Origin of the sequence: Novosphingobium sp. (assembly GCF_032093395.1) — a bacterium.
Classification (GTDB): Bacteria; Pseudomonadota; Alphaproteobacteria; order Sphingomonadales; family Sphingomonadaceae; genus Novosphingobium.
The window spans coordinates 43,109-89,363 of sequence record NZ_DAMDBA010000014.1; the positions used below are offsets into that span (position 1 = coordinate 43,109).

At 65.4% G+C, this 46,255-nt stretch carries 37 protein-coding genes; 25 read left to right on the top strand and 12 right to left on the bottom strand.

Features of this window, described 5'->3' with window-relative positions; all coding sequences use genetic code 11:
- Nucleotides 1–1,230: ATP-dependent Clp protease ATP-binding subunit ClpX (gene clpX, locus RT424_RS07645; RefSeq protein ID WP_313435903.1), on the top strand; the 1,230-nt coding region annotated here is incomplete at its 5' end.
- A gap of 70 nt (nt 1,231–1,300) precedes the next feature.
- On the opposite strand, the gene RT424_RS07650 is transcribed toward clpX, so the two are convergent.
- On the bottom strand, nt 1,301–1,867 hold the full coding sequence (locus RT424_RS07650) for a nuclear transport factor 2 family protein (RefSeq protein ID WP_313435905.1): 567 nt from the start codon (nt 1,865–1,867) through the stop codon (nt 1,301–1,303).
- A gap of 247 nt (nt 1,868–2,114) precedes the next feature.
- Here RT424_RS07650 and RT424_RS07655 point away from each other — a divergent pair, with 247 nt between their 5' ends.
- A complete protein-coding gene (locus RT424_RS07655; RefSeq protein ID WP_313435907.1) occupies nt 2,115–2,972 on the top strand; it encodes a VOC family protein in 858 nt (285 codons plus the stop codon).
- On the opposite strand, the gene RT424_RS07660 is transcribed toward RT424_RS07655, so the two are convergent.
- Complete coding sequence (locus RT424_RS07660) at nt 2,969–3,970, bottom strand: cation diffusion facilitator family transporter (protein WP_313435909.1); 1,002 nt, start codon at nt 3,968–3,970, stop codon at nt 2,969–2,971. The genes RT424_RS07655 and RT424_RS07660 overlap by 4 nt on opposite strands.
- A gap of 343 nt (nt 3,971–4,313) precedes the next feature.
- Here RT424_RS07660 and RT424_RS07665 point away from each other — a divergent pair, with 343 nt between their 5' ends.
- Nucleotides 4,314–6,824: a TonB-dependent receptor domain-containing protein gene (locus RT424_RS07665; RefSeq protein ID WP_313435911.1), complete on the top strand. Its 2,511-nt coding sequence runs from the start codon at nt 4,314–4,316 to the stop codon at nt 6,822–6,824.
- 116 nt (nt 6,825–6,940) lie between these two features.
- Nucleotides 6,941–7,339, top strand: coding sequence for a DUF1801 domain-containing protein (locus RT424_RS07670; protein WP_313435913.1), 399 nt, complete (start codon nt 6,941–6,943; stop codon nt 7,337–7,339).
- Here the strand turns inward: RT424_RS07670 and mtgA are convergent.
- Together mtgA and RT424_RS07680 are read right to left on the bottom strand one after the other, a co-directional pair.
- On the bottom strand, nt 7,330–7,998 hold the full coding sequence (gene mtgA, locus RT424_RS07675) for a monofunctional biosynthetic peptidoglycan transglycosylase (RefSeq protein WP_409521452.1): 669 nt from the start codon (nt 7,996–7,998) through the stop codon (nt 7,330–7,332). The genes RT424_RS07670 and mtgA overlap by 10 nt on opposite strands.
- A 126-nt stretch (nt 7,999–8,124) precedes the next feature.
- On the bottom strand, nt 8,125–8,505 hold the full coding sequence (locus RT424_RS07680) for a helix-turn-helix domain-containing protein (protein WP_313435915.1): 381 nt from the start codon (nt 8,503–8,505) through the stop codon (nt 8,125–8,127).
- A gap of 103 nt (nt 8,506–8,608) precedes the next feature.
- On the opposite strand from RT424_RS07680, the gene RT424_RS07685 reads away from it, so the two are divergent.
- Entirely contained in the window at nt 8,609–9,358 is a 750-nt protein-coding gene (locus RT424_RS07685) for an SDR family NAD(P)-dependent oxidoreductase (RefSeq protein WP_313435917.1), read from the top strand.
- Nucleotides 9,359–9,457: 99 nt separating this feature from the next.
- Complete coding sequence (locus RT424_RS07690) at nt 9,458–10,498, top strand: patatin-like phospholipase family protein (RefSeq protein ID WP_313435919.1); 1,041 nt, start codon at nt 9,458–9,460, stop codon at nt 10,496–10,498.
- 194 nt (nt 10,499–10,692) lie between these two features.
- On the opposite strand, the gene hutU is transcribed toward RT424_RS07690, so the two are convergent.
- The 4 genes from hutU to hutI are packed head-to-tail and all read right to left on the bottom strand — an operon-like array spanning nt 10,693 to nt 15,927.
- Nucleotides 10,693–12,357 carry a urocanate hydratase gene (gene hutU / locus RT424_RS07695; protein WP_313435921.1) on the bottom strand — a complete coding sequence of 555 codons (1,665 nt, stop codon included), beginning with the start codon at nt 12,355–12,357 and terminating at the stop codon, nt 10,693–10,695.
- A 14-nt stretch (nt 12,358–12,371) separates the two neighbouring features.
- Nucleotides 12,372–13,175: an N-formylglutamate deformylase gene (gene hutG, locus RT424_RS07700; protein ID WP_313435979.1), complete on the bottom strand. Its 804-nt coding sequence runs from the start codon at nt 13,173–13,175 to the stop codon at nt 12,372–12,374.
- Complete coding sequence (gene hutH, locus RT424_RS07705) at nt 13,175–14,731, bottom strand: histidine ammonia-lyase (RefSeq protein WP_313435923.1); 1,557 nt, start codon at nt 14,729–14,731, stop codon at nt 13,175–13,177. Before hutH ends, hutG begins: the two co-directional genes overlap by 1 nt.
- Entirely contained in the window at nt 14,728–15,927 is a 1,200-nt protein-coding gene (gene hutI, locus RT424_RS07710; protein ID WP_313435925.1) for an imidazolonepropionase, read from the bottom strand. Before hutI ends, hutH begins: the two co-directional genes overlap by 4 nt.
- 84 nt (nt 15,928–16,011) lie before the next feature.
- On the opposite strand from hutI, the gene RT424_RS07715 reads away from it, so the two are divergent.
- Both RT424_RS07715 and hutC read left to right on the top strand, forming a co-directional pair.
- Complete coding sequence (locus RT424_RS07715; protein WP_313435927.1) at nt 16,012–17,397, top strand: formimidoylglutamate deiminase; 1,386 nt, start codon at nt 16,012–16,014, stop codon at nt 17,395–17,397.
- Nucleotides 17,394–18,119, top strand: coding sequence for a histidine utilization repressor (gene hutC / locus RT424_RS07720; RefSeq protein ID WP_313435929.1), 726 nt, complete (start codon nt 17,394–17,396; stop codon nt 18,117–18,119). The genes RT424_RS07715 and hutC overlap by 4 nt, the downstream gene beginning before the upstream one ends.
- A gap of 6 nt (nt 18,120–18,125) precedes the next feature.
- On the opposite strand, the gene RT424_RS07725 is transcribed toward hutC, so the two are convergent.
- Together RT424_RS07725 and RT424_RS07730 are read right to left on the bottom strand one after the other, a co-directional pair.
- Nucleotides 18,126–18,980 carry an aldose 1-epimerase gene (locus tag RT424_RS07725; RefSeq protein WP_313435931.1) on the bottom strand — a complete coding sequence of 285 codons (855 nt, stop codon included), beginning with the start codon at nt 18,978–18,980 and terminating at the stop codon, nt 18,126–18,128.
- A gap of 124 nt (nt 18,981–19,104) precedes the next feature.
- A complete protein-coding gene (locus RT424_RS07730) occupies nt 19,105–20,001 on the bottom strand; it encodes a LysR family transcriptional regulator (RefSeq protein ID WP_313435933.1) in 897 nt (298 codons plus the stop codon).
- 145 nt (nt 20,002–20,146) lie between these two features.
- On the opposite strand from RT424_RS07730, the gene RT424_RS07735 reads away from it, so the two are divergent.
- The 6 genes from RT424_RS07735 (at nt 20,147) to fabI (ending at nt 26,936) form a co-directional block, all read left to right on the top strand.
- Nucleotides 20,147–21,202, top strand: a complete 1,056-nt coding sequence (locus RT424_RS07735; protein WP_313435935.1) for an NAD(P)-dependent alcohol dehydrogenase — start codon at nt 20,147–20,149, stop codon at nt 21,200–21,202.
- A 203-nt stretch (nt 21,203–21,405) separates the two neighbouring features.
- A complete protein-coding gene (locus tag RT424_RS07740; RefSeq protein WP_313435937.1) occupies nt 21,406–22,896 on the top strand; it encodes an efflux transporter outer membrane subunit in 1,491 nt (496 codons plus the stop codon).
- 1 nt (nt 22,897) lies between these two features.
- On the top strand, nt 22,898–24,220 hold the full coding sequence (locus tag RT424_RS07745; protein WP_313435939.1) for an efflux RND transporter periplasmic adaptor subunit: 1,323 nt from the start codon (nt 22,898–22,900) through the stop codon (nt 24,218–24,220).
- Nucleotides 24,221–24,231: 11 nt separating this feature from the next.
- Nucleotides 24,232–24,951 carry an ABC transporter ATP-binding protein gene (locus RT424_RS07750; protein ID WP_313435941.1) on the top strand — a complete coding sequence of 240 codons (720 nt, stop codon included), beginning with the start codon at nt 24,232–24,234 and terminating at the stop codon, nt 24,949–24,951.
- Nucleotides 24,951–26,159, top strand: coding sequence for an ABC transporter permease (locus tag RT424_RS07755; protein ID WP_313435943.1), 1,209 nt, complete (start codon nt 24,951–24,953; stop codon nt 26,157–26,159). The genes RT424_RS07750 and RT424_RS07755 overlap by 1 nt, the downstream gene beginning before the upstream one ends.
- A gap of 12 nt (nt 26,160–26,171) precedes the next feature.
- Nucleotides 26,172–26,936 carry an enoyl-ACP reductase FabI gene (gene fabI, locus RT424_RS07760; protein WP_313435945.1) on the top strand — a complete coding sequence of 255 codons (765 nt, stop codon included), beginning with the start codon at nt 26,172–26,174 and terminating at the stop codon, nt 26,934–26,936.
- Nucleotides 26,937–27,076: 140 nt separating this feature from the next.
- On the opposite strand, the gene RT424_RS07765 is transcribed toward fabI, so the two are convergent.
- Nucleotides 27,077–29,743 carry an HAD-IC family P-type ATPase gene (locus RT424_RS07765; RefSeq protein WP_313435948.1) on the bottom strand — a complete coding sequence of 889 codons (2,667 nt, stop codon included), beginning with the start codon at nt 29,741–29,743 and terminating at the stop codon, nt 27,077–27,079.
- 479 nt (nt 29,744–30,222) lie between these two features.
- On the opposite strand from RT424_RS07765, the gene RT424_RS07770 reads away from it, so the two are divergent.
- The 4 genes from RT424_RS07770 (at nt 30,223) to RT424_RS07785 (ending at nt 34,237) form a co-directional block, all read left to right on the top strand.
- The gene (locus RT424_RS07770) at nt 30,223–30,486 is read left to right on the top strand and encodes a GlsB/YeaQ/YmgE family stress response membrane protein (protein ID WP_313435950.1); all 264 of its coding nucleotides are present in this window, start codon (nt 30,223–30,225) and stop codon (nt 30,484–30,486) included.
- Between the two features lie 40 nt (nt 30,487–30,526).
- Nucleotides 30,527–31,525: a L,D-transpeptidase family protein gene (locus RT424_RS07775; RefSeq protein ID WP_313435952.1), complete on the top strand. Its 999-nt coding sequence runs from the start codon at nt 30,527–30,529 to the stop codon at nt 31,523–31,525.
- Nucleotides 31,526–31,683: 158 nt separating this feature from the next.
- Complete coding sequence (locus tag RT424_RS07780; RefSeq protein ID WP_313435954.1) at nt 31,684–32,694, top strand: 2-hydroxyacid dehydrogenase; 1,011 nt, start codon at nt 31,684–31,686, stop codon at nt 32,692–32,694.
- Entirely contained in the window at nt 32,651–34,237 is a 1,587-nt protein-coding gene (locus RT424_RS07785) for an L-lactate permease (protein WP_313435956.1), read from the top strand. Before RT424_RS07780 ends, RT424_RS07785 begins: the two co-directional genes overlap by 44 nt.
- A 152-nt stretch (nt 34,238–34,389) precedes the next feature.
- Here the strand turns inward: RT424_RS07785 and RT424_RS07790 are convergent, their stop codons facing one another.
- Nucleotides 34,390–34,743, bottom strand: a complete 354-nt coding sequence (locus tag RT424_RS07790; RefSeq protein WP_313435958.1) for a hypothetical protein — start codon at nt 34,741–34,743, stop codon at nt 34,390–34,392.
- Between the two features lie 224 nt (nt 34,744–34,967).
- Between RT424_RS07790 and katG the strand changes: the two genes are divergently transcribed.
- The 7 genes from katG to addB all read left to right on the top strand — a co-directional run bounded on the left by katG (nt 34,968) and on the right by addB (nt 46,247).
- On the top strand, nt 34,968–37,184 hold the full coding sequence (gene katG / locus RT424_RS07795) for a catalase/peroxidase HPI (protein ID WP_313435960.1): 2,217 nt from the start codon (nt 34,968–34,970) through the stop codon (nt 37,182–37,184).
- 120 nt (nt 37,185–37,304) lie between these two features.
- Nucleotides 37,305–38,753, top strand: coding sequence for an adenosylhomocysteinase (ahcY, locus tag RT424_RS07800; protein ID WP_313435962.1), 1,449 nt, complete (start codon nt 37,305–37,307; stop codon nt 38,751–38,753).
- Between the two features lie 98 nt (nt 38,754–38,851).
- The gene (locus tag RT424_RS07805) at nt 38,852–41,206 is read left to right on the top strand and encodes a PAS-domain containing protein (protein ID WP_313435964.1); all 2,355 of its coding nucleotides are present in this window, start codon (nt 38,852–38,854) and stop codon (nt 41,204–41,206) included.
- Entirely contained in the window at nt 41,203–41,676 is a 474-nt protein-coding gene (gene tsaE / locus RT424_RS07810; protein WP_313435966.1) for a tRNA (adenosine(37)-N6)-threonylcarbamoyltransferase complex ATPase subunit type 1 TsaE, read from the top strand. The genes RT424_RS07805 and tsaE overlap by 4 nt, the downstream gene beginning before the upstream one ends.
- On the top strand, nt 41,673–42,662 hold the full coding sequence (locus tag RT424_RS07815) for a phosphotransferase (protein ID WP_313435968.1): 990 nt from the start codon (nt 41,673–41,675) through the stop codon (nt 42,660–42,662). Before tsaE ends, RT424_RS07815 begins: the two co-directional genes overlap by 4 nt.
- Nucleotides 42,659–43,384, top strand: a complete 726-nt coding sequence (locus RT424_RS07820) for a nucleotidyltransferase family protein (RefSeq protein ID WP_313435969.1) — start codon at nt 42,659–42,661, stop codon at nt 43,382–43,384. Before RT424_RS07815 ends, RT424_RS07820 begins: the two co-directional genes overlap by 4 nt.
- Nucleotides 43,377–46,247: a double-strand break repair protein AddB gene (gene addB / locus RT424_RS07825; RefSeq protein ID WP_313435971.1), complete on the top strand. Its 2,871-nt coding sequence runs from the start codon at nt 43,377–43,379 to the stop codon at nt 46,245–46,247. Before RT424_RS07820 ends, addB begins: the two co-directional genes overlap by 8 nt.
- The last annotated feature ends 8 nt before the right edge of the window (nt 46,248–46,255 follow it).

The following is a 46,255-nucleotide window of genomic DNA, read 5'->3' on the forward strand; positions in this document are numbered from 1 at the left end:
ACCCTCTACTGCAGCTTCTGCGGCAAGTCGCAGCACGAAGTGCGCAAGCTGATCGCGGGACCCACGGTCTTCATCTGCGACGAATGCGTCGAGCTTTGCAACGACATCATTCGCGAAGAGACCAAGGCCGGGATCGCGGGCAAGAAGGACGGCGGCGTGCCGTCTCCCCGCGAAATCTGCGAGACGCTGAACGACTACGTGATCGGGCAGGAACGCGCCAAGCGCGTTCTGTCAGTGGCGGTGCATAACCACTACAAGCGGCTGAAGCACAGCGGCAAGCAGGGCGACGTGGAGCTTTCCAAGTCGAACATCCTGCTCGTCGGTCCCACGGGTTCGGGCAAGACGCTGCTCGCGCAGACGCTCGCCAAGACCTTCGACGTGCCCTTCACCATGGCCGACGCCACCACCCTGACCGAAGCCGGTTACGTGGGCGAGGACGTGGAGAACATCATCCTCAAGCTGCTCCAGGCTTCCGACTACAACGTCGAGAAGGCGCAGCACGGCATCGTCTACATCGACGAGATCGACAAGATCAGCCGCAAGGCCGAGAACCCGTCGATCACGCGCGACGTTTCGGGCGAGGGCGTGCAGCAGGCGCTGCTGAAGCTGATGGAAGGCACCACCGCCTCGGTCCCGCCGCAGGGCGGCCGCAAGCACCCGCAGCAGGAATTCCTGCAGGTGGACACGACCAACATCCTGTTCATCTGCGGCGGCGCCTTCGCGGGTCTTGAGAAGATCATCGCCGACCGCCTCCAGAAGCGCTCGATCGGCTTCGGCGCGCATGTCGCCGATCCCGACAAGCGCCGCGTGGGCGAACTGCTGCAGAAGGCGGAGCCGGAAGATCTGCTCAAGTTCGGCCTGATCCCCGAATTCGTCGGCCGTCTGCCGGTGATCGCGACCCTCAACGATCTCGACATCGAGGCGTTGGTCAAGATCCTGCGCGAGCCCAAGAACGCGCTGATCAAGCAGTATGCCAAGCTGTTCGACCTGGAAGACGTGGAACTGACCTTCACGGACGACGCCCTCGAAGCGATCGCTCAGAAGGCCATCGACCGCAAGACGGGCGCGCGCGGCCTGCGTTCGATCGTGGAGGGCCTGCTGCTCGACACCATGTTCGACCTGCCGACCGAAGGCGATATCGCCGAAGTCGTCGTGGACAAGGACGTGGTCGAGGGCCGCAAGGAACCCGTCCGCGTTCTCAAGGGAGACAAAACGGAAGCTGCCGCCTGACGGCTGCCCGTTTTGGGTACAGGAAACAGGCCCGCCCGGTCATCCGGGCGGGCCTTTCCTTTGCGAGAATTCAGTCGTTCCCGATAGGGCGGGGCGGTCCCATGACCCCACCCTTGCCCGGCCCCATGCGGCCGCGCGGCCCTTGCGGAACCGGATCGCCCTTCCTGATCGTGCGGATGGTCACGCCATCGCGGGTAATCGCGGTGGATTGGGCTTGCGTGGCCCTCAGCAGCCAGCCTTTGCCGCCTTGAACCCAGGTGTCGTGCGATAGCGATCTCGTGCCGAAAACGTGCACCTTGCCGTCGCGGCCTTCGCGGGTATCGCTCGCGACTTGCTCCTGCACTACCTCGGCGGTCTTGCCGTCGACCGTGACCGATTGGAGCGTCGTTTCCGATTTGCGATCCGGATCCGCAGGGATCTTTGCCAGCCCCGCAATCAGCTCGTCAGCGGTCATTGTGTTGTTGCCGAGATCGGTACGAACGAAATCCGGAGCGAGCAGGGGCTTGATCCGAGCGCCTTCGCGGCTGTCCATCGCATCGTGCAATTGCTCGTAACGGGCTTCGATTTCGCTCCTGGTGTCGGCCCAGGCGATCCCCGGGGCGACCATGCAGGCCAAGGCTGCGCACATGAGCGCCATGCCGCGGCGTTTCGACGTTATTTCAACTTTCCGGTTCATCCTGGCCGCGTCCCATGTTGTGTCGCGAATGAAGGCTCATCACCCTCGAGCCTAGCGAGCGATCACGATGCCGCAATCACGATATTGTACGCGTTTGTCGCGCTCCTGCTTGGCAGCATGTGGGGCGATCCCCAGACTGCGCCGGGATGGGATGGCTGACGTTTGCGTACCAGGCGTTTGCTACCAGGGCTGGGCGAGGAAAAAGAACATGACGGAGCGCGTTGCCGTATCGCGGATCATTCACACGATCCATGCAACAACCGATATACATCGCTGCCGTGCGCTCTATCAGGATGCTCTTGGCGGCCTGGTGTTCGCGGAGAACTACTTTCCCGCCGAAGATCGCGACGCTGCGCTGCTCTATGTCACAGATCACATGGTGGAGCCGATGGCGCCCCGTCATCCCGAAGACCTGACCAAGCCTTTCGCCCGTCAGGCGGCGCGGATCGGTCAGGCGTTCCATTCGTTCGAAATCAAGGTGGCCGACGGGAAGGCCTCAAGCGAAGCGTTTCGGGCGGCGGGGTGTACCGTTGCCAGCGACTATGGCGTGTTCTTCTTCGTCCGCCCCGAATCCACCGGCGGCGTCCTGCTCGAAGTCTGCGAATTGAGCATGCCGAACGATCCTTGGGACCGGGGCAACTGGAATCCTCGCGGCGGAGCCGGGCACGCGGGACGCGTGACGGGGCTGAACCACATCGCCTGTGTCACCGCCGACATGGCTTCTGCCCTGCGCTTCTTCACCGAAGTGGTGGATGGCGAAATTCTGGCGGACGAGCGGGTTCTCGCCCCACAACCTGCGCGCCGCGTTCTGCTGCGAGTCGGGGACACGCAGGTTGCCTTCCTAGAGCCGGAGGATTCGGGCGAGGGGCCATTTGGCGCTTTCCTCGCCAGGGAGCAGAACGGGATATACGCGCTTGTCTGGAACGTGGACGATACCGATCGAGCGCGGGCCCATTTCGCGGAAAAGCTGGGCTTGCGTCTGACGAGCCCGCACTGCGCGACGTCAGGCCTGGCGATCGAGCCGGACGACTTTCTCGGCGCCCGGCATGAGTTCGTTCCCGGCTAGACTACATGTTCGCTCTCGAGCGCACAGGCAGATTCGGAATCGGTCTCTATCTGCACCGTTGGATGGCCGATGCCGAAGCGATGATCGAGTTCGTGAGCCAATTTGTGCAGGAACGCGTCGCCGCGTTCCGCGCCGGGCATGACGATGTGCGCGGTGAGCGCGGTTTCGGTCGTGCTCATGGGCCAGATGTGAAGATCGTGCACGCGCGTGACGCCCGGCAGCCCTTCCAGAAAGTGCCGGACGGCGGCGATGTCGATGCTTTCGGGCACAGCCATCATCCCCATCCGCAGCGATTCGCGTAGCAGTCCCCAACTGGACCAGGCGATCACGGCCGTGATGACGAGCGAAGCGATGGGATCGACCACTTGCCATCCGGTGAACAGGATGACGATCCCGGCAATGACCACGCCGGCGGAAACCGCGGCATCGGCAAGCAGGTGGACGAAGGCGGCGCGCAGGTTGAGGTCGGACTTGCTGCCTTTTGCGAAAAGCAGTGCGGAGAGCGCGTTGACGACGATACCGGCCGCAGCGACGAGGATCATGGTCGTGCCGGTAATGGGTGCGGGCTCGGCAAAGCGACGGATCGTCTCCACCAGGATGGCGCCGATCGCAACCCAAAGGAGCGCAGCGTTGGCGATAGCCGCGAGGATCGACGAACTTTTCAACCCATAAGTGAACCGACCGGAGGGCGCGCGCGCGGCCAATATGCTGGCGCCCCAGGCGAGCAGCAGCGACAGCACGTCGGAAAGGTTGTGGCCGGCGTCGGCGAGCAGCGCCATCGAACCGCTGAACAGGCCCGCCGCCGCTTCCACCGCAACGAAGGCGACGTTCAAACCTACCGCAATTGCGAAGGCCTTGCCCATGTTGCCCGAGGGTGGCGGACCGTGGTGGTGTCCATGCCCATGTCCGTGAGAATGCCCATGCGAATGGGCGTGAGAGTGGGGGGGGCGAGGGCCGCCACAGTCGTGGCCGTGATCATGATCGTGTGCGACGTGCATGACATTTTCATCGCATGCGCCGGACCTTAGCAGCAAGCTATGACGTATCATCTCATGCCCGCGGCTTTTTCCCACTGACTCACGGTAGTCGCGGCGCGTGACATTTATGCCTCAGTCAAAATTGTCATATTGGCGCGTAAACCGCAGAAATCCTGAGATAATCGATCCATATCCGAGCTGCGCGGCATTTTGAGTTAGAAAATTGCGCCGCCAAGATCGGAAATGAATCCCCGGCGTCAGAAGATTGTCATATTGCGCTGCTCTTAGCAGCCGCAGCAAACCTGCGGCGGGGCAACCTATTCCGCAATGGCACCACCACTCTGAAGGTTTCCAGGGGGCTAAGATGAAGTTTCAATCCATTCTCTCCACCGCGACCAGCACGCTCGCCGTAGGCGCCGCGTTCCTTGCCGTTCCCGCATTCGCCCAGTCGACCGGCGCGGTCGACTTCGAAGAAGGCACGATCGTCGTGACCGGCCAGACGCAGAGCGGCGTCGCCGGCGTCAAGCTGCCGAACACCTCTAAGGCCAAGCAGGTCCTGACGCAGGAGATCATCTCCTCGCAGGCACCTGGCCAGAGCGTCAACGACATCATCAATCTCGTTCCGGGCGTCAGCTTCCAGAACAACGATCCGTTCGGTTCGGCCGGCGGCACGCTGACCATCCGTGGCTTCGACGACGGTCGCATCTCGCAGACCTTCGACGGTATCCCGCTGAACGATACGGGCGGCTATTCGCTCTATTCGAACCAGCAGCTCGATCCCGAGCTGATCGAACAGGTCAACGTCAACCTCGGCACCACCGACGTCGACTCGCCGACCGCCGCAGCCACCGGTTCGACGGTCAACTACCGTACCCGCAATCCAACCGACGAGTTCGGCGCCCGCTTCCTGGCTTCGGCAGGCGATTTCAGCTTCTTCCGCGTGTTCGGTGAAGTTGACACCGGCGTGCTGAACTCGACCGGCACCAAGGCGTTCTTCGCCGCTTCGAAGGCCACCAACAACACCGTTTACGGCGGCATCGGCGAAATCGACAAGATGCAGCTGAACGCCAAGATCTATCAGCCGCTGGGCGACAATGGCGATTTCATCTCGATCGCCGGCCACTGGAACCGCAACCGCAACAACTTCTTCGGTTCGGCTCCGCTGCGTCTGGACGCCAACCGCACCGCCGGCACCTCTTCGGCAAACCGCTTCCCGATCACCAGGGACGAGCGCTTCAACGAGATCGCGCGCTGCACGATCCCTGCGGGCATCACCGGCACCGCCGATGCGGCCAGCAACTGTGGTTCGGACTACGAATACCGCTTCAACCCGTCGAACACCGGCAACATCCGCATCAATTCGAAGTTCACGCTCAGCGACAAGCTGACGCTGACCGTCGATCCGAGCATCCAGTACACCAAGGCCAATGGCGGCGGCACCTCGATCGCCAGCGAAGGTCTGTCCCCCCTCGGCTACAGCGGCTTCATCCAGGGCAGCAGCAGCGTGCCGCAGTACTTCGCCGGGATCGACCTTAACGGTGACGGCGATACGCTCGACCGCGTGCGCGTACTCTCGCCGAGCAACACCCAGACCTGGCGTATCGGCGTGATCGCCTCGCTCCGTTACGACTTCAACGATTACAACCGCGTCCGCGTGGCCTATTCGTATGACCGTGGTCGCCACCGCCAGACGGGTGAAGCCAGCCTCCTCCGCGCCAACGGCTTCGCAAGCGACGTGTTCTCCGACAATGCGATCATCGGCATCGACGGTAACACGCTGCAGAAGCGCGATCGTCTGTCCTACGCCATCCTGCACCAGGTTTCGGGCGAGTACAGCGGCGATTACGCGAACGACAAGCTGCACCTGAACGTTGGCCTGCGCATGCCGTTCTTCCGCCGCAACCTGACGAACAACTGCTCCACGTTCAATGCCAACGGCAACCTCGCTTGCTTCAACGGCAACGAAGCAGGACAGCTGGCCTATGCGACTGCAAACCCGACCGTTCAGGGCCCGCAGAACCGCGTGTTCAACTATAACCGTGCACTGCCCAGCGCCGGCCTCGTCTTCGACGTGACCGATAACGTCAGCGTTTTCGGCAACTATTCGAAGGGCCTGCAGGTTCCGGGCACGGACAATCTGTACCAGTCGTTCTTCTACGCTCCGGGCACCGACTCGGCGAAGCCCGATCCGGAAACCACCGACAACTTCGACCTCGGCGTCCGCTATTCTTCGGGCATCATCCAGGCATCGGTTTCGGCCTGGTACACGATCTACAACAACCGTCTGGCCTCGGCCTACGATCGTGAACTCGACTTCACGGTCTATCGTAACCTCGGTCGCGTGGACAAGTACGGCATCGACGGCAGCTTCGCCGTGAAGCCGATCCCCGAGTTCAGCCTGTACCTGTTCGGTTCGTACCTGAAGTCGGAAATCAAGGACAACGTTGAAATCGGCCAGACTGCAGCTGGTGTGCCGATCCTCGCGGACACCGCTGGAAAGCGTGAAGGTGGCGCGCCGGTCTACACCTTCGGTGCCCGTGCCGACGGCAACATCGGCCCGGTCATGCTGGGCGCGCAGGTCAAGCGCACCGGTCCGCGCTACGTGAACGACCAGAACCTGCCGATCGTGATCAGCGGCTCGCAGGTCTATGGTGCCAAGACCCCGGCTTACACCCTTGTCGACCTCGACGCGAAGGTGAAGCTCGACTTCCTGGGCCTTGGCGACAAGACCTTCCTGCAGCTCAACGTGCTGAACGTCTTCGACAAGCTCTATGTCGGCGGCTTCGACGGCACGGCAACCTCGACCGGCACGGTGCCGTTCGCTCAGATCGGTTCGCCGCGCACGTTCATCGGTTCGCTTAGCTTCGGCTTCTAAGAGCGCTTCCGATCACGGAAACAGAGAAGGGAGGAAGCGCAGGCTTCCTCCCTTTTTCTTTGCCCGTCATCCGCGCCGCGCCTAGTTTCGCATGGAGAGCAAACAGGAGCGCATCTATGGACCGAGAGCAGACGCCTTCGCAGCGCATCGACGGGCGTATCGCGGAACTCGGCGACTGGCGGGGAGAGATGCTGGCAAGGCTGCGCCGGGTGATCCTCGCGGCGGATCCCGAGGTGACCGAGGAGTGGAAGTGGCGCGGGGTGCCGGTCTGGTATCGCGGCGGCATGATCTGCACCGGCGAAACCTACAAGGCAGCGGTGAAGATGACTTTCGCCAAGGGGGCGGCGCTCGACGATCCGGCCCGCCTGTTCAACGCCAGCCTCGATGGCAACCAGCGCCGCGCCATCGATTTTCACGAGGGCGACGAGGTGGACGAGCCTGCGCTGACGGCACTGGTCCGCGCGGCGATTGCACTCAATCTCGCGAAGAAACCTTCGCTAAGCCGTCATTCGTAGACGCAGGAATCGAGCCCTTGCGTCTTCACCGTGGAGATGCGCGCGGCGATGGTGTTGCCGTAGCGGCGGGTAAAGCCCGAGGGGCTCTTGACGCTGCGGGTCTTGGGGCTGGGCAGGGCGGCGGCCATGCGTCCGGCTTCGGTCTTCGTCAGGTTCGAAGCCGACTTGCCCCAATAGCGCTGCGCACCGGCTTCGACGCCATAAGTGCCGATGCCGGTTTCCGCGACGTTCAGGTAGACTTCCATGATCCGCCGCTTGTCCCAAAGGTTTTCGATCAGGAACGTGAACCAGACTTCCAGGCCCTTGCGCAGATAGCGCGTCCAGCCATCGCCCTGCCAGAGGAAGACGTTCTTGGCGGTCTGCTGGCTGATCGTCGATCCGCCGCGCAGGCGTCCGCCGGCGGCATTGCGCTCGAAGGCCTTTTCGATAGCGTCGGTGTCGAACCCCTTGTGGGTGCAGAACTTGCCGTCCTCGGCGGCGATAGCGGCGGCGGCCATATTGCGGTCGATCCGGCTGAGCGGCTGCCAGTCCTTGGTGATACCGTTGCCGTCCACCAGCATCGTCACCGTCACCGGAGGGGGCACGAAGCGATAGAGCACGGTCAGCCCCACGCTGATCGCGACGAACCAGAAGACGGTCTTGGCAAGAATGCGCAGCAAAGGAATTGAGCCCCGTTGACGGTGACGGAAATGCGAAAGTGCGGCCGTCCGGCACCCTGACTAGCGATAACGGCAGCGGCGGAAAAGATGCCTGCGCATGGGGTTTCCACGGCGCGTTGCGAAAAATCAGTCGCGGGTGTCGAAATCGGAGCGCGCGGCGGCGACGTTTTCGAGATTGGCCTCGGCCCAGTGCCAGACGCTGCAAAAGGCCTCGCCCAGGCTATGTCCGAGCGGGGTGAGCCGGTAATCGACGTGGGGCGGGATGACCGGATGGACGGTGCGGTGGACGAAGCCGTCGCGTTCCATCTGGCGCAAGGTCTGGGTGAGCATCTTCTGGCTGATCCCCGGCACCGCGCGGGCGAGGGCGCTGAAACGGGTTTCGCCGTTTTCCTCCAGCGCCTCTAGCACCAGCAGCGTCCACTTGTCAGCCACGCGTCCGATCAATTCGTTGACGAGCGCATCGACGCCGGGCACGTTCGAGTAACGGGTAATGACCTGATTTTCCATTTCTCACTCATGGGTAACTACAGCACTTTCGGGTGCCTACTTTCCAAAAGAGAGTATCGGTTTACATTCCGTCTCGCAATCTCTTCTCACAGGAGCGAGTTCCATGAAGACCAGCGGCAACACCATTCTTCTCACTGGCGGCGGCACCGGCATCGGGCGCGAATTGGCGCAGCGCTGGCATGATGCCGGCAATGTGGTGATCGTCACCGGGCGTACGCTCGCCAGTCTGGAGGAAACCGCGGAAGGCCGGCACAATATCCATGCCGTCGCACTGGATGTTGCAAATCCGGCTGCCATTGCGGCCTTCGCCAGGGATATTCTCTCGCGCTTCCCGGCCCTCAACGTGCTGGTGAACAACGCCGGGATCATGCCGCTGGAGGACGTTTCCGTTTCGCGCGATCTCTCTCAGGCAGAGGCCTGCGTGACCACCAATCTGCTCGGACCGATCCGCATGACGGACGCCTTGATCGCGCATTTGCGTGGACAGAGCGATGCAGCGATCGTCAACGTCAGTTCCGGCCTGGCCTTCGTGCCGCTGGTAGGCGCGGCGGTTTATTCGGCAACCAAGGCGGCAATCCATTCCTGGACGGACTCGCTGCGCTTCGCCCTGAAAGACGTGGTCGAAGTGATCGAACTGGCGCCCCCGGCGGTTCAGACCGAACTTACGCCCGGCCAGTCCGCGCGAGAGGGTTATATGCCGCTCGATGACTTCATCGATGAAGTGATGGACCTGTTCGCCCGGCAACCGACGCCGGAGCTGATCGGCGTGGAACGCCTTGCGGTCCTGCGCAATGCCGAAGCGGAAGGGCGCTATGGGCAGACATTCGCAATGCTGAACGGTTCTGCTCACTGATCCTTTTTCGCACCGCCCGCGCTGGTCAGGAACAATTGCGAATGCTATGGATTGCCATGTTGCAATGCAGCATTCGTGAGCAAGCCCATGCCCAGCCTAATGCCCAGCAAACACAAGCCTCATAATCTCGATCTGGCGCTCCAGGGCGGCGGCGCGCACGGCGCCTTCACCTGGGGCGTGCTTGATGGATTGCTTCAGGAGCCGCGCCTTGCGGTGGGTGCGGTCAGCGGGGCGAGCGCGGGGGCCATGAATGCCGCCGTGCTGGTTTCGGGCCTCGTCAGCGACGGTCCTGAAGGCGCGCGGGAACGTTTGCGCTCGTTCTGGAAGGAACTGAACCGCTCGGGGCGCGAAGCAGGGCCGCTGATCCCGATGATCGAGGCTTTTCCGGAAACGTCCCGCGCCATGTCCTCGTGGTGGAACACCATGTTCGGAGACCTCGGCACGGCGCACGGTTCGCCGGAGATGGGGCGGGAATTGCAGGAGATCCTGCGCAAGGTCATCGAGGAACACGTCGACTTCGCGGCTATCGCCAGCGACGAGGCGCCGCCGCTGTTCATTTCCGCGACCAATGCGCAAAGCGGCACCGCCCGCATCTTCCACAAGCGCGACCTGACGACCGACGCCCTGCTCGCCTCAGCCTGCCTGCCGCTCTATTTTCCGCCGGTGACCATCGACGGCAAGGACTATTGGGACGGTGGCTACAGCGCCAATCCACCGCTCGTGCCGCTGGTGCTGGAAAGCGCCAACGACGACCTGCTGTTGATCACCGTCAACCCGCAGGCGCGCGACCAGACGCCACGCAATGCCGCCGCGATCGTCGACCGGATCACCGAGATCGGCTTCAACCAGTCCATGCGCAAGGAAATGCAGGGCCTGTTCCTGCTGCAATCCTCGATCGGACGCACGCGCGCAAAGGACGGGCTGATCGCGCAAGTCGAGCGTATGCGGTTTCACGAGATCCACGACGAGGCGACGCTGGGGGCGATGCCGGCCCAGAGCAAGCTGTTGCCGGTGCGGCACTTGCTGTTGACCTTGCACGATGCCGGCGAGGCGGCGGCCAAGCGCTGGTGCGAGGTCTCGATGGAGAGCCTTGGCAAGGAGAGCACCGTGGACCTGGCGAGCCGGTTCGGGCCGGGTTGATCGAACTTCGAAACGCCCTTTGCCTCAAACGCCCCGTCATCCTGAACTTGTTTAGCTTCGCTGGCCTTCGGCTCAGGATCCATTCCTGACCATCGACGGTCAGTCGTTCGGCACGATGGATCCTGAAACGAGTTCAGGATGACGGGGGTGGGAGGGCGCGAGGCTTGTCAGCCCCACGCCTTTCACCCGAAACTTTAGAGAATACCCGGCAAGTCCAGACCCTTCTCCCGCGCACAATCCTGCGCGATCTCATAGCCCGCATCGGCATGGCGCATCACACCGGTCGCCGGGTCGTTCCACAGCACGCGCTCCAGACGCCGCGCCGCCGCGTCGGTGCCGTCGGCGACGATCACCATGCCCGAATGCTGCGAATAGCCCATGCCGACGCCGCCGCCGTGGTGCAGCGACACCCAGGTCGCGCCGGAGGCGGTGTTGAGCAGGGCGTTGAGCAGCGGCCAGTCCGAAACCGCGTCCGAACCGTCGCGCATGGCTTCGGTCTCGCGGTTGGGAGAGGCGACGGAGCCGCTGTCGAGGTGGTCGCGGCCGATGACGACCGGGGCCTTGAGTTCGCCGTTCGCCACCATCTCGTTGAAGGCGAGGCCAAGCCGGTGGCGGTCACCCAGACCGACCCAGCAGATGCGCGCGGGCAGGCCTTGGAACTGGATCTTCTCCCGCGCCATGTCGAGCCAGTTGTGCAGGTGCGCGTGATCCGGCAGCAGTTCCTTCACTTTGGCGTCGGTCTTGTAGATGTCCTCTGGATCGCCGGAGAGCGCGGCCCAGCGGAACGGCCCGACGCCGCGGCAGAACAGTGGGCGGATATAGGCGGGAACGAAGCCGGGGAAGTCGAACGCGTTTTCGACGCCTTCGTTCTTGGCCATCTGGCGGATATTGTTGCCGTAGTCGGTGGTGGGCACACCCGCCGCCTGGAAGTCCAGCATGGCCTGCACGTGAACCGCCATCGAGGCTTTGGCCGCCTTGGCGACTGCTTCCGGCTCACGTTCGCGCCTTTCGATCCAGTCGGCGACGGTCCAGCCTGCGGGGAGGTAGCCGTTGACGGGATCGTGGGCGGAGGTCTGGTCGGTCAGCAGGTCCGGGCGAATGCCGCGCGCGAACATTTCCGGCAGCAGTTCCGCCGCGTTGCCGAGCAGGCCGACGGAGACCGGCTTCCTGTCGGCATTGGCCTTCTCGATGATCGCCATGGCTTCTTCGATCGTGCTGGCGGCGAGGTCGAGATAGCCGGTGCGCAGGCGCATTTCGATGCGGCTGGGCTGGCATTCGATGGCAAGGCAGGAAGCGCCCGCCATCACCGCCGCCAGCGGCTGGGCGCCGCCCATGCCCCCAAGGCCGGCGGTCAGCAGCCACTTGCCCGAAAGGTCGCCGCCATAATGCTGGCGGCCCATCTCGACGAACGTCTCGTACGTGCCTTGAACGATGCCCTGCGTGCCGATGTAGATCCACGAACCGGCGGTCATCTGGCCGTACATGGCAAGACCGCGCTTATCGAGTTCGTTGAAATGCTCCCAGTTCGCCCATTCCGGCACGAGGTTGGAATTGGCGATCAGCACGCGCGGCGCATCGGCATGGGTGCGGAACACGCCGACCGGCTTGCCGGACTGGACCAGCAGCGTCTCGTCCTCGTTCAGACGGCGCAGGGTCTCGACGATCTTGTCGTAGCTCTCCCAATCGCGCGCGGCGCGGCCGATGCCGCCATAGACCACCAGTTCCTCCGGGCGCTCGGCCACATCGGGATGGAGGTTGTTCATCAGCATGCGCAGCGGGGCTTCGGTGAGCCAGCTTTTCGCGGAAAGTTCGATGCCGGTCGCGGGCTTGATGACGCGGCTGTTGTCGAGGCGGGTCATGGCGGTTCCTTAAATCAGGTGCGGGCGAAGGCGAGGGCCGCCTTCAGCACGTCTTGCAGGATCGGGGTGAGGGCGGCGGCGCGCTCATTGGAGAAGGGAGGCGGCCAATTGCCTTCGTGTGCCAGCTCGGGCTCGTCCATGTACCCGCGAATGGCGAGCTCCATCTGGATCGAGTGGACGCCGCTGGCGGGTTCGCCGTAATGCCGCGTGGTCCAGCCGCCACGGAAGCGGCCGTCGAGAACGTGGCTGAACCCGCTGGCCTTGCAGACTTCCACCACCGCGGCGGAAAGCGCCGGATCGCAGGTCTGGCCGAGGTTGGAGCCCACGTTGAACTGCGGCAATTCGCCATCGAACAGGCGCGGCACATGGCTGCGGATCGAGTGCGCGTCGTAGAGCACGACTTTGCCGTGAAGCGCACGCAGCCGCTCGATCTCGGAGCGCAGGGCGGCGTGGTACGGATCGAACCAGAGTGTGCGACGGCGGGCGATCTCGGCGTCGTCTGGTCCCTCGCCGCTGTAGAGCGGCTCGCCGTCGAACGTTGTCGTCGGGCAGAGTTCCGTCGTCGCCTGACCCGGATAGAGCGAGGCGCCGGTGGGATCGCGGTTGAGGTCGATCACGCTGCGCGAGACGCGGGCGGCAATCGTGGTGGCGCCCATTTCACGGGCGAAGGCGTAGAGATCGTCCACCCACCAGTCGGCATCGCGCCGCGCCAGCCATTCCGAGCGGAAGGCCGGACCGAGATCGGCCAGATCGGTGCCGACATGCGGAAAGGCGACGATCAGCGGCGCCTCTCCGCGATGGAGGACGAAAGGCTCCATCACGAAATCGCCGGGAGCAGGTCCGCGGCCGTATCCGCCAGCGCGCCGGAGCGGATCAGCAGGTTGGCCGCTTCCATGTCCGGGTGGAAATGGCGGTCGTCATCGAGCGCCGGAACCTCCGCGCGCAGCACCGCGCGAGCGGCTTCGAGCCAGGTGCTGGAGGCGAGCGGGGCGTGGAACTCGATGCCCTGCGCCGCGGCGAGCAGTTCGATGCCGATCACGGCCGTTGCGTTCTCGACCATCGAGAGCAGGCGGCGGGCGCCGTGGGCGGCCATGGAGACGTGGTCTTCCTGATTGGCGGACGTGGGGATCGAATCCACCGAAGCGGGATAGGCCTTCTGCTTGTTCTCGGAAACGAGCGCGGCGGCGGTGACTTGCGGGATCATGAAGCCCGAATTGAGGCCGGGGCGCGGCGTCAGGAAAGCGGGCAGGCCGGACAGCGCCGGGTCCACCAGCATGGCGATGCGGCGTTCGGAGATCGAGCCGATTTCGCAGACGGCGAGCGCGATCATGTCGGCGGCGAAGGCGACCGGTTCGGCATGGAAGTTGCCGCCGGAAAGCGCTTCGTCGGCTTCCGGGAAGATCAGCGGATTGTCGGAAACGCCGTTCGCCTCGATCTCCAGCGTCGTTGCGGCTTGGCGCAGCACGTCGAGCGCGGCGCCCATGACCTGCGGCTGGCAGCGCAGGCAATAGGGATCCTGGACGCGGGCGTCGTTCTCGACATGACTGGCGCGGATCGCGGAGCCGGCCATCAGGCCGCGCAGGGCATCGGCCACCTCGATCTGGCCGCGATGACGGCGCAGGGCGTGGATGCGCGGGTCGAACGGGGTGTCGGAGCCTTTGGCCGCCTCGGTGGAAAGTGCGCCGGTGACGAGGGCGGAGCGGAACAGCAGTTCCGCCTCGAACAGCCCGGCCAGCGCATTGGCGGTGGAGAACTGGGTGCCGTTGAGCAGCGCAAGGCCTTCCTTGGGGCCGAGTTCGAGCGGCACAAGGCCTGCGCGTGCGAGAGCCTCGGCGGCGGGCAGGCGCTCGCCTGCGAGCACGATCTCGCCCACGCCGATCATCGTCGCGGCCATGTGCGAGAGCGGGGCGAGGTCTCCGCTGGCGCCGACCGAACCTTGAGAGGGCACCGCAGGGGTCAGGCCCTTGGCCAGCATCGTTTCGAGCAGGGCGACGGTTTCGGGCCGCACGCCCGAGGCGCCTTGCGCAAGGCTGGCGAGCTTCAGCGCCATCATCAGGCGGATCACCGGCACCGGCGAAGGCTCGCCCGTGCCCGCCGCATGGCTGAGCACGATGTTGCGCTGGAGCGTGGCGAGATCCTCGTCACCGATGCGCACGCTGGCGAGTTTACCGAAGCCGGTGTTGATGCCGTAGACCGGCTCGCCCTTGGCCAGGATGCGCGCGACGGCAGCGGCGCTCTCGGCCACGAGTGGAGCGCAAGCCGGGTCGAGCTTCACGCCCGCGCCGCGATAGACCGCGCGCCATTCGGCGAGGCTCACGTTGCCGGGTGTGAGCGTGTCGCTCACGGGGCCAGGCGTGAGGAGGATGTCGTTCATTGTCCACTCCAGATGCGCGCATGGAGCGGATTGAAGCCCATGCGGTAAACGAGGTCGGCCGGGCGCTCGATGTCCCAGATCGCAAGGTCGCAGGCCTTGCCGGGTTCGAGCGTGCCGAGCCGATGCGAAAGGCCGAGCGCCTGCGCGGCATTGCGCGTCACGGCGGCTAGGCATTCGGGCACGGTGAGGCGGAACAGCGTCGCGCCCATGTTCATCGCCAGCAGCAGCGAGGTCAGCGGTGAGGTGCCGGGATTGCAGTCGGTCGCCAGCGCGATCGGCACGCGGGCCTCGCGCAGGGCGTCGACCGGCGGCAGCACGGTTTCGCGGCAGAAATAGTACGCACCTGGCAGCAGTGTGGCGACGGTGCCCGACGCGGCCATGGCGGCGACGCCTTCCCGGTCGAGGTGTTCCAGATGGTCCGCCGAGAGGGCGCTATGGCGCGCGGCGAGAGCGGCGCCGTGGAGGTTGGAAAGCTGCTCGGCGTGGAGCTTTACCGGCAGTCCATGTGCCTTGGCTGCGCGGAACAGGCGCTCGGTCTGGGCGGGCGAGAAGCCGATGCCCTCGCAGAAGGCATCCACCGCGTCGGCAAGCCCTGCCTCGGCCACGGCGGGCAACATGACCTCGCAGAGGTGGTCGATGTAACCCTTGGTATCTCCAGCGAACTCGGGGGGAAGCGCGTGGGCGCCGAGGAAGGTGGTGACGATCTGTACGGGGCGCACTTCGCCCAGCCGTCGCGCCGCGCGCAGCATCTTCAACTCGCTGGCGAGGTCGAGGCCGTAGCCGGACTTCACTTCGACGGTGGTGATCCCTTCCGCGATCAGGGCATCGAGGCGGGGCAGGGCGGAGGCGACGAGATCGTCCTCGCTGGCCGCGCGCGTGGCCTTCATGGTCGAGACGATGCCACCCCCGGCGCGGGCGATGTCCTCATAGGAAGCGCCTTCCAGCCGCAGTTCGAACTCGCGCGAACGATCGCCGCCGAAGACGAGGTGGGTGTGGCAGTCGATCAGGCCGGGGGTGATCCAGCGGCCCGTGCAGTCGATCGTTTCATCAGCGTCGAAGGGGGGAGCCTCTGCTTCCGGTCCGGCGTACAAGATCAGGCCGTCCCGCGAAGCGATGACGCCCTGTTCGATCGCGCCCATCAGGTCGCCCGTCATCGTGGCCAAACGGGCATGTTTCCAGAGCCTGTCGCAGCGCATGACGAGTCGATCCTCCTTGGTTGCCCCGGTTATTGCATCGGTCGTTTTTAATGTATAGACAAAATAGCGAAGGAGCTTCCTGCCATGGCCGAAAACCCCTCCCGTTCGATCTTCGCGCAGAACGCGCTGCTGGACCATGGCTGGGTTTCCGGCGTGCGATTCATACTGCGGCAGGGCCGGATTTCCGCCATCGAGAGCGGCGTGGCGGCGCAGGCGGGCGACGAGCGCCATGCCTGCGTGATCCCCGGCCTCGGCAATCTCCATAGCCATGCCTTCCAGCGCGGCATGGCGGGGCTGGCCGAGCAGCGCGGCGATACGGACGACAGCTTCTGGACCTGGCGCGAGGTCATGTACCGTTTCCTCGACCGGATGACGCCCGACGATCTCCATGCCGTGGCCGCCATGGCCTATCTGGAGATGCTAGAGAACGGTTTCACCCGGGTCGGCGAATTTCATTATCTCCACCACGATCCCGAAGGACGGGCCTATACCGATCCCGCCGAGATGTGCGCGGCGATCGCCCGCGCGGCGGGGGAGGTCGGGCTGGGCCTGACGCTGTTGCCGGTATTCTACGCCCATTCGGGCTTCGGCGCGCAGCCGCCGAGCGCTGGGCAGCGGCGCTTCATCCACGACCTCGACGGTTTCGCGCGCCTGCTGGAAGGCGCGCGCAGTGCGGTCGGCGCGCTGGACGATGCCGTGGTCGGTCTTGCGCCGCACAGCCTGCGGGCGGTTTCGCCCGAACAGCTTGCGGCGCTGGAAACGATGGTGCCGGACACGCCGATCCACATCCACATTGCCGAGCAGGTGCGTGAGGTCGAGGATTGCCTGGCCTGGAGCGGGCAGCGGCCGGTGGAATGGCTGCTCGACCATGCTGAGGTAGGCCCGCGCTGGTGCCTCGTCCACGCGACACACATGACCGAGGACGAGACTCGGCGGCTCGCGCGCAGCGGCGCCGTCGCCGGGCTTTGCCCGATCACAGAGGCCAACCTGGGCGACGGGCTGTTTCCGGCGCGCGCCTTTCTGGCCGAGGGCGGGCGCTGGGGCGTGGGCAGCGACTCGAACGTGCTGATCGATGGAACCGAGGAACTGCGGCTGTTCGAATACGGTCAGCGGCTCCAGCATCGCGGGCGCAATATCGTCGCGAGCAGTGAGATGCGCTCCACCGGGGAGACGCTTTGGCGTCAGGCGGTGCAGGGCGGTGCGCAGGCGCTCGGCGTAAAGGAGGGGGGCGTAAAGGCCGGCCTTTCCATCGGCTTGCCGTTCGATGCCGTCGCGCTGGACCTCGATCATCCCGCGTTGGCCGCGCGAGGGAGCGATCGCCTGCTCGACGGGCTGCTCTTTGCGGCAGGGCGCAGCGGCGTGGATTGCGTCTGGCGCTTCGGCGCGCAAGTGGTAAGCGGTGGCCGTCATCGCGCGCGAGACATGGTCGTCCGGCGCTACAGGGACAGGTTGGGCAGGTTGATCGGGTGAATTTACCGCTCCACGAACGCATCCGTCAGGATTTCGAGACGCGCATCCTTTCCGGCGCGCTGGGGCCGGGCGCGCGCCTGCCCACCGAGCAGGCGCTGATGGCGCACTATGACTGCGCGCGCATGACGGTGAACAAGGCGCTGAGCGCCCTTGCCACGGCAGGGCTCGTGGACCGTCGCAAGAAGGCGGGCACTTTCGTCGCCCGGCCGCGCGTCCATGCGATGGCGATGGAAATCCCCGATCTGGGCGCGCAAGTGACCGAGCGGGGGCAGTCCTATCGTTTCGACCTGTCGCTTCGCCGCCAGATGCACGCGACATCCGCGCGCCTCGCCTGGAAGGTGGACGGGACGGTACCTCTGCTGGAACTGGAGGGAATCCATTTCGCGGACGGCGCCCCCTTTGCGCTGGAGCACCGTTTCGTGAACGTGGCGGCCGTGCCGGAGATATTGGAGGCCGACTTCGCCGGTTCCTCGCCCGGAACATGGCTGCTGGAGCATGTCCCCTGGACGGAAGCCGATGCGCATATCGCCGCCACAGGCGCAAGCGCGGCAGAGGCCCGGTCGCTGTCCATCGAGCCTGGCGCGCCCTGCCTCTGTGTCGAGCGCAAGACCTGGCGCGGCTGCGAGCCGATCACTTATGTCCGGCAGCTTTTCGTGGCCGGGGCTTACGAGCTGACGGCGCGCTTCGGCCCCGGCGCCCGCGTTTCGGGCGCTTCCGCCTGAGCCGCGTCAAGCCAGGAGACGCGCCGAAATCGTCATGCCGACTTCGGCAGTTTCGCCGGGTTCCAGCCAGGTCAGGGTCTCCGGTGCACGGTTGATCGCGTCGGTGGCGTGGCTTACGGGCTCGACGCAGAAGAAGTCCGCACCGGCCGGAGAGAACACTACGGTGGTCGTCAGACCGTCCGAGGGGGCGATCGTCACGCCCAGCCCGCGCGAGGGCCAGTCGATCTCCAGCGCGCCTTCGCGCCCGGTATAGGCGGTATCGACAGCGCGGGTATCCACCGGCCGGCCCTGCCACCAGTCGATCGCCTCCTCATGCTCGTCGAGAGAACTCGGCAGGCAATCGGGGGTATTGTACCATTCGCCGCGATGCCGCCCACGATAGACGGTCTGGGCATCGCGCGGAAAATAGGGATGGAAGCCGAGGCCGGCGGGCATCGGCGCGTCGCCAAGATTGGTGACCGAAAGCGCGATGGTGAAACCCTCGGCGCCGAGTTGGAAGCTCTGCCGGGCGCGATAGGGCCAAGGCCACTCGCCACCGGGATAGCCGTGTTCAAGGACGGCGCCGTCGGCGCTTTGCTCCACCACGTCCCACGCGTTCAGCCATCCGAAGCCATGCAGGGGGTGGGGATGGTCGGAGCCCGGAAAGTTCGGCGCGATCCTGCCTTTGCGCGCGCCGGTGTTGAAGCGGCCGCGTGCGATGCGGTTGGAAAAGGGCACCAGCGGAAAGCTGGCGACGTCGAAGATCGTGGAGCCGCAGTTCGGCCGCATCAGCGGCTCCCCGCGCCAGTCCAGCCGCAGCACCGAGCCGCCGCGATCGGGAGCCAGTTCCAGCCGATAGCCTTGTGCCTCAAGGATGATCATCGCTTCCGGTCCACTCCCATGGATCTGCCGTTAGGGCTCGTTCAGCCTGGAGATTTTCTCCGGCCGGGCCCGAGGTAGCGCTACCAAATGGAGTCTGGCAAGGGCTTCGTCGGCATTCCCTCCTTCAATCCCCGCGATAGCGCAGGGCATCCACCAGCAGGCGAAAGGCCGCCGAAGGCTGGCGGCGGCTGGGATAATAGAGGTGATAGCCGGAAAACGGCTGGCACCATTCGTCCAGCAGCGGGACCAGAGCGCCGGACTCTATGTGCGGCCGGGCGTAAGTGTCCATCATCATGGCGATTCCCGCGCCGTCCAGCGCCGCCTGTAGGATCATCGCCATGCTGTCGAACGTCAGTTGGCCGTCCACCCGGACGTTGAGTTCGCGGCCGTCCTTCTCGAACTCCCAGGCGTAGATGTTGCCGCGCGAACGGAAGCGCAAGTTGATACACTGGTGCCCGGCAAGGTCGTGCGGCGTCTCTGGAACCCCGCGTCTGGCCACATAGTCCGGCGAAGCGACGGGCACGAGGCGGGCATGCGGGCCTATGCGTACCGCGATCATATCCCGTGCGATCGATTCACCCAGGCGTACGCCGGCATCGAAGCGTTCGGAGACGATGTCCACGAAGCCGGAATCGATGTTCAGTTCGACGTTGATATCGGGATAGAGTGGCAGGAACTTGCGCAGGGCGGGCCAGATCACGGAATTGGCCGCGTGTTCCGAAGCCGTGAGGCGAACGGTGCCCTCCGGCTTGTCGCGCAGTTCGCTGACCGTAGCCAGGCCCATGGCGATTTCGTGCATCGCCGGCCGCAATGTGGCAAGCAGCCGCTCGCCCGCCTCCGTGGGCGAAACGGCGCGGGTGGTGCGGGACAGGAGGCGCACACCCAGCCTCGATTCAAGCCGCCGGATCGTATGGCTCAGAGCGGATTGCGAGGAGCCCAGCTTGGCGGCGGCCCGCGTGAAGCTGCCTTCGTCGGCGACGGCGATGAAGGCGGTGAGGTCGGCAAGGTGTTCGCGCTGCATTGATGAGTGCCTATCATGACAGTCATGCATTTGCCTCCTCTAATTCTTGACGCAGTGCGAACTTATATGCCGCAGCCCGCGCTGCATTGCAGCAAGGCCCATAAAAGCTCTCCTCCCAAAGCTCTTCCCTCAGCAAGGAAATCCCATGAAGACCATCGGCTACGCGGCGCAGTCCGCCGAAACTCCGCTCGCGCCTTTCGCGTTCGACCGCCGGGAACTGCGCGGAAACGATGTCGCCATCGAGATCCTCTATTGCGGCGTCTGCCATTCCGACCTTCATACCGCCCGCAACGATTGGGGCGGCACCGTCTATCCGATCGTTCCCGGTCATGAGATCGTCGGCCGGGTGACCGCCGTGGGCCCCGAGGCGGGTCGCCACGCCGTGGGCGAAGTGGTGGCCGTCGGCTGCCTCGTCGACAGCTGCAAGCATTGCGACCAGTGCGAGCGCGACCTGGAGAACTATTGCCGCAACGGCTGGGTCGGCACCTACAACGGCAAGGACAAGATCACCGGCGAGATCACCCAGGGCGGCTATGCCCGCGATATCGTGGTGCGCGAGGACTTCGTGCTCAAAGTGCCGCAGAACCTGGACGTCGCGAAAGTCGCGCCGCTGCTCTGCGCGGGCATCACCACCTATTCGCCGCTGCGCGAATGGAACGTGGGCGAGGGCAGCCGCGTCGGCGTGATCGGCCTGGGCGGTCTGGGCCACATGGCGGTGAAGCTGGCCTCGGCGATGGGCGCGGACGTCACCGTGTTCAGCCGCTCGCCGGGCAAGGAAGCAGACGCGTTGGAGCTGGGCGCCAACCGCGTGCTGATTTCCAGCGACGCCGATGCCATGACGGCGGCGGCCAGCAGCTTCGACTTCATCATCGACACCGTGCCGGTCAAGCACGACCTCAACCCCTATCTGCCGCTGCTCGACGTGGACGGCAGCCTGGTCCTGGTCGGCCAGATCGGCCCGGTGGACGAGCCGATCACCACGCCGCTCGTCTTCGGTCGCCGCCGGGTGGCGGGTTCGCTGATCGGCGGCATCGCCGAGACCCAGGAGATGCTCGCTTTCTGCGCAGAAAAGAACATCCTGCCCGAAGTCGAGATGATCCGCATGGACGAGATCAACCACGCCTACGAGCGCATGGAAAAGTCCGACGTGCACTATCGCTTCGTCATCGACATGGCGACGCTGGAAGCCGAAGCGGCCTGAACGGGCTAGCGGTCCCTCACGGGGCCAGTGTCATCTGCATCGGCCGGGGAGCGGAAGCTTCCCGGCCGTTTCTTGTACGATCTGCACGTTTCGGAACTTACAATGTCTTCAAGACTTTGTAATGCCCGCAGCTTGTTCTTGACCTTCCCTTACAAACCGGATCATCCTCGCCGTCGCCAAGGATCACCTGGAGCCCAATGCCCTTGCGAGCCGGATTCGATCGTTTTTCCTTCATCGTTCCGATCGCGGCGGGCCTGCTTGGGTCTTGCGCGGTCGGGCCGGATTACAAGACCCGCAGTGCTTCGGAACTCGGCGTGCCGGACCAGTGGTCCGTCCCCGCTCCGCCGCAGGCAGAGGAACTGACGCGCTGGTGGCGCAACTTCAACGATCCGGTGCTCACGCAACTTGTGGAGCAGGCGGCGTCGGCCAATCTCGATCTGGACCAGGCGTTGGCGCGGCTGCGGCAGGCGCGGGAATCGTTGGTGGTCAGCCGCGCGGCCCTGTTCCCCTCCGTAAGCGGATCGGGCAGCGCGGGCCGGAGCGAGGCTCTGCGCGGCGGCGGCACGGTTATCACGTTGCCGGACGGCACCGTCAGCCAGACCGGCGGCGGTGGCCGCACCAGCCTGGCCCTGGGGCTGGACGCCAGCTATCAGCTCGACCTGTTCGGCGGCAATCGCCGCTCGGTGGAGGCCAGCCGCGCCCAGTTGGAGGCATCCGGCTTCGACTATGCCACCATGCTGCTGACGGTGCAGAGCGAAGTCGCGCGCAACTATGTGCTGGCGCGCGCCTATCAGGCCCAGCTTGAGAACGCCCGCGCAAGCCTGAGCATTCAGGACGACAATCTCCAGATCGCCGAGTGGCGGGTGCTGGCCGGGCTCGTCTCCTCGGTGGACCAGGAACAGGCGCGTGCCAGCCGAGCCCAGACCGCCGCCGGAATTCCGCAGATAGAACAACAGTACAATGCCGCCGTCTCGCGCATATCGGTGCTGACCGGGCAGGCGCCGGGCGCGGTGAAGCCGGTCATGGCCACCGCTCGGCCGATACCGGAGGGGCCGGCGCAGATCGGCGTGGGCATCCCCGCCAATGTCCTGCGCCAACGGCCGGACGTCCGCTCCGCCGAGCGCCAGCTGGCGGCGACGACGGCCCAGATTGGCGTCGCCAAGGCGCAGCTTCTTCCGCAGTTCAACATCAGCGGCAGCCTCGATACCAATGCGTCCAGCTTCAGCGGACTGTTCGACACGATCACCGGCGGCCTGTTCGGCGGGATCAGCCAGGCGATCTTCAATGCCGGGCGTCTTTCCGCGCAAGTCCGCTCCAGCCGCGCGGCGGCGGAGGGCGCTTTTGCCGCCTACAAGTCCTCCGTGCTGACGGCGCTGGAGGATATCGAGAACGCCGCGGTAGCGCTCCGGTCGGCCGAGGAGCGCGAGCGGCAGTTCACCATCGCGCTCGACGCTTCGAACAGTTCCGCTCTGCTGGCGCGGGCGCAGTACCGCAGCGGATTGACGGATTTCACCACGCTCAACACGCAGGAAAGCGCGCTGATTTCCGCCCGCAACGGATTGGTCCAGGCGCATTCCGACCGGGCGGCCGCCCTGATCGCGCTCTATGACGCGCTCGGCGGCGGCTGGGATCCCAGTTACGACTATACCGGGCTGGCCACCGCGCCCCGGAACCAACCAGGCGGAACCGACTGAAATGGCCGACCAACAACTCGACGAATTCCTGGGCGCGGAAAAGAAGCCGGTCTGGCGGCGCAAATGGGTGTTCTGGACCGGACTGGCGGTGCTGGTGCTGCTGTCCTTCATGCTCGTGCGCTGTTTCGGCACGACCGAGAAGCAGGCCTATGCCACCACCAAGGCGGAAAAGGGCCGTCTCGCCACCAGCGTTTCCGCCACCGGCAAGCTGGCGCCCACCAACCAGGTCACCGTGGGCTCGCAGCTTTCCGGCCTGGTCGTGAAAGTGCTGGTGGACGTGAACGACCGGGTAACGGCCGGACAGGTGCTGGCCGAGATCGACCCCGAACAGATCGAGGACCAGATCCGTCAGAGCCAGGCGCAGTTGAACGCCAATCGCGCGCAAGTGGACCAGTCCAGGGCTACCGTGGCGGAATCGCAGGCGCAGCTTGCGCGACTGGAGGAAGTCTCGCGGCTTTCGGGCGGTAAAGTCCCTTCGAAGACCGAGCTTCAGGCCGGCCGCGCCGATGTGCAGCGCGCCGTCGCCGCTCTGAGGACGGCGCAGGCCAATGTGCTGGCCGCCGAAGCCTCGCTGGCGCAGAACCAGACGCAGCGGGCCCGCGCCAGGATCATCTCGCCGGTATCGGGCGTGGTGCTGGCGCGGCAGGTCGATCCCGGACAGACCGTGGCGTCCTCGTTCAACACGCCGACGCTCTTCGTGATTGCCGAGGATCTCAGCGAGATGAAGCTGGAAGTCGCGATCGACGAGGCCGACGTCGGCACCGTAAAGGATGGGCAGAGCGCCAATTTCACCGTGGACGCCTTTCCCGGCCAGACTTTCCCCGCCCGGATCACCCGCGTCGAGATCGCCTCGAACCTGACCGCCTCTTCGGCCAGTTCCTCCTCCTCGACCACGTCCACCAGCACCAGTGGCCAGGTCGTCTCCTATGCGGCGGACCTTTCGGTCGCCAATGCGGACTTCAAGTTGCGACCGGGCATGACCGCCACCGCCGATATCGTCACCTCGGACAAGAACGACGTCCTACTGATCCCCAACGCGGCGCTGTCCTACAAGCCGCAGGCGACGGGAACCGCGAAGAAGGGCGGCGGCGTCACCGATGCGATCGGGTTCCGCCCGCCGCGCCGGGGCCAGCGCGCGGCCAAGAGTGCCACGCTGGATCGCGGATCGCGCCAGACCATCTATGTGCTGGGCGCCGATAATCAGCCGCAGGCGATCGAGGTCGTCACCGGTAGCACCAATGGTCAGCAGACCGAAGTGGTTTCCGGCGGTCTCAAGCCGGGAATGCAGGTGATCACCGGCGAACTCGCCGGAACGGCAAGCTGAGGACGGAGCCGATGGCCGGAACCGACCCGATCATCTCCCTGCGCGGGATCACAAAGGTGTTCGGCACCGGAGAAACCGCTTTCCGCGCGTTGAAGGGCGTTGATCTCGATATCGCGGCGGGAGACTTCGTGGCGGTGATGGGGCCGTCCGGCTCGGGCAAGTCGACGATGATGAATATCCTGGGCTGTCTGGACGTTTCGACCACGGGCGAATTCCTGTTCCACGGCCATCATGTCGAGCATCTCGACCGCGACCAGCGGGCGCTGCTGCGGCGCCGCTACCTGGGCTTCGTGTTCCAGGGCTTCAACCTGCTGGCGCGCACCTCCGCGCTGGAGAACGTGGAGCTGCCGCTGCTTTATCGGGGCGACGCCAAGCAGGACCGGCGCAAGGAGGCCATGGCGGCGCTCGACAAAGTCGGCCTTGCCGACTGGGCCGGGCACACGCCGGGCGAGCTTTCGGGCGGCCAGCAGCAGCGCGTGGCGATCGCCCGCGCCATCGTCACCAATCCCGAAGTCCTGCTGGCGGACGAGCCGACCGGCAACCTCGACAGCCAGCGCTCGGTGGAGATCATGGAGTTCCTCTCCCGGCTCAACCGCGATTCCGGTATCACCGTTCTGATGGTCACGCATGAGCCCGACATGGCCGAATATGCCCGCCGCATCGTCCACTTCAAGGACGGCCTGATCGACCGCATCGAGCAGGGCGGCGCCGTGGTGGAGGCAAACGGCTGATGCTGGGAACGATCTTCCTGCTGGCGCTACGCTCCATCCGCCGCCACGTGCTGCGTTCGCTCCTGACCATGCTGGGCATCGTCATCGGCGTGGGCGCGGTGGTTTCGATGGTGACGCTAGGCAAGGCGACCACTGCTGCCGTTACCCAGCAGATCGCATCGCTGGGCACCAACATCCTCCAGGTCCGCCCCGGTCAGGGTTTCGGGCGCGGCGGCGGCGGGCCGGCCCCGCGCGACTTCGATCCATCGGACATCGTCGCGATTCGTCAGCAGGTTGGCGGCGTCATGGCCGTGGCGCCGCAGGCTTCGTCCAGCGGCACCGCGATCTACGAAGGCGCGAACTGGTCCACCACGATCAACGGCACCACATCCGACTACTTCAAGATCCAGCCCTGGCCGCTTCAGGAAGGCCGCCTGTTCAACGAGGACGAGGAGACGGCGGGCAAGTCGGTCTGCATCATCGGCTCCACCGTGAGCACCAACCTGTTCCGCAACGTCGATCCGATCGGCAAGCGCTTCCGCATCGGCAATGTCTCGTGCGACGTGATCGGCCTGTTGACCACCAAGGGCCAGGCCGGCTTCGGCGGCGACCAGGACGATATCGTCATCATGCCTATCAAGACAGTGCAGCGCCGCTTCCTGGGCACGACCTCGATCCGCACGATCCTGGTCGGCGTGGACGACGACTACTCTACCGAGCAGGTCCAGCAGACGCTCACCCGCCTGCTGCGCGAGCGCCGCCACCTGACCGAGGGCAAGGACGACGACTTCAACATCTTCGACACCAAGCAGATTTCCGATACCCTGACCCAGACCACCACGATGCTGACGCAGATCGTTGCCGCGGTCGCCGCGATCAGTCTGGTGGTGGGCGGGATCGGCATCATGAACATCATGCTCGTCTCGGTGACCGAGCGCACGCGCGAGATCGGCATTCGCCTGGCCATCGGCGCCGTCGCCAACGAAGTGCTGCTGCAATTCCTGGTGGAGGCCGTGGTGCTCTCCTGCCTGGGTGGGCTGATCGGGCTGCTGCTGGCGCAGTTGGTGGTGGGCGTGGCCACGCCGCTGATGGACTTGCCGTGGATTTTCGATCCCGCGGTCAACCTGGGCGCTTTCGCCGTGTCCGCCGCGATCGGCGTGATCTTCGGCTATTTTCCGGCGCAACGCGCGGCCAGCCTCAATCCCATCGACGCGTTGCGTCACGAATAAGGAGAGCGGGTCATGCCCGGATTGCCGTTGCGCGGACTGATCGTGGGCATGGCGAACGATCAGTCGCTGGCTTGGGGCTGTGCCGAGGCACTGCGCTTGGAAGGCGCGGAACTGGCGATCACCTACCAGAGTGACAAGGCTAGGCCCCACGTGGAACCGCTGGCCCAGGCGCTGGAAGCCCCGATCTTCCTGCCGCTGGACGTTACCGTTCCCGAACAGATGGAAGCGCTCTTCGCCGAGATTACGGCGCGCTGGGGGAGGCTGGACTTCCTGCTCCACTCCATCGCCTTCGCGCCCAAGCAGGATCTGCACGGCCGGGTGGTGGACAGCTCGGCCGAAGGTTTCACGAAAGCCATGGACGTGTCCTGCCATTCGCTGATCCGGCTCGCCCGCTATGCCGAACCGCTGATGGCCCAAGGGGGCTCGATCCTGACCATGAGCTTCTACGGTTCCGAAAAGGTGGTGCCGGGCTACGGGCTGATGGGGCCGGTCAAGGCGGCGCTGGAAAGCTGCGTGCGGTATCTTTCAGACGAACTCGGCCCGACCGGCATACGCGTCAACGCGCTTTCGACCGGCCCGGTGCGCACGCGCGCGGCCTCTGGGCTGTCCCACCTTGACGAACTGATCCGGCTGGCGGCGGAAAAGGCGCCGTTGCATCAACTCGTGACGATAGAGCAGATCGGCCACATGGCGGCGTTTCTGCTTGGCCCCAAGGCCCGCTTCGTGACCGGCCAGACCATCTACGTGGACAGCGGGTTTAACACTGTAGGCGGCTAAGGCGGATCGACATTCAGCTCATGCGGGCCTGCGAAGCGCGATTTCCTGTGCTTCGATGCTCACGGACCGAAAGTCCGCTGCGCTTCGATGCTCGGAAAATCACGCTTCTCGACTCCACCTGAGCTGAATGTCGATCCGCCTTAGTTCAGTTCCTCGAACCAGCCGAGCTTGCGCATCACGATCTTCTCGACCTCCAGCAGCACGAACAGTCCCAGGCCGATCGCCAGCAGGATCGCCCCATCGCGCAGCGAGATCGGGCGGGATTCGAACACTTGCTGCAAAGGCGGAAGATACGTGAAGGCGAGCTGCGCCACGATCACGCAGGCTATGGCGATGAGCACCGGCTTCGTGCCCTTGGTCCCTTCGAACGTCAGCGAGCGCATGTGCAGATACCGCACGTTGAAGAGGTAGAAGATCTCGGCGATCACCAGCATGTTGACGACGAGCGTACGGGCTTCCTCGACCGTGTCTCCCAGACGTTGCGCCCCGAAGAACACCGCCAACACCACCGCCGCGAACAGCACCGAAACCAGCGCGACGCGCCATAGCAGGAAGCTGGAGAGCAGCGGCGCGTCGGGCTTGCGGGGCGGGCGCTGCATGATGCCCGGCTCGGGCGGCTCGAAGGCGAGGACGAGGCCGAGCGTCACGGTCATCACCAGGTTGATCCAGAGAATCTGCGTCGCCGTCAGCGGCAGCGCGAAGCCGACGAGAATGGCCAGGACCACGGCGATGGCCTCGCCGCCGTTGGTCGGCAGGGTCCAGGCGATCACCTTGCGGATATTGTCGTAGACGGTGCGACCTTCGCGGACGGCGGCGACGATCGAGGCGAAGTTGTCGTCGAGCAACACCATTTCCGAGGCCTGGCGCGCCGCTTCGGTGCCGCTGACGCCCATCGCGGTGCCGACGTCGGCCTGCTTGAGCGAGGGCGCGTCGTTCACGCCGTCCCCGGTCATGGCGACGATGGCGCCGCGCGACTGCTGCGCGCGGACGATGCGCAGCTTGTGCTCGGGGCTGGCGCGGGCGAAGACGGCGGTGCCGGGCACCGCTTCGGCCAGCTCCTCGTCGCTCATCGCCTCGATCTGCGCACCGGTCAGCGCCTTCGGGTCGTCGGCCAGGTCAAGCTGGCGGGCGATGGCGAGGGCGGTGGCGGCATGGTCGCCGGTGATCATCTTCACCGCGATCCCGGCCGAGCGGCACTCCGCGATCGCCAGTCGCGCTTCTTCGCGCGGCGGATCGATGAAGCCCATCACGCCCAGCATCGTCGCGCCCTGGAGGAGGTCGAAATCGAGGCGCGCGGTGTCGTTCGGCACTTCGCGCAGGGCGAAACCGAGCACGCGCTCACCCTGTTCGGCGGCGCGGGCTATCGCCGCGTTCCAGGATTCGACCTCATCGGGGGTGGCGCCCAGCGCCAGAATGGCTTCGGGCGCGCCCTTGACGAACACCGTGCATCGCCCGTCGTCGGCACGGCATAGCGCAGCCATAAGGCGATAGGTGGCATCGAAGGGGATCTCGTCGATCCGCCGCCATTCCCGGCGCAGCGCCTCGTCGTCGATCCCAGCCTTGCGGGTGAGGGCTAGCAGTGCGCCCTCCATGGGGTCGCCGGTGACGGTCCATTCTCCGTCGACTTCCCTCAGATGCGCATCGTTGCAGAGGGCGCCGCATCGAACGATGTCCGGCGATACTGCCTTCGAGCCGTTTTCGCGTGCCGAGATCGCGCCGTCCGGGGCATAGCCGATGCCCGACACCGCGAACTCTTCCCCGCCGGTCATGATGCGCGTCACCATCATCTCGTTGCGGGTGAGGGTGCCGGTCTTGTCCGTGCAGATCACCGAAGTGGCGCCCAGCGTCTCGACGGCGGGAAGCTTGCGGATCACCGCCTTGCGCGCCGCCATGCGCTGCACGCCGATGGCCAGCGTGATGGTGATGACGGCAGGCAGGCCCTCCGGCACGGCGCCCACGGCCAGGGCCACGACCGAGATCAGCGCATCTACCCAGTCGAAGTCACGCATGGTCACGGCGAAGACGAAAAGTGCCAAGCCGGCCACAAAGATCGCCAGTGTCAGCTTGTTGGCGAACGAACTGATCTGGCGCAGCAAGGGCGTGGTAAGCGTGGGAACGGCGTGGAGCAGCTTGCTGATGCGGCCGATCTCCGTGGCGGTGCCGGTGGCGACGACCACGCCGGTGGCCTGCCCCCGCGCCACGAGGGTGCCGGAATAGGCCATCGAGTATCGGTCCGCCAGCGAGGCGGCAGCCTCGGCGGGTTCCTCATGCTTTTCCGAAGCCACGGATTCGCCGGTCAGCGCCGCTTCCTCGATGGCCAGGCCGCGCACCCGCAATAGGCGCAAGTCGGCGGGGACGCGGTCCCCCGCATCGAGCAGAACCATGTCGCCCGGCACCAGCAGGGCGGCATCCACGCTGTCGCGGATCCCGTCCCGGAGCACATGGGCGCGATCGGTAAGCAGGCTTTCCATGCCGCTGAGGGCCTTCTCCGCGCGGCCCTCCTGCACGAAGCCGACTACGGCATTGACCACCACGACCAGTACGATCACCGCCGCGTCCACGGCATGGTTCAGCAGCAGCGCCGCCAGGGCGGCGGCGAGCAGGAAATAGATCAGGGCATTGTTGAACTGCGCCAGAAAGCGGAGGAGCGGCGGCGTTCCCTTGGGAGCCGGCAAGGTATTCGTGCCATATCGTTCCAGCCGCAGCGACGCCTCCGGCGCGGTCAGTCCTTCGCGATCGGTGTCCAGATCGGCAAGGACCGTGTCTGCGTCCATGGCGTGCCAGTCGCGTGCGGTTTCGGATAACATCGCGTTCTCCGTTTTCATGCATTCGAGGAACCGGGCGACAGTCATGCGCCTGTTGGGCACTTGTCACCGTATGCAAGACCGCTCGGGAAGGGCGAGCGAATGTCCGAATTCAGGCGATACGGATTTTCGTTCCCAAGTAACCCTGGAGGCGAATCCCGCATCCGGTGGCATAATACCGTGAAAAGATTTGGCATTTTACTCTGCCTGAGGCAAGATCGGTGTTGAGGTCAGGTTCTGCGGCCGCGCATTTTCGTCATCCCGCTTCCGCTTCTCGATGGCAGGAAGCTGCGCGGGGCGGGCCGATGTAACGATTGACCTTTTTTCTGGAGGAGCGCAGCCTCCACTCGGAGGGGCGAAGAAAACCGCCAGGTTCAGATTTTCATGACCGTGATGGCGGCATTCAAGATTTTCGCAGTCGATACCGTTAGGCAGTTTCCACAGTTTCCCCCAACTTGATGGGGATCGATCGGGAGAACGTCATGGGCTGGATTATCGCATTGATCGTAGGCGGTGTTGCCGGTTGGCTCGCCAGTCTGGTCATGAACCGCGATGCCTCGATGGGCATCTTCTGGAATATCGTCGTCGGCTGTGTGGGATCGGTGATCGGCAATCTGATCGCCAACCAGTTCGGCATTGCGGGGTCGGTGAAGGAATTCTCGATCGTGGGGCTGATCGTGGCTTTCCTCGGCGCGGTAGTGTTGCTGGCTATCGTCAATTTCGTGCAGCGTGGCCGGGTGCGCTGAACGGGATGTCGATGAGGCATTGTCGACTACAGGGGTTTCAATGCGAAAATTGACGTTGGCGGCGCTCTTGGCGTTGTCGCTGTGCTTTGCCGGTAGCCAAGCGGCCTTCGCACAGGGCGCCAAGGCCACGTCGCCACCGGAATTCGCCCGGCGGATGGAGCATCTCAAGCTCGGCGGATGGGTGTGGGCCCCGGATGTTTCACCCGCCGGTCCGATTTTGGTCTACGTCGACTTGTCGCGCCAGATCGGCGTGGTCTATCGCAACGGCCTGCGGATCGCCGCGACTACGGTTTCCAGCGGCAAGGCCGGGCATGCCACGCCCACCGGCGTCTTCACCATCCTCCAGAAGGATGCGAAGCACCGGTCGAGCACCTACAACAACGCGCCGATGCCCTATCAGCAGCGGCTCACCTGGGATGGGGTGGCGCTTCATGCGGGCGGACTGCCCGGCTATCCCGAGAGCCATGGCTGCGTCCACTTGCCTTACGGATTCGCCAGGGAACTCTTCGCCATAACCAGGATCGGCGTTACCGTAGTCGTCGAAGGCGATGCGCAAAGGCATGTGCGCACCAGCGACAACAGCCTGCTGGCGCCGTTCGATCCCCAGGGAAAACCGCTGGACCAAGCGCCCTTGAACGGCGAGCAATATCGCTGGAATCCGCAGCGCGCTCCTTCCGGCCCGCTTTCGATCATCGTCTCCAAGCTCGACCAGCGGGTCGTCGTCTTGCGCAACGGCGTGGAGATCGGCCGCAGTGCGGCGCAAGTGAACGACGACGATCCCGGCTCGCACGTCATCACGCTGATCAACCGTGAGGGCAAGCCGCGGTGGGTCTATGTCGGACTTCCCGGGCATGGCGAGGACGAGGGGCGAGAGGTGGACGAAGCCGTCGCGAACCGTCTTCGCGTACCGCGCCCTTTCTACGAGAAGGTGAAGGCGCAACTGGTCCCCGGCACCACGATCCTCGTCACCAACTCACGCGTTTCCGAAGGGCCGCTGCAGCACCTGACGGTCATAGACGCGGTCATGCCCAAACCCTGATCCGTACTGGCCGATTCCAGCGCGCGCCGGTGCCGCCGCCCGGTCGTGCATGGTGCGGGACGACCGGAGCTTGTGAAGCCATCCTTCCGCAAACGTGCCGGTTGTCAGCCTCGGCCCCGGTGGTAATCTGAAATTGTCCTGAGATCAGGAGTGCTTCCTTGAAAGTTGCTGTCTTCAGTACCCGCCCTTACGATCGCGAATTTCTGGACAAGGCCAATGATGAATGCCGGGCAGGACATACGATGTTCTATCTGGAATCTCGGCTCAACTCGCACACCGCGCATCTTGCGAACGGCCATGACTGCGTTTGCGCTTTCGTGAACGACCAGCTCGGGCGTGTTGAACTGGAAATTCTCGCGGCCAATGGAACCCGGTTCATCGCCTTGCGCAGCGCCGGCTTCAACAATGTCGATCTCGACGCCGCGCGGGAACTGGGCCTGAGGATCGGCCGCGTACCGGCCTATTCTCCCGACGCGATCGCCGAACATGCGGTGGCGCTGATCCTTTCGCTCAACCGCAAGATCCACAAGGCCTATGCGCGCGTTCGCGAAGGCAATTTCGCGCTGGAAGGACTGCTGGGCTTCGATCTGCGGGGCAAGGTTGCCGGCGTGATCGGCACCGGCCGGATCGGCCTGAACGTGGCGCGCATCCTCCATGGCTTCGGCTGCGAGGTGCTGGCGAGCGACCCGTTCGAAACGCAGGAGCTTGCCGCGATCGGTGGCCGCTACGTCCCGCTCGACGAATTGCTGGGCCGCTGCGATGTGATCAGCCTGCACTGCCCGCTGAACCCCGACACCCACCACCTGATAGACCGCGCGGCGATCGCCAAGATGAAGCACGGTGTCATGCTCATCAACACCAGCCGGGGCGCGGTGATGGATGCGCGCGCGGTGATCGCCGGACTGAAAAGCGGCAAGGTCGGCCATGTCGGGCTGGACGTCTATGAGGAAGAGGAAGACCTCTTTTTCGAGAACCTGTCGGATCAGGTCATTCGCGACGACGTATTCGTCAGGCTCATGACGTTCCCCAACGTGCTCATCACCGGCCACCAGGGGTTCTTCACGGGAGAGGCGATGACCGCCATCGCCGGGACCACCATCGACAACATAACCGCTTTCAGCCGCGATGGGGCGCCGCTCCATCCGGTGCCGCCAGAACGCCAAGGGTAGGCAGGCCGTGGCCGGCCTGGCGCTCGCTCCGATCCTGGCGCTCATCCTGCTGATGGTGGGACTGCGCTGGTCGGCCGCGGCGGCCGGCACGGTTTCGGCGGTGATCGCGGCCATCGTCGCCGTTGCCGCGTTCCAGTTCGGAGACGAGCCGGCCGACCTTGCCGGGCCGGTGCTGGAGGCCGGTTTCACGGCGGCGACGATCCTGTGGATCGTGTTTCCGGCGCTGTCGATTCACGAATACCAGGTGCGGACGGGCGCGACCGGCGTGATCGGGGGCTGGCTGTCCTCGATCTCGTCCGATCCTGCGGCGACGGCCTTGCTGGTGGGTTACTTCTTCGCGATGTTTCTGGAGGGCGCCTCCGGCTTCGGCACGCCGGTTGCCATCGTTGCACCGATGCTGGTGGCGTTGGGCGTGGCTCCCGTGCGCGCCTTGTTGGTGGCGCTGATCGGCCATGTGGTGGGTGTTTCCTTCGGGGCGGTGGGAGCGCCGATGGTGCCGCTGGTGGAGGCGGCTCCGGTGGACGAGCGGCGCCTGTCGCTGGCGATCCTGCTGCTTCACGCCTGCATCGGCTGGTCGCTGGCCTTGATCGTCGTGAAGCTGGGAGCCGTGAAGTCGGGAAGCGGAAGCGGCGGCGGGAGTACGGCTACCGGTTCCTCCGCCAATTCCTCCTGGCAGGTGGCCGTGATGGCGGCGGCCTGCTTCTTTCCCTGTGCCGCGCTGATCGCCGGACTGGCCGGGCCGGAGCTGCCGACATTGGGCGGGGCTCTGCTGGGTGGCGCGCTGTTCATAGTCTGGCTGCGGCGCGGTTCTCCGCCGCAGTTCGGGGAGGACGCACCGGCCGGACGCGCCTTGCTGAAAGCGGGCCTGCCATACCTGGTGCTGGTCGTGCTCATTCTGGCCAGCCGCCTGATCGATCCGCTTCGCAATGCCCTGCGCGCCTATCCGATCGACTGGACTTACCGCCAGAGCTTCGGCGACCAGATGTTGCCGCTCTATCATCCGGGCACTCTGCTGTTGCTTGCCTTCGTTCTTACCGTGCTCGGCAACCGCTCCCGGCCGCGCGTGGCCGTTACCGCGATGGTTGCGGCGCTGCGGCGCCTGCCGCAAGTGGCGATCGCGCTCGTCTCCGTGCTGACGCTGGCGCGCTTCATGGTCCACGGCGGGCTGATCGACGCGCTTGCAGTGGGCGCAACGGGACTGTTCGGGCAGGTCTGGCCGCTGGCCGTTCCGCTGGTGGGAGCGCTCGGTTCGTTCGTGACCGGTTCGGGCACTGCCTCCAACATTATCTTCGCGGACTTCCAGGTCGCCGCCGCCGATGCCGTGGCCTTGCCGGACTGGCTGGCCCTTGCCGGGCAGAGCCTGGGGTCGGCCATCGGCAACATAATGGCCCCGCACAACATCGTCGCAGGCACGGCAACGGTGGGCCTTGTGGGGCAGGAGGGCCGGGCTCTGGCTCGTACTGCACCGATCTGCCTGGCCTATGCGCTCGCCGGAGGGGTGATCGTGCTTGTCGTCGGCTGGGCGGTGGATTTTCTCGCTTAGAGCATTTTCTAATCAGGTGGAATCACCTGATGACTCGGAAAATACGGGAAACCAGAAACTTAGAGCGGTTGATCCGGTGCAACCGGATCGGAAACCGCTCTAGAGAGCCGTTTCTTGGCGGTGACTATCCCGCGTGGGCGATTATCGGGTATTTATTTGCACGATTTCAGTGATGTTGCAATGTTCGTGAAGGATGCTGCATTATCGCCACGGGAATGGACTTGGGCAATCAACAAAATAAGTGCAGTTTTTAAAGTATCCGTATTGAGTGATCTGTCTTGCCTGTGTAATAAACCCCGATGATAGCGATCTGACGTGATTGCGCCCTTTTTCGACGGCGATTTGCGGATTTCGATCCGTGCCGCAACCGTTGATCCATGCGTGCGGCGGCGGGCTCGTGCCTTCCGTGCCACTTCCGCCTCCTGTCTCAAGCCCACCGAGAGCGACAGGAGGCGGAAAACCTGCCGGGACAGGCGGATGGATGGGCCACGGGCAGGTGCCGCCACTCATCACTTTCCCCTCTTTCGATGATCGGAATTTTGCAGGGCCGGAACCGCCCGCCGCGCTTGATCCGTGCAGCATATCTGGCAAGATTTGCAGCATGGACGGACGGTGACGGATGTACCCCGCAGGGCCCGTTCCGACCGGCGGCGATGTGCCGCACACACCGTCCCTTGCAATTCAAGAACCGCCCGAAAACAGGGCGGGCCCCGACTGGAAGGAGTATGACATGGACGCGAAAACCTCTAGTGGGAACATCGGCGGCTGTCCGATGCACGGCGAGCCGGTAAGATCGCTCTTGGGCCGCACCAATCGCGACTGGTGGCCCAACCAGCTTTCCCTCGACATCCTGCCCCAGGGCGGCGCGAATCCCCTGGGGGACGACTTCGACTATGCCGAGGCTTTCAAGTCGCTCGACTATGCGGCGGTGAAAGCCGATCTCACCGCGCTGATGACCGACAGCCAGCCCTGGTGGCCGGCGGACTACGGCCATTACGGCCCGTTCTTCATCCGCATGGCCTGGCACAGTGCGGGCACCTACCGCACCGGTGACGGGCGCGGCGGTGCCTCTTCGGGCAACCAGCGGTTCGCACCGCTCAATTCCTGGCCGGACAATGCCAATCTCGACAAGGCGCGTCGTCTGCTCTGGCCGATCAAGCAGAAGTATGGCGCGAAGCTTTCCTGGGCGGACCTGCTGATCCTGACCGGCAACGTCGCCATCGAATCCATGGGCGGGCCGACCTTCGGCTTCGGCGGCGGCCGTCAGGACGTGTTCGAGCCGGAGAAGGACGTCTACTGGGGTACCGAGGAGGAATGGGTCGGGCAGGGCGCGGAAACGCGTATCCAGCCGGACAAGGAAATGGTCCTCGAAAACCCGCTGGCGGCGATCCAGATGGGCCTCATCTATGTCAATCCGGAAGGCCCCGGCGGCGATCCCGATCCCACCGGCTCGGCCCGCGACATCCGCGAGACATTCGCGCGCATGGGCATGAACGACGAGGAGACGGCCGCGCTCACCGCAGGCGGCCACACCTTCGGCAAGTGCCATGGCGCGGGCGACGCGGCCAAGGTCGGCTCCGAGCCGGAAGGCGCGGACATCGCGCAGCAGGGCCTCGGCTGGCAGAGCGGCCATGAAAGCGGCTTCGGCGATCATACGATTACCTCCGGTCTCGAAGGCTCCTGGACGCCGACGCCGACGAAGTGGGACATGAGCTTCCTGCACATGCTGCTCGACTACGAGTATGAACTGGTGCGCAGCCCTGCCGGCGCGCAGCAGTGGCAGCCGGTGAACCAGAAGCCGGAAGACCTGGCGCCCGGTGCGCACAGCCCGGATCGCCGCGTGCCGACGATGATGACCACGGCGGACATGGCCTTCAAGGTCGATCCCGAATACCGCCGGATCATGGAGCGCTTCCGCGCCGATCCGGACTATTTCGCGGATGCCTTCGCACGGGCGTGGTTCAAGCTCTGCCACCGCGACATGGGGCCGAAGGCGCGTTACCTCGGCCCGGAAGTTCCGGCAGAAGACCTGCTCTGGCAGGATCCGATCCCGACTGCGAACGGTGCCGCGATCACCGTGGAAGACGTTGCCGCGCTCAAGCAGAAGATTCTCGGCTCGGGCCTCTCGGTGGCTGAGCTGGTTTCCACCGCCTGGGCTTCCGCATCGACCTATCGCGGATCGGACCATCGCGGCGGCGCCAATGGTGGCCGTATCCGCCTTGCCCCGCAAAAGGACTGGGAGGTCAACGAGCCCGAAAAGCTTGCCAGAGTCCTCAAGGTCTACGAGGGCATCAAGGCGGAATTCGATGGCGGGGCTTCTGGCCGGAAAGTATCGATCGCGGATCTGATCGTGCTCGGCGGCAGCGTCGGCATCGAGAAGGCGGCGGCCGATGCGGGAACGCCTGTGGAGGTTTCCTTCGCGCCCGGTCGCACCGATGCCACGCAGGATCAGACCGACGTGGAAGGCTTTGCCGTGCTCGAACCGAAAGTGGACGGCTTCCGCAATTACCTCCAGGTTTCGTTTACGGTGCCGACGGAGGAACTGCTGATCGACCGCGCGCAGCTTCTAGGGCTCAGCGCACCGGAAATGGCGGTGCTCGTGGCAGGGCTGCGCGTACTCGGCGCCAATCATGGGGGCAGCAAGGACGGCGTCTTTACCGACCGGCCGGGTCAGCTCACCAACGACTTCTTCGTCAACCTGCTCGACATGGGCACGGCGTGGAAGCAGGTGGACGATGCGGCGGACGAGACCTTCACCGGCACCGATCGCGCCTCCAACCAGCCGAAGTGGACGGCGACGCGGACGGACCTGGTGTTCGGCTCCAACTCGCAGCTTCGCGCGCTTAGCGAGGTCTATGCGGCATCGGATGCCGGGCCGCGTTTCCTCAGGGACTTTGTGTCGGCCTGGACCAAGGTGATGAATGCGGATCGCTTCGATCTGCGATGACCATGAGGCCTCCAGCGCAACTTTCGCGAAGCATATAAAGATATCTTTATATTTGCGTCGTGAAAGCTGACGGGGTAGGGACCATGCATTCGAGACGCCGGGTTCACGTCCGGCGTCTCCATGCAACGTCCAACGTACCAGGAGCTTCCCGTGGCCACTGCCCAGATCGCCCACGACTACGCCATTACCGATATCTCGCTCGCCGATTTCGGCCGTACCGAGATCAACATCGCCGAAACCGAAATGCCGGGCCTGATGGCGCTGCGCGAGGAATTCGGCGCGTCGCAGCCGCTCAAGGGCGCCCGCATCACGGGCTCGCTGCACATGACGATCCAGACCGCGGTGCTGATCGAGACGCTGGTCGCGCTCGGCGCCGACGTGCGCTGGGCCACCTGCAACATCTTCTCGACCCAGGACCACGCCGCCGCCGCCATCGCCGCTGCCGGCATCCCGGTCTATGCGATCAAGGGTGAATCGCTGGCCGATTACTGGGACTACGTTGGCAAGATCTTCGACTGGTCGACCGACGAAGATCCCAACCTTACCGCCAACCTGATCCTCGACGACGGCGGCGACGCCACCATGTTCGCGCTCTGGGGCGCGCGCGTCGAAGCCGGTGAGCCGCTGTTCGAGCCCAGCAATGCCGAGGAAATCGAGTTCGTCCGCGCGCTGAACGCCTTCCTCAAGGCGAAGCCGGGCTATCTGACCGCCTCGGTCAAGGCCATCAAGGGCGTTTCGGAAGAAACCACCACCGGCGTTCACCGCCTCTACCACCTCGCCAAGGACGGCAAGCTGCCGTTCCCCGCGATCAACGTGAACGATTCGGTCACCAAGTCGAAGTTCGACAACCTCTACGGTTGCAAGGAATCGCTGGTCGACGCGATCCGTCGCGCTACCGACGTGATGCTGGCCGGCAAGGTCGCCTGCGTTGCCGGCTTCGGCGACGTCGGCAAGGGTTCGGCCGCTTCGCTCCGCAACGGCGGCGCCCGCGTGATGGTCACCGAAATCGACCCGATCTGCGCCCTTCAGGCTGCCATGGAAGGCTATGAAGTCGTCACCATGGAAGACGCCGTGAAGCGCTGCGACATCTTCGTCACCGCCACCGGCAACGAAGCCGTGATCACCGGCGAGCACATGGAAGCCATGCGCGACAAGGCGATCGTCTGCAACATCGGCCACTTCGACAGCGAGATCCAGATCTCGGCGCTCGACAACTACGACTGGAAGGAAGTGAAGCCGGGTACCGACCTGGTCACTTTCCCGGACGGCAAGCAGATCATCGTGCTCGCCAAGGGCCGCCTGGTGAACCTGGGTTGCGCCACCGGCCACCCCAGCTTCGTCATGTCGTCGAGCTTCACCAACCAGACGCTCGCGCAGATCGAACTCTACACCCGCAACGATGCGTACAAGAACGAAGTCTACGTTCTGCCCAAGCACCTCGACGAAAAGGTCGCCGCGCTGCACCTCGACAAGCTGGGCGTCAAGCTCACCAAGCTCTCGAAGAAGCAGGCCGACTACATCGGCGTGCCGGAAGCTGGCCCGTTCAAGCCGGACCACTACCGTTATTAATGGGTAAGGCCTTTATTGGCTAACAATGGGGAGAGCGTCGCAATCGTGGCGCTCTCCCCATTGTGTTTGCGGGCTGTGGCAAGCATAGCCGTGGGTGAATGGACCAGGATCGCCTCGTACCCCTCCTGATCGGCCTTCTGCTCGCTGCCTGGATGATGGTGGCGGCCTGGGCCGTGCTTACCGCGCGCAGCCGCCAGAAGCGGGCTGAGAACCAGCTTCGCTCCGCGCGCAGGCTGGGCCGCATGGTCGAGGAATCGCCGGCTCTGCCGCTGCTGGTCCGCTCGGACGGGCGAATCGAGGCCAGTCCGCGCCTCGCCCAGTGGCTGGGGCTCGACGGGGTTCCGCAATTCCTCTCGGAACTCGACACCGGCGAGCGTGGCCTTCCCGCGGCGAAGCTGGAGGAACTGACCGAGGCGGTGCGCCGCACCCAGAAGACCGCCGCGCCCTTCCGCATGGTGCTGACGCCGCGCGGTTCCTCCCGTTCGCTGGCACTGCGCGGCCATCTGGCCGATCCGCAGATTTCTCCCGGCGGCGCGGCGCTGGTCTGGGTCTTCGACTTTTCCGACAGCGAAACCGAACTCACCCGCCTGCGCGACGAAGCCTCGCGGGCGAGGGGGGATTTCACCGCGCTCGTCTCGCTGATCGAGGCGGCGCCGATGCCCATGTGGTTCCGCCGCCCGGACGGCGAGCTGCAACTGGTGAACTCGGCCTATGTCGCGGCCGTGGGCGGGGACAGCGCGCAAGGCGTGGTCGCCAGCGGGACCGAACTGATCGAGAACGTCGACGGCCTTACCCCGGCGCAAGTGGCGCGCGCCGCGTCCGACAAGGGCGCGCCGATCCAGCGCATCGTCTCGACCACGATCAATGGCCAGCGCCGGGCCATGCGGGTCAGCGACCTCCCGCTGGGCGAGGACGGGGTGGCGGGCTATGCCGTCGACATCGAAGACCTCGAGGAAATGTCACGCTCGTTCCGCGCATTTCGCGAGGCGCAGCGCGGGCTGCTGGACCAGCTTTCGGCCGGTGTCGCCCAGTTCGACGCCAAGAAGCGCCTGACGTTCGCCAATCAGCCGTTCCAGCGCCTGTTCAAGCTCCCGGCAAACACGCTTCAGGATTTGCCCGCATTCGAGCGTCTGCTGGATGCCGCGCGCGATGCCGGTCGCGTGCCCGAAGCACGCGACTTTCCGGCCTGGCGGCGTGAGAAGGCGGCATGGTTCGCCTCTGGCGAGGCCAGCGAGGAGGCCTGGACCCTGGCGGACGGCACGCATCTGCGCATCGTCGCCCAGCCGGTGCCGGACGGCGGCCTCATGCTGATCGCGGAGGACCGCACCGAGCAGTTGCGCCTGTCCGCCGTTCGCGACACCCTTTTGCGCACGCGGACGGCCACGTTCGACAGCCTGTTCGAATCCATCGCCGTCTTCGCGCCGGATGGGCGCCTGCAAATCTGGAACCGCCGCTTCGCCGCCGATTGGGGGCTGGACAGCGACTTCCTCGACACCCATCCGCACATGCAGGATCTGCTCAAGAAGATCGCGCCGCGCCTCAAGCGGCCGGCCGAGGCGGAGACGGTCGGCGGCGTGGTCCGCACGGCCACGCTGGACCGCACGCAGAAGGGGGGGCGCATCGCCCTGGCGGATGGGCGCATGCTGGAGTTCGCGGGCGTGCCGCTGCCGGACGGCAACGGACTGCTCGCCGTGCTCGACATCACCGATTCGCAAAAGGCCGAGGCGGCCCTGCGCGAAAGCAATGCCGCACTGATCGAGGCGGATACGATCAAGACGCGCTTCCTGGCCAAGATGAGCTACGAGTTGCGCACGCCGCTCACCTCGATCGGCGGTTTCGCGGAACTTCTGGAGGCGGGCGTCGGCGGGGAGCTCTCCGAGGGCGGCCGGGAATATGTCGGCGCGATCCTCACCTCGGTCGAGCAGCTGGGCGATCATATCGACAGCCTGCTGGACCTTTCGCAGAGCGAGGCGGGCCTGCTGCCTTTGAAGAAGGAAGAGATCGACCCGATGCCCTTCGTCCGTTCGGTGGTGGAAGAGCGGGCCGCGCGGCTTCAGAAGGCCGGGCTGGTGCTCGATCTTCAGGCGAGCGGGCTGCTGCGTCCGATCTCCGGCGATCGCAAGCGGCTCGCGCGCGCCCTGGGCCATCTCGTGGACAACGCCATTGCCGCCTCCCGGCGCGGGGAGCGCATCCTCGTGCAACTCGGCCGACGCAAGTCAGGGGACGAGGAATGGCTGCAGATCCTGGTGCAGGACAACGGGGCGGGCATGGATAGCCGCAGCGTCGCCCTGGCACTCGATGGCATGAAGGCCAGCGCCGACGGCAAGTCGGTGGAGCGGAGCCAGGGTCTGGGCCTGCCGCTGGCACGCCAGCTGGTAGAGGCCCATGGCGGCGCGCTGCGCCTCGTTTCCGAGCCCGGCAAGGGCACCAGCGCTCTGGTGGAGCTTCCGTGAAGATTGCATTGCCCGACCTTTCCGCGATGGAGCGCTTTGGCCGCGCCATCGCCGACCGATTGCGGCCCGATGACGTGGTGGCCCTCACCGGCGGCCTCGGCGCGGGCAAGACCACGCTGGCCCGGGCGATCATCGCCGGGCTGGGGCATGAGGGCGAGGTGCCGTCGCCCAGCTTCGCGATCATCGAGGTCTACGATCCCCCGGCCTCCCCCCCAGCCTCTGGCGCGCCGGGCGTCCGACTGCCGCTCGTCCATGCGGACTTCTATCGCTTGAAGGATCCCTCCGAAGCCGACGAGATCGGCCTGGACGACTATCGCCAAGGCGCGGCACTGATCGCCGAATGGCCCGATCACGCAGGAGGGTTCGCCCATGAGCCGGGCTGCCTTTCAATTACGCTGGAAGTTGAGGATGAGGGGAGGATCGCCATTGTCGAGCCGGGCCTCCATTGGTTAGGGCGTATCCCGAAATGAGCACGAACCTTCCCGCCGATCTCGAACCCTTCCTTGCCGAAGCCGGCTGGGCGGGCGCATATGTCGACCCCCTGGCCGGGGACGCCTCGTTCCGGCGCTATTTCCGCGTGACCCGTGCGAATGGCGAGACGGCGATGCTGATGGATGCGCCGCCGCCCAACGAGGATCCCACGCCGTTCCTGCGCGCCGCGCGCTGGCTCGACCTGAACGGCTTGCGCGCTCCCCGTATCCTGGCGGACCGGGCGGATCGCGGCCTCGTGCTGATCGAGGACTTCGGCCATGCCCGCATGCGCGACTATCTGGACCAATGGCCCGATGACGAAGCGGCGGTCTACAGGGGCGCGGTCGATGTCCTGGCGCAATTGCGCGAACTGCCGCCGGGCCCTTTCCTTGACTACTCGATGAGCGAGTATCTGCGCGAAGTGCGCCTGTTCGTCGAATGGTACTGTGCCGCGCAGTACCTTGATGTCGATGCCGCAGGGTTCACTTCCGCCTGGGAGGCGGTGCTGGGCGAACTGCTGCCCCGCCAGCGCCCCGGTGTGACCGTGCTGCGCGACTATCATGCCGAGAACATCATGCTGCTCGGCGCGCTGGAGAAGCAGGGTCTGCTGGATTTTCAGGACGCACTGGTTGGCCACCCGGCCTATGACCTCGTCTCGCTACTTCAGGACGCGCGGCGCGACGTCTCGCCGGAGCTGGAGGCCGAGATGTTCGATCACTACATCCAGGCGACCGGCGCCGACCCGGAGACCTTCCTGGCCGACTATGCCCGCCTTGGCGCGCAGCGCAACGTCAAGATCGTGGGCATCTTCGTGCGGCTCTGGCGCCGTGATGGCAAGCCGCGCTACCTGGATCTCATTCCCCGCGTCTGGGCGCTGCTCGAACGCGATCTCGCCCATCCGGCGCTGGAACCGGTGGCGCGCTGGTTCGATGCCAACATTCCCGCCCATCTGCGCGAAGCCAACGGCGGGAGCTACGCCGCATGAACGGGGCGAAGCTGGCCAGCGACACGGCCATGGTGCTTTCCGCCGGTCTGGGCAAGCGCATGCGCCCGCTCACCGCCACCCAGCCCAAGCCACTGGTGCGGGTAGCCGGCAAGTCCCTGATCGACCACGCGCTCGACAAGCTTGACGCGGCCGGGGTGGAAAAGGCGGTGGTCAATGTGCACTATCTGGCCGATGCGCTGGAAGGACACTTCAAGGCGCGCCACAAAGGGCCGCAAGTCACCGTGTCCGACGAGCGGGCGCAGTTGCTGGAAACCGGCGGCGGCATGGTCAAGGCCGCGCCGCTGCTGCCTGAGACGTTCTTCTGCCTCAACAGCGACAATATCTGGCTCGACGGGCCGGTGGACGTGTTTCACGAACTTTCCCAGGCCTGGGACGAAGAACGGATGGACGCCTTGCTGTTGGTGGTGCCGCATACGCGGGCGATGCATCACCAAGGTGCGGGCGATTTCCACCTTGATGCCGTGGGCCGCATCACCCGCCGCAAACCGGGCTACGTCGCGCCTTTCATCTACATGGGCATTCAGATCGTGTCCAAGCGCCTGCTGCGAGATGCGCCCGAAGGCCCGTTCTCGACCAATGTGCTGTGGAATCGCGCGATCGATGAAGGCCGGCTTTACGGCGTCTCGCATACCGGCCTGTGGTTCGAAGTGGGTGAGCCGGGCGCCATCAAGCCGACCGAGGAATGGCTGACCCGTGCCTGAAAGGGCCGGGCCGCTTGTCTACTCGATTGCAGCGCACCGTGGTTTCGCCGACGCCCTCGTGGCGGGGCTGGTGCCGCGCTACTCCGAAGGTGAACTCGGCCTCGCCCGGCTGACCCTGCTGCTACCCAGTCGCCGCGCGGTCCGCACCGTTACCGAGGCTTTCGTGCGCCATTCCGGCACCACGGACCGACCGGGCATGCTGCTGCCGCGCATGGTGGTGGTCGGTGACCTCGATCTCGACGAAACGCTCGGGCCGCTGCTCGATCCGCTCGGAGCTGCCGATATTCCGCCCGCCGCCGATCCTACCCGGCGCTGGCTGCGGCTTGCCCATTACTTGCGTGAAGTGGAAGGCGCGGAGGCCGGGAAGGGGGCGGCTTTGCTGCGCCGCGCCTGGGAACTCGGCCGCACCATGGACCGCCTGCTGGTGGAAGGCATCGCCCCGCTCGACCTGATGAGCGAGCGGGTGATCGGCATCGTCGGCGACCTTGCCGGGCACTGGACCGACAATACCCGCACGTTCCTGATGGTGCAGCAATACTGGATCGCGGAACTGGCCGAGCGAGGCGAGATCGACGCACCGGAACGCCGCAACCGCCTGTTCGAACACGCCGCTCGGGAATGGTGCGCGGTGCCGCCGCAATATCCCGTGGTTGCAGCGGGCGTGACCAGCGCTTCGCCCGCGCTGGCCAAATTGCTGCGCGTGGTCAGCGAACTTCCGGGCGGTTCCGTGGTCCTGCCGGACTTCGACCTGTCGCTTCCAGGTGACGTATGGGACGAGCTTGGCGTGGCCGGAAAGCCCGAGAACCCGGAGGAGCCGCCGTTCGGCCGGGGCGATGCGGTGACGCATCCGCAGTACCATCTCAAGCTGCTGCTGAACCGGATGGGCATCGCGCGCGAGGAAGTCTCTGCGTGGCACCGCTCCGGCTACGGCGCCTCGCCGGCCGAGCGCAGCACGGTGATCTCCAACCTGTTCCTGCCGCCGCGCGCTTCGGCGGCATGGGTTGAACTGCCCGCCGAGAAGCGGCGCCTTTCCGGTGTGCGGCTGATGGAAAGCACCCACCCGGAGCAGGAAGCGCAGGCGGTGGCCGTCCTGATCCGCGAGGCGCTGGAAGTGCCCGAGCGCCGCGTTGCGCTCATCACCCCGGATCGCGGGCTGGCGGGCCGGGTGGTCGCGCACCTCACGCGCTGGGGGATCGAGGCGGACGATACCGCAGGGCGTCCGCTGGCGCAGACGGCGGCAGGACGGCTCATGCTGCTGCTGGCCGAAGTGCTGGCCGAGCAGGCCGCGCCGGTGCCGCTGATCGCGCTGTTGGCCCACCCACTTGCAGGCGGTGGGGAAGGCCGCGCTCGCTGGCTGGAGTCGGCGCGCAAGCTCGATCTCGCCTTGCGCGGTCCGCGCCCCGGTGCTGGTCTGGCGGCACTGGCCGATCTTGCCGAGCAGGAGAAGCTGGGCGAATGGTGGGGTGCGGTGGAGAGCGTGCTGGCGCCGCTCTTCGCACTTACCGAAGGTCAGCCGCTGGAAGCGATGCTCGCCGCACTGGTCGATGCCGCCGAAGCGCTATGCGGCGAAGCGATCTGGGCGCAGGCCGACGGCCGCAGCCTCAGTGCCATGGTCGAGGAACTGCGCGGCGCGGCAGGCTCGGCGGGAACGCTGTTCGACCCGCGCGAGCTTCACGCCATGCTGCGCGATGCCATGGACCGCGTCTCCGTGCGCCCACCCTGGGGCGGCCATCCGCGCGTGTCGGTCTACGGCTTGCTGGAAGCGCGGATGAGCCGCGCCGATCTGGTGATTTGCGGCGGTCTCGTCGAAGGCGTCTGGCCTGCCTCGCCATCGCAGGACGCGCTCCTGCCGCCCGCCGTGCTGCGCGCTCTGGGCGTGCCCGGGGCGGACTTCCGCATCGGGCTCGCCGCGCATGACCTTGCCGCCGCGCTGGGTGCGCCCGAAGTCGTGCTGAGCTGGGCTTTGCGCGATGCGGGCGGGCCGGTGATCCCCTCGCGCTTCGTGCTGCGCGTCAAGGCGTTGCTGGGCGAACAGGCGGAGCGCCATGTCGAAAGCGATGTGCTGCGTCTGGCGCGCATGCTCGACGACGCGCCGCCGGTTGCCGGCCATCCGCGCCCGCAGCCGATGCCTTCGGCGGACCAGCGCCGCGTCGATCTGGCGGTGACCGGGCTCGACCGCCTGCGCGGCGATCCTTACGAATTCTACGCCAATGCCATTCTGCGCCTGCGCAAGCTCGACGCGCTCGATGCCGAGCCGAGTGCGGCGTGGAAGGGCGAAGTGGCGCACAAGATCCTGGAGGACTGGCACAAGGCGGGCGAGCCGGTGGACGGGCTCCACGCGATCGCGCAGGCCGTGCTGACCGAGAAGAACGCGCACCCGCTGATGCGCGCACTCTGGTGGCCGCGTCTTTCCGCCGCGCTCGATACGTTCCGTGATCTTGTGCTGGCGCACAAGACGGCCGGCCGCCGGGTTGTCGCCAGCGAGGCCTGGGGCGACATGCGCTACCGCGACATCCGCATCCACGGCCGTGCCGACCGGATCGACCGCCTGCCCGACGGATCGCTGGCGGTGGTCGACTACAAGACCGGTTCGCCACCGACCCCGCGCCGGGTGGAGGAAGGCTTCGCGCTGCAACTCGGGCTGATCGCGCTGATCGCGCAGGCGGGTGGCTTCAAGGACATGCAGGGCCGCGAGATAGCGGGCGAGGCGGGCGAATTCGAATATTGGTCGATGGCGAAGGACAAGAACCGGTTCGGCTATGCCACCACGCCGCTCAAGGTCGGCAAGCGGCGCTCCGGGATCGAGCCGGACGACTTCCTGCCCGAGACCGAGCGCTACCTGAACGATGCGCACGACCGATAGAAACTGGG

Coding starts and splice junctions, on each gene's coding strand:
- RT424_RS07655 (WP_313435907.1), top strand. CDS start 2,115: ATGACGGAGCGCGTTGCCGTATCGCGGATCATTCACACGATCCATGCA.
- RT424_RS07770 (WP_313435950.1), top strand. CDS start 30,223: ATGGGCTGGATTATCGCATTGATCGTAGGCGGTGTTGCCGGTTGGCTC.
- RT424_RS07685 (WP_313435917.1), top strand. CDS start 8,609: ATGAAGACCAGCGGCAACACCATTCTTCTCACTGGCGGCGGCACCGGC.
- RT424_RS07730 (WP_313435933.1), bottom strand. CDS start 20,001: ATGCAGCGCGAACACCTTGCCGACCTCACCGCCTTCATCGCCGTCGCC.
- RT424_RS07725 (WP_313435931.1), bottom strand. CDS start 18,980: ATGATCATCCTTGAGGCACAAGGCTATCGGCTGGAACTGGCTCCCGAT.
- RT424_RS07715 (WP_313435927.1), top strand. CDS start 16,012: ATGGCCGAAAACCCCTCCCGTTCGATCTTCGCGCAGAACGCGCTGCTG.
- RT424_RS07650 (WP_313435905.1), bottom strand. CDS start 1,867: ATGGCGCTCATGTGCGCAGCCTTGGCCTGCATGGTCGCCCCGGGGATC.
- RT424_RS07755 (WP_313435943.1), top strand. CDS start 24,951: ATGCTGGGAACGATCTTCCTGCTGGCGCTACGCTCCATCCGCCGCCAC.
- RT424_RS07815 (WP_313435968.1), top strand. CDS start 41,673: ATGAGCACGAACCTTCCCGCCGATCTCGAACCCTTCCTTGCCGAAGCC.
- ahcY (WP_313435962.1), top strand. CDS start 37,305: ATGCAACGTCCAACGTACCAGGAGCTTCCCGTGGCCACTGCCCAGATC.
- RT424_RS07745 (WP_313435939.1), top strand. CDS start 22,898: ATGGCCGACCAACAACTCGACGAATTCCTGGGCGCGGAAAAGAAGCCG.
- hutI (WP_313435925.1), bottom strand. CDS start 15,927: ATGCGCTGCGACAGGCTCTGGAAACATGCCCGTTTGGCCACGATGACG.
- RT424_RS07805 (WP_313435964.1), top strand. CDS start 38,852: ATGGACCAGGATCGCCTCGTACCCCTCCTGATCGGCCTTCTGCTCGCT.
- hutU (WP_313435921.1), bottom strand. CDS start 12,357: ATGACCCGCCTCGACAACAGCCGCGTCATCAAGCCCGCGACCGGCATC.
- RT424_RS07765 (WP_313435948.1), bottom strand. CDS start 29,743: ATGTTATCCGAAACCGCACGCGACTGGCACGCCATGGACGCAGACACG.
- RT424_RS07680 (WP_313435915.1), bottom strand. CDS start 8,505: ATGGAAAATCAGGTCATTACCCGTTACTCGAACGTGCCCGGCGTCGAT.
- hutG (WP_313435979.1), bottom strand. CDS start 13,175: ATGGAGCCTTTCGTCCTCCATCGCGGAGAGGCGCCGCTGATCGTCGCC.
- RT424_RS07785 (WP_313435956.1), top strand. CDS start 32,651: ATGGGGCGCCGCTCCATCCGGTGCCGCCAGAACGCCAAGGGTAGGCAG.
- RT424_RS07665 (WP_313435911.1), top strand. CDS start 4,314: ATGAAGTTTCAATCCATTCTCTCCACCGCGACCAGCACGCTCGCCGTA.
- fabI (WP_313435945.1), top strand. CDS start 26,172: ATGCCCGGATTGCCGTTGCGCGGACTGATCGTGGGCATGGCGAACGAT.
- RT424_RS07690 (WP_313435919.1), top strand. CDS start 9,458: ATGCCCAGCAAACACAAGCCTCATAATCTCGATCTGGCGCTCCAGGGC.
- RT424_RS07775 (WP_313435952.1), top strand. CDS start 30,527: ATGCGAAAATTGACGTTGGCGGCGCTCTTGGCGTTGTCGCTGTGCTTT.
- katG (WP_313435960.1), top strand. CDS start 34,968: ATGGACGCGAAAACCTCTAGTGGGAACATCGGCGGCTGTCCGATGCAC.
- RT424_RS07660 (WP_313435909.1), bottom strand. CDS start 3,970: ATGCACGTCGCACACGATCATGATCACGGCCACGACTGTGGCGGCCCT.
- RT424_RS07750 (WP_313435941.1), top strand. CDS start 24,232: ATGGCCGGAACCGACCCGATCATCTCCCTGCGCGGGATCACAAAGGTG.
- RT424_RS07735 (WP_313435935.1), top strand. CDS start 20,147: ATGAAGACCATCGGCTACGCGGCGCAGTCCGCCGAAACTCCGCTCGCG.
- RT424_RS07670 (WP_313435913.1), top strand. CDS start 6,941: ATGGACCGAGAGCAGACGCCTTCGCAGCGCATCGACGGGCGTATCGCG.
- hutH (WP_313435923.1), bottom strand. CDS start 14,731: ATGAACGACATCCTCCTCACGCCTGGCCCCGTGAGCGACACGCTCACA.
- RT424_RS07820 (WP_313435969.1), top strand. CDS start 42,659: ATGAACGGGGCGAAGCTGGCCAGCGACACGGCCATGGTGCTTTCCGCC.